Origin of the sequence: Pandoraea anhela, from assembly GCF_902459655.1 — a bacterium.
GTDB classification, from domain to species: domain Bacteria; phylum Pseudomonadota; class Gammaproteobacteria; order Burkholderiales; family Burkholderiaceae; genus Pandoraea; species Pandoraea anhela.
Genome location: NZ_CABPSB010000002.1, coordinates 169,884 through 226,170, shown reverse-complemented (window position 1 = coordinate 226,170; position 56,287 = coordinate 169,884). Strand labels below are relative to the sequence as shown.

Sequence of the window (56,287 nt, the reverse complement as noted above, 5' to 3'; positions counted from 1 at the left end):
TATCGGCCAGCCGCAGCCGGTCGCCCGTGGTCGGGCCGAACATTTCCGCATAAGCGCGGCGAGCAATCTTCATAGCGCCCCCATGACGCGACCTGCAAAGCCGTACACGCGGCGGTCGCCCGCCAGCGCCACCAGTTCCACCGTGCGTTGCTGCCCCGGCTCGAAGCGCACCGCCGTACCGGCGGCAATGTTCAGACGGAAGCCCCGCGCCGCGTCGCGGTCGAATTGCAGGGCGTCGTTGACCTCAAAGAAGTGGAAATGCGAGCCGATCTGAATCGGGCGATCGCCGGTATTGGCGACCGTCACGCTGATGGTCGGACGACCGGCGTTCAGCGTGATTTCGCCATCGGCGGGCAGCAGTTCTCCGGGAATCATGGGCGTCTCCGTTTCCGGGAAGTGAACGGGGGCTCGATCAGGTCGCGGCGGCGAGCAGCGTGGCGCCGTAGGCGAGCACGCCCGCCCCCAGCAGGCGCGGCAGCCAGACCGTGCGGTTGCGCAGCGCGGCACCGGCGGCGATGCCGAGACCATGCAGCATGCCGGTCGCGACCAGGAAGCCGACCATGTAATGCATGGCGCTGGCTTCACTGGGCAGCTCCGCGCCGTGGGCGAAACCGTGGAAGACCGCGAACGCCCCGACGATGGCGGCGCCGGCCCAGCCCGGCAGTTGGGCGCGAGTGGCCAGCATCAGGCCGAGCACGAGCAGCGAGACGGCGATCACCGGCTCGACGCCCGGCAGGGCGAACCAATGCATCATGCCGAGCAGGCCGCCGGCGGCGAGCATCGCGACGAAGGCGAGCGGCGCAGCCCAGACGCGCCTGGACGTGAGCGAACTCCACAACCCGACCACGATCATGGCGCACAGGTGATCGGCGCCGGTGAGCGGGTGCAGGAAGCCTGCCGCGAAGCTGCTTGCGGCGTCATGGCCCGGATGCCCCGGGTGGGCGAGCGCGACGCCGGACGTGACGAGCAACGCCAGGGCGGTCGCGACACGGGCAGCGCGGCCACGATGGCGGCGTGCGCCGGTAGGGAGGGGCGGGGCGACAGAGGTCGTTTCGCTCGCGTCATGCAGGTGGGCGGGGCGGGTCATGAGGGGAGGTCCTGAGAACGTTGTTGTGAGTGGTTGTCGACGACAGATCGATCGGTTCTTGGATACGTTCGATGCCGTGCCACGCGCGGGCGGCGACACCGGGTTGTGCATGAGGCTCAGGGAATCGGGTGATGCACGGTGACGAGCTTGGTGCCGTCCGGGAAGGTGGCTTCCACCTGAATGTCCGGAATCATTTCGGGCACGCCTTCCATGACGTCGTCACGCGTGAGCAGCGTCGTGCCGTAGTGCATGAGATCGGCAACGGTGCGTCCGTCGCGAGCGGCTTCCATGAGGGCGGCGCTGATGAACGCCACCGCCTCGGGGTAGTTCAGTTTCAGGCCGCGCGCACGACGCCGTTCGGCGAGCAAGGCGGCAGTGAAGATGAGCAGCTTGTCTTTTTCGCGCGGAGTGAGCTTCATCGTGACAGGTGAACTTCAATGCGAAGGGTTCAAGGGACGGGCGTTGCTGCCGCACATCATAAGCACGAGTCCAACGCCGCGCCACTGGGTTTTACCGTCGCCGTCCAACGCACCAAAATCGTGCGGCGTGAGTTGCGGCGTGAGCGGCGGCCCGAAGCGCAAACGCGCCGTCGCAACGCGACGACGCGCGTGCGTTTCACTGCGAAATGAATCGCTGCAATTCTTGTGTCGCGGGCTGCGTGAAGAGCTGTTCCGGTTCGCCGGATTCCCAGATCTTGCCCTGATGCATGAACACCACGCGGTCCGATACGTGACGGGCGAAACGCATTTCGTGCGTGACGAGAATCAGCGTCATGCCTTCTGCCGCGAGGTCTTCGAGTACCTTGAGCACTTCCGCGACCAGCTCCGGATCGAGCGCCGAGGTGATTTCGTCGCACAGCAACACCGCCGGGTGCATCGCGAGCGAGCGGGCAATCGCCACGCGCTGCTGCTGACCGCCGGAGAGTTGCGACGGATAGCTGTCGAACTTGTCGGCCAGCCCGACTTTCGCCAGCATCGTACGGGCGACTTCGCGAGCTTGCGCCTTGGACGTCTTCTTGACGACCTTTTGCGCGAGCATCACGTTCTCGCCCGCCGTCAGATGCGGAAACAGGTTGTACTGCTGGAATACCATGCCGACCTTCAGACGCAGCGCGCGCAGATCGGTGTCGCGGGCGCCGACGAGCACGCCGTCGACATCCACGCTGCCGGCATCGAAGCGCTCCAGGCCGTTGAGGGTGCGCAACAGCGTGCTCTTGCCCGAGCCGCTTTTGCCGATGATCGACACGACCTGACCGCGCTCGACTTCCATGTCGATGCCTCGCAGCACGGGGTTCTCGCCGAAGCGCTTTTGCATACCCCTGACTTTAATTAGCGACATGGAGTTTCCTTTCGAGATGACGCGCCCACAGCGACAGCGGGTAGCAGGCAGCGAAGTAGAGCAGCGCGACGAGGCCGTACACGGTGAACGGCTGGAACGTCGCATTGGTGAGCATGGTGCCGGTCTTGGTGAGTTCGTCGAAACCGATGATCGACGCGAGCGCAGTGCTCTTGACGACTTGCACCGAGAAACCGACCGTGGGGGCGATCGCGATGCGCAGCGCCTGCGGCAGGATCACGTGACGCAACTGTTCGCCGTAACGCATGGCGAGACTCGACGACGCTTCCCACTGGCCGTGCGGAATGGCGTCGACGCAGCCGCGCCAGATTTCCGTGAGATAGGCGCTCGTGTAAAGCGTGAGGCACACGGCTGCCGCGACCCAGGGCGACACTTCCAGGCCGAGCAACGGCAGACCGAAGAACACCAGAAACAACTGCATGAGCAGCGGCGTGCCCTGAAACACTTCGATGTAAAGCGCCACCGCGCGGGCGGCCCAGTGCACGCGGCCGACACGAATCACCAGCAGCACCAGCGCGACGAGTCCGCCGCACACGAAGGCGATGGCCGAGAGCGCGAGCGTCCAGCGCCCGGCGAGCATCAGCCCGCGCAACATGTCCCACAACGAGAATTCGATCATCGCGCACCTCCCTTGACCATGCCGCGGAACAGCCGTTTGGCGCAGCGCATCAGCACGCGGCGCAACGCGATGGCCAGCACGAGATACAGCGCGGTGACGATCAGGTAGCTCTCGAACGCGCGGAACGTGCGCGACTGCACGAAGTTCGCGGCATACGACAGATCCGGCACGGAGATTTGCGAGACGACGGCCGAGCCGAGCATCACGATCACGATCTGGCTGGCAAGTGCCGGGAACACCTTGGCGAACGCTTGCGGCAGGATCACGTGCCGCAGGATCTGCGCGCGCGTCATGGCGAGCGACAACCCGGCCTCCGACAAGCCGCGCGGCACGGCGCGCATGCCCGCGCGAATGATCTCGGTGGCGTAGGCGCCGAGGTTCAGACTCATCGCGATGATGGCGGCGGTCGTCTCGTCGATGCGAACGCCGAGACTGGGCAGACCGAAGAAGATGAAGAACAGCTGGACGATGAACGGCGTGTTGCGGATCAGTTCGACGTACGTTCCCGCGAAGAGCTTGGACCAGTTCGATCCTTCCTCGCGGGCGACGGCGCACAACGCACCGATGATCACGCCGATGACCGTGGCCACGGCCGTGAGCGCGATCGTCAGCGCGGCGCCGCGCACGAACAGCATGAGGTATTGCCGCAGATCGGCAAAGTCTAGGACGTAATGCATGAAGCGGACATTTAGGGGGCGCGTGAGCGGATAGTGAGGCGCGACGCTTCAGCGTTTCTTTCGCCTGACAGGGAGTCGTTGCCGTCTGCGACGATCACAGTTCGGCCGGCAGCGGCATACCGAGCCACTTCTGCGAGACCGCGCCCAGCGAGCCGTCCTTCTTCGAGGCGGCGATGATCGCGTTGACCTTGGCGAGCAGACGCGGCTCGTTCTTGTTCAGGCCGACGAAGCAGGGCGAGTTCTTGATGAGGAACTTCGGCTCCGGCAGCTTGGGCGGATGCTTGGCGACGATGGCGGCGGCCACGACGTTGCCCGTGGCGACGAGTTGCACCTGCCCCGAGAGGAAGGCCGAGATCGTGCCGTTATTGTCTTCGAAGCGTTTGATCGTGACGTCTGCCGGCGCGACCTTGGAGAGTTCGAGGTCTTCCACGGCGCCGCGCGTCACACCGATGGTCTTGCCCGACAGATCGGCGGGTTTGGACACGGCGAGATCCTTCGGACCGAACACGCCGTTGTAGAACGGGGCGTAGGCGTCGGAGAAGTCGATGACCTTCTCGCGCTCGGCGTTCTTGCCGAGGCTGGAGATCACGAGGTCGGCCTTGTTCGTCGTGAGATACGGAATGCGGTTGGCGCTCGTCACCGGTACGAGTTCGAGTTTCACGCCCATGCCCTTGGCGAGCAGCGCAGCGGTGTCGATGTCGTAGCCGATCGGCTTCATGTCCGCACCGATGGAGCCGAACGGCGGGAAGTCCTGCGGTACGGCGACGCGCAGGGTGCCGCGCTTGACGATGTCGTCGAGACCGTCGGCGTGCGCAGTGCGCGGCATGACCACGGCGAACGCGGCGATGGCGCTCACGCTCAGCATCAGCGTGGCGAAAAGACGGCGGGCACGGGCGCGGGCGCCGAGCGTGGCGGCGATGGTGGCGTGAGCGGTGGTGGAGCGGATGAACGGCAGCATGTCGGCAACCTCGTAAATCGGGGCGAAGCGTTCCGGTAACAGGAGTGTTCCGGCGGCCGGCTCATCTGGTCTGACCGGTCGATACAGTGAGGTAGCAGGAATCGTGCCCGGGGTGAATCAGGCGTGTGGGGGCTTACGGCGTAGGGCGAAAGGGCGCGGCAATCAACGAAACGCGAGCGGGATGCGGGCTTGAGTGGACGGTACGAATGCCCTGAATTGGTGCGTTTTTGGCGGGGAGGCGGACGCCCCGGCGACATCCGTCACCGCAATGGTGCGTGGTGGAGGCGGACGTATCGGACGTATCGGACGTATCGGATGTGTCGGACGTGTCGAGCGTGGTGGGCGTGGCGGGCGTCCGCGACATCTCGCGTCGATACGCGGTGACGGCAGACGGCTCGGCGCCGTGCCGTCACCGTGCGGCGTCAATCCTGATCGACGTGTTTCAGCAAGCTGTCGCGCATCTTCGCGATGGCTTGCTGCGTGCGATCGAATTCCTCCGGATCCAGGCCGGTCGCGGCGATCAGATCGCGCTGCGCGCCCTTTTTGCGCAGGCGTTTGCCCTCGTCGGTCAGGCTGACGATGACCTGCCGCTCATCGGCGGGGTCGCGCTGGCGACGCAAATATCCGAGTTCTTCGAGCTTCTTCAGGATGGGGGTGAGCGTGTTCGACTCGAGGAACAGCTTCTCGCCCAACTGCTTCACGGACAGATGGTCGTTTTCCCAGAGCGCCACGATCGCGATCCATTGCGTGTAGGTGATGCCGAGCGCCTCGAGAATGGGCTTGTAGGCCCGGCCGAAGGCCAGATTGGCCGAATACACCGCGAAGCATAGAAAGTCGGAAAGGTTGGGCAGCGGGGCCTCGGTAGGCGTCGATTTGCTCATGTCGGTCAGGTGCCGTTGTTGGATTCACGATATACATCGTATCCGATTTAATCGGAAGGCGTTGACTTTTGGATCATGTTGGCGCAATATGCATCGCATCCGATGAAATCGGATCCGAAGTAAATCGAAATATCCACCGACGAAACTCAAGAGGCAATCATCATGGCAAGCACAGTGCTCTATACCGGCAAAACCCACACCACCGGCGGCCGCGACGGCTGGGCGCGCAGTTCCGACAGCAAGCTCGACGTCAAACTGTCTCCGCCCGGCTCCGCCGGCGCGGGCACCAACCCCGAGCAGTTGTTCGCCGCAGGCTGGTCTGCCTGCTTCATCGGCGCGATGGGACTGGCTGCGGCGAAGCTGAAGATCGCGTTGCCCGCCGGCACGGCCGTCGACGCCGAAGTCGATCTCGCCAATACCGATGGCGCGTACTTCCTTCAGGCGCGTCTGAACATCAGCCTGCCCGGTCTCGAGCGTGATGTCGCCCGCTCGCTGATCGACGCCGCTCACCAGACCTGCCCGTATTCCAAGGCGACCCGTAACAACATCGACGTCGAGCTCAATCTCGTCGGATGACCTGAACTCCGGAGACCCCGACATGCAATCCGCAAAACGCTTGCGTCTCACGCGTTCCCTTCTTATCCGCCATTCCTGCCATTCCTGCCTTCCCGCCCGCCTGCTGGCGGTCCCGGCAGCGGTGCTGTCCATCGGGCTGTTCATGTCCGCCGGGGCACACGCCGCCCAGACGGCGGGGCCGGCCCCGGTGGCGTCGGTGGCGCCGGCATCGACGCAAGCCGTCGACACGTCGATTCGCCCGTTTCACTTCCGTGCATCGGATCAGTCGCTGAAGGATCTGCGTCAGCGCATCGCCGCCACCAAATGGCCCGACCGCGAACTGGTGAGCGATGGCACGCAAGGCGTCCAATTGGCCACGATGAAGCAGTTGGCGCAGTATTGGGCGAACGATTACGACTGGCGTCGCGTGGAGGCAAAGCTCAACGCCCTGCCGCAGTTTGTGACGACCATCGATGGCGTCGATATTCACTTTATCCACGTGCGCTCGAAGCACAAGAACGCCTTGCCGGTCATCGTGACGCACGGCTGGCCGGGGTCCGTGATCGAGCAGTTGAAGATCATCGATCCGCTCACGAACCCGACGGCGCACGGCGGCCGCGCGGACGACGCATTCGATGTCGTCATTCCCTCGCTGCCGGGCTACGGTTTTTCCGGCAAACCGACCGAACTCGGCTGGGACCCGGCGCATATTGCGCGTGCATGGACGGAATTGATGCGTCGGCTCGGGTACGCGCAGTACGTTGCGCAGGGCGGTGACTGGGGCGACGCCGTGACCGAACAGATGGCGGTGCAGGCGCCGCCGGCGTTGCTCGCCATCCACACGAACATGCCGGGGGCGGTGCCCGACGAGATTCAAAAGTCGCTCGATGCGCATCAGCCCGCGCCTGCCGAGTTGTCGGCCGACGAAAAGCGCGCCTATGCGCAACTCGACTTCTTCTACTCGCACGGCCTGGCATATGCGCAGGAGATGACGGCGCGCCCGCAAACGCTGTACGGCATCGAGGATTCGCCGATCGGCCTCGCGGCGTGGATGCTCGACCACGACGCGCGCAGCTACGAGCTGATCGCCCGCGTGTTCGACGGCAAGCGTGAAGGGCTGTCGCGCGACGACGTGCTGGACAACATCACCCTGTACTGGCTCACGAATACCGCAGTGTCGTCGGCGCGGTTGTATTGGGAGAACAAGCTGGCGTTTTTCGCGCCCAAGGGCATCAAGATTCCGGTCGCGGTGAGTGCGTTCCCCGACGAGCTGTATCAGGCGCCGGAGCGTTGGGCCAGACAGGCGTTCCCGAATCTGATCTACTACAGCCGTCCGGCCAAGGGCGGCCACTTCGCGGCATGGGAGCAGCCGGAAACGCTAAGCCAGGATCTGCGTCAGGCGTTCAGGTCGGTGCGCCGGTGATGGCGTGACAGGTGAGCGGCAAAGGGGGACGTTGTCCGCCCTTTGCGACTTCACGTCGACCAGATCCGCAGCGGTTCGGCGGGTGCCCCGTGTACGAGCGGACGCAGCTTGAGCCAATGCGCGATCAGCAACTGGCGCGCCGTTTCCATGTCGTGGCTGAGCACGCGCAATACGAGCACATTGCCCGGCAGGCAGGTGATGCCTGCACGAATCTCGTCGCCGAACGGCAACCCGTCGGCCATCGACTCGGCCAACTCGCGCGTACATGCCGGGCCGACCGCCCACAGTGCGGCGAAGACGGGGAAGCCCGCGAGGCCGGTAGCGCCGGTGCGCTGGGCGTCGTCGGCGCCGAGCACCGCCTGCTCCGCCCACAGCAGACGGTCCTGTGCGTCATGCAACTCGAAGTTCGCGCGCCAGCGGCCCTGCGTCCATTGTTCGCCGGCCGCCTGACGGCCGAGCAGCGTGGCGTCCCAGCCGATCGCCGTTGCGTTCTCGCCGAGTCGCACGGTAATCGTCTGACGTGCGTCCGCATGCTCGAACACGATGTTTTCCAACGGCAGCCAGTCGAGCTTCGCGCCGTCGTGCACGGTGAGCCTGATGTCCTGCGTGCCGAAGCGGCCCTGCGACTTGTACCACTTGGTCGCGCCCGGCGTCGTCAGCACCGCGTGCGCCGCGTCGCCGACGTCGATGTCGATGGACAAGGCGTCGCCGCCCGCAATTCCGCCGGGCGGATGCACGACGACGGCATGACAGATGCCCGGCCCCTCCGGATGCAACGACTTCTGCACGACCAGCGGCCCCTTGTGGCGTCGCGTGGCGAGCACGGTGCGCGCCTGCTGACGCACGAAGCCGAGCGTCAGCTCGGCATGCCAGCCGGCCGCTGACGTTGCCGATGAGGCGGTGGCTGGCGGCGACGAGGGCGCCGGTGGGCAGGCCGGCGATGCAGTGGAAGGAACGTCCAGAGGGTTCATGAGAGACGGAAGCTATCGGAAGCGCGGGCGGGTCGGCGAACGAGGCAAGGCAGGCAGGGCAGCGCAGCCTCGCCGGATATCGCGACGCATGGCGCGAATCTATCACGCGCCGCGACGTCGCGACATCCCGATCGGACCGGCGCGTGGTTACACCGCCACCATGTGGCGCACGCCGTCGGCTTCCATGTCCTTGCCGAGACCGCTCGCGACGATGGCGCCGCGACTCATCACGCGATAGTGGTCCGCGAGTTCGAGCGCAAAATCGTAATACTGTTCGACGAGCAGCACCGTCATGCCGCGCTCGTCGACGAGACGTCGCAAGGTCCGTCCGATGTCCTTGATGATCGACGGCTGAATGCCTTCCGTCGGTTCGTCGAGAATCAGCAGTTGCGGGTGGCTCATGAGCGCGCGTCCGATGGCGAGTTGCTGCTGCTGTCCGCCGGACAGGTCGCCGCCGCGCCGCTGCTTCATGTCGCGCAGCACCGGGAAAAGCGCATAAATGTCGTCCGGCACACCGCGTTTGGCTTCCCGCGACGCACGGCTCGCTGCCCCGATCAACAGATTCTCCTCGACCGTCAGTCGCGGGAAGATCTCGCGCCCCTGCGGCACGTACGCCAGTCCGCTCGACACGCGGGCGTACGAGGGGGCGGACGTGAGCGTCTTGCCACGCCATGCGATGCTCCCCGACTTCACCGGCACCACGCCCATGAGGCACTTGAGCAGCGTGGTCTTGCCCACGCCGTTGCGTCCGAGCAGCACGGTGAGTTGCGCGTCGGGCACGGTGAATTCCACGTTGCGCAGGATGTGACTGCCGCTGTAATACTGATTGAGTGCGTGAATTTCCAGCATGGTCAGCGTCCCAGGTACGATTCGATCACGCGTTCGTCGCGTTGCACCACGTCCAGCGTGCCTTCGGCCAGCACGCGCCCTTCGGCCATCACCGTCACGAGACCCGTCTCGCCGGCAAGCGCGGCGACGAACGCCATGTCGTGCTCGACCACCATCATCGAGCAATGTCCGCGCAGACGGTTGAGCAATTCGGCCAACTGTGCCGTTTCCTCGTCCGTCATGCCGGCTGCCGGTTCGTCGAGCAGCAGCAATTGCGGCTGCTGCATCAACAACATGCCGATCTCGAGGCGCTGCTTCTGCCCATGCGACAACTGACCCGCGCGTACATGCGCCTGATGTTCGAGATGCGTGAGCGCGAGCACTTCCTCGATACGGCGTCGCATCGTTGGCGTGAGCATCGCCCACAGGGCGTGGAACCAGCGCTTGTCGCCGGCGCAGGCGAGTTCGAGGTTTTCCCAGACGCTGTGGTGCTCGAACACCGTCGGCTTCTGAAACTTGCGTCCCACGCCCGCCTGTGCGATCGCCGGTTCGTCCAGACGCGAGAGATCGAGGGTCTGACCGAGGAAGGCGCGACCCGAGTCGGGGCGCGTCTTGCCGGTGATGACATCCATCATCGTGGTCTTGCCCGCGCCGTTCGGACCGATGATGCAGCGCAGTTCGTCGGTCTTGATCGACAGCGAGAGATCGTTCAGCGCGCGAAAACCGTCGAACGACACGGAGATGTTCTCGAGATAGAGGATGAGGCCGTGCGACGTGTCGATCTCGCCCGGCACCACGAGGTGCGACATGCCGGTGGTGTCGCCGCTGACGGTCACGGAGGCATCCGGCGCATCGGCCTCTTGCCAGCGAATGTCGTAGTCGGGTCTCATGCGCGGTCTCCGGAAACGGAATGGGGCACGTCGCCCTCGGCGGCGACCGGACCCTGCGGTGCGCGCTTGCGCGAGCGTTGCGAGACCAGCCCGATCACGCCTTGCGGCAGCAGCAACGGCACCAGCACGAACATCGCGCCGAGGAAGAACAGCCAGTATTCGGCGAAATAGGCGGTGAAGAAGCTCTTTGCACAGTTGACGATGAACGCGCCGGCAATCGCGCCGACGAGCGAGCCGCGTCCGCCGATGGCGACCCAGATCGCCATTTCGATGGAGTTCACCGGCGCCATCTCGCTCGGGTTGATGATGCCGACCTGCGGCACGTACAACGCGCCGGCAATGCCGCACAGCATGGCGGACAGCGTCCACACGAACAGCTTGTAGCTGAGCGGCCGGTAGCCGAGGAACATGGCGCGCGACTCGCCGTCGCGAATCGCGGTCACGACACGGCCGAACTTCGAGACGACCAGCGCGCGGCAGAGCAGGAACGCACCGATCAGTACCGCGAACGTCACCAGAAACAGCACGGTGCGCGTGTTCGCGGAAGTGATCGAGTAACCCAGAATGCGCTTGAAGTCCGTGAAACCGTTGTTGCCGCCGAAGCCGGTCTCGTTGCGATAGAACAGCAGCATCGCGGCGAACGTGAGCGCCTGCGTGATGATCGACAGATATACGCCCTTCACGCGGGAGCGGAACGCCAGATAACCGAAGAGCCATGCGACCACGCCGGGCAGCGCAACGACGAGGAACATCGCCCACGCGAAATGCTCGGTGCCGGTCCAGTACCAGGGCAGCGACTTCCAGTCGAGAAACACCATGAAGTCGGGCAGGTCGCTGTGGTACACGCCGTCGCGGCCGATACCGCGCATGAGGTACATCCCCATCGCGTAACCGCCGAGGGCGAAGAACAGACCGTGGCCCAGACTCAGAATGCCGCAGTAGCCCCACACCAGATCGAGCGCGAGCGCCGCAATGGCGTAGCACATGATCTTGCCCACGAGCGTCATGGCATAGGCCGACAGGTGCAGCGCATGCGTGGCCGGCAGCACCAGCGCGCACACCGGCACGATCACCATCACGGCCAGCACGAACGCCAGCAACGCCGGGGCAACGTGTTTGGGCAGCAGTCGCGCACGCGCCGGGACATCCAGCGACATCGCGGGCCTGACGCCTTCAGGGAGAAAGTTCGACGTTTGCATTCAGGCCTCCGCGCTGCGCCCTTTGAGCGCGAACATGCCCTGAGGGCGCTTCTGGATGAACAGCACGATCAGGATCAGCACGGCGATCTTGGCGAGCACGGCGCCCCACACCGGTTCGAGCAGCTTGTTGGCGATGCCCAGACCGAATGCGCCGACGATCGTCCCCGCGAGCTGACCCACGCCGCCGAGCACCACGGCCATGAACGAGTCGATGATGTAACTCTGTCCGAGGTCGGGGCCGACGTTGCCGATCTGCGAGAGCGCGCAGCCGCCCAGGCCGGCGATGCCCGCGCCGAAGGCGAACGCATAGCTGTCGACGCGTCCCGTCTTCACGCCGACGCAGGCGGCCATCGCACGGTTTTGCGTGACCGCGCGAATGAACAGGCCGAGGCGCGTGAGATTGAGCACCGACCACGTGATCGCCACGACGGCCAGCGCGAACACGAGGATCACGATGCGGTTGTACGGCAGCATCAGATTCGGCAGCACGGCGATGCCGCCGCTCATCCACGACGGATTGATGACTTCGACGTTCTGCGCCCCGAACAGCGTGCGCACCGCCTGAATCAGCAGCAGGCTGATACCGAAGGTTGTGAGCAGCGTCTCGAGCGGACGTCCGTACAAATGTTTGATGACGGTGCGCTCCAGCACGAAGCCGACGGCGGCCGCCACCAGAAACGCAATCGGGACGGCGGCGACGAGATAGAGGTCGAACGCGCCGGGGGCGAAGCGCTGGAACAGCGTCTGCACGACATAGGTCGCATAGGCGCCGATCATCAGGAATTCGCCGTGCGCCATGTTGATCACGCCGATCAGGCCGTAGGTGATCGCCAGCCCGAGGGCGGCGAGCAGCAGCACGCTGCCGAGCGACAGGCCGGCGAAGACCGTGCCGAAGAACTCGCTGCGGCGTTGTGCCGAGGCGAGCTGCGTGAGTGCGATGTCGGCGGCGCTGCGCACGGTGGCATCCGGCTCGGCGTAGGTGCCGTCGGCCTGTTTGGCAACGATGGGCAGCAGCAGGTCGCGCATCTGCGGATCGCCGGCGGCGGCAATCAGGTCGATGGCTTCGCGGCGCTTCTTCGGATCCGCGTCGTGCAGCGCCGACTGCGCCCAGAGTTGATCGAGGCGCTTGCGCAATGCCGGATCCGTCTCTTTCTGGCGCGCTTGCTCGATGCGTGTCTTGAACGCGGGCGACGGGTTTTGCAGCATCGTGTCGATGGCTTGCGCACGCGCGTCGTGCTCGGGCGAGAGCAGGGCGCCGGCGGCGGCGGCCGTGGCGACCTTCGCACGCAGCACGTTGTTGAGCGTAAGCGATCCGGCGTCGTCGGCTTTGACCGGTGCGCCCGTGATCGGGTCGACGTACTTGTCGTCCTTCTGAATGGCGATGCCGTTGCCCACGGTCACGGCCGAGTCGTCGGCGAGCGCTTTGAGCAGCGCCGCGGCCTGTGGCGAAGCGTCGGCGGCGAGGTGATCGATGGCTTGGGCTTTGGCGTCGAAGTCGTCGCCGGCGAGGGCGGTGAGATCGTCGTTCGTGACGGCCGCATGGGCCGTGGAGGCAGTCGTCAGCGCAGCGCCCAGACAGATCAGGACAAGGGCGGCAGCGGTCCAGCGTCTTATCGTTATCATGCGAAACCTCTGCATGCGCCGGCAGCCGTCGGTGCGACGCCGGCGCAAGAAATGGAAGGAAGATCAGACCTTGTCGGGCTTGCCTTCGTTACCCGCGATGAACGGGCTCCAAGGCTGTGCGCGCACGGTCGACTTCGTTTTCCACACGACGTTGAACTGACCGTCAGGGCGGATTTCGCCGATCATCACCGGCTTGTGCAGGTGGTGGTTGCCGTCCATGACCATGTCGAAGCCGTCCGGCGACTTGAAGGTCTGGCCGATCATGGCGGTGCGCACCTTGTCGACATCGGTGCTCGCGGCCTTCTCGACCGCCTGCTTCCACATGTGCATGCCGACGTACGTGGCTTCCATCGGGTCGTTCGTCACGCGCTTTTCGCCGCCGGGCAGCCCCTTGGCCTTGACGTACGCGAACCACTCCTTCTTGAACGAATCGTTGGTCGGGTTCTTCACCGACATGAAGTAGTTCCACGCGGCGAGGTGGCCCACGAGCGGCTTGGTGTCGATGCCGCGCAGTTCTTCTTCACCGACGGAGAACGCCACGACCGGCACGTCCGTCGCTTTCAGGCCCTGGTTGCCGAGTTCCTTGTAGAACGGCACGTTCGAGTCGCCGTTGATCGTCGAGATGACCGTGGTCTTGCCGCCCTGAGCGAACTGCTTGATGTTGGCGACGATGGTCTGATAGTCGCTGTGACCGAACGGCGTGTACACCTCCTGGATGTCCTTGTCGGCCACGCCCTTCGAGTGCAGGAACGCGCGCAGGATCTTGTTGGTCGTGCGCGGATAGACGTAGTCGGTGCCAAGCAGGAAGAAACGCTTGGCGCTGCCGCCTTCCTTGCCCATCAGATATTCCACGGCGGGAATCGCCTGCTGGTTCGGTGCGGCGCCGGTGTAGAAGACGTTCTTCGACATCTCTTCGCCTTCGTACTGCACCGGGTAAAAGAGCAGGCCGTTGAGTTCTTCGAAGACAGGCAGGACCGACTTGCGCGACACCGACGTCCAGCAGCCGAACACGGCCGCGACTTTGTCCTTGGTGAGCAGTTGGCGAGCCTTTTCGGCGAAGAGCGGCCAGTTCGACGCGGGGTCGACGACCACGGCTTCGAGCGGGCGGCCCATCACGCCGCCCTTGGCATTGATGTCGGCGATGGTCATGAGCGCGACATCCTTGAGCGACGTCTCCGAAATGGCCATCGTGCCCGAGAGGGAGTGCAGGATACCGACCTTGATGGGCTGCTTGCTCTGTGCGAACAAGTTCGGCGCCATGCCGGTGAGCGATGCGGCGCCCGAGAGGGCCGCCATCTGGAGTAGCGTGCGTCGTTTCATGGTACGTCTTCCCCTATTCCTGGTTAGACCGGTGGATCCGGTATCCGGGGACTTACGCAAGGGCCGTGCCAGCGCTTGTCGAGATCGCGGCAAAGGCAGTTCGCCGGGGCCGCGAACGATGCATCGGAGACCGACCGGATCGCTGGAATTCACCTTGGTATTCAAACTTGCATCCAAGTTTTCGAGGCCTCGACGCAACAGCGAGGGGCGTCTGCACATCGTCCTTTCGGCCTAGGGACGGACGCCGGGAGCGAAGCACGTTGGTGCGGCCGCGCGCTGAGTTGGTGCGCACCGATTTGGCGCGATATCGGTGCCATGAATCACCTTTGTGCATCGGCTGAGGTGGGCAACGCGCACCATTGCCCGGTCGTCCCGTGTGCGGGAACGACCCGCGCCGCCCATCACCCTCGTGGCATTTTTTGATGCATGATTGGCATTCGTGCCAAATTGGCCGACGGCAAGATGAGGTTCCCAAATGTCCCACTTGTCCGACTTCTCGCATATGACCGATACCGTTGCCGGGCGCGCTGCGCCGCCAAACGATCCCGCCGAGTCCCGGCGCCGTCGACTCGGCCGCCGCTACGCGGCCGTGCTTGCCGCCTGTCAGGCGCTCTACACCGCCGCGCTGTCGGTCGATCTGACGCTGACGGGCCTCGTCGGTTACATGCTGGCGTCCGACAAGGGGTATGCGACGTTGCCGTTCTCGTTGATTACGGTGGCGTCTGCCATCACGACGATATTCGCGTCGATACTCATCCAGCGCTTCGGCCAGCGGTTCGGCTTCGCGCTCGGGGCGTTGTTCGGCACCGTGGGCGGGCTGGTGTCGGTGATGGCGATCTACGAGCGTCACTTCGCGATGTTCTGCGCGGGCACGGCCTGCGTGGGCGTGTTCCAGGCGTTCGCGCGTTACTACCGGCTGGCGGCGGCGGACGTCGTGCCGGTCGAGGACAAACCGCGCGCGATCTCCGTCGTGCTCACCGGTGGGGTGCTGGCGGCGGTGGTCGGCCCGGCGCTCGCCGCAGGCAGCAAGGACTGGCTCGCGCCGGTGACGTTTGCCGGGTCGTATCTTGTCGTCACGATCTTGTCGGGGATCTCTCTGGTGTTGCTCGTGGGCTTTCTGCGCGACTTGCCGGTGCATGCGGCGGGCGGTGCGGCGGGCACGGCCCACGACTTGCCGGCGCGTCCGCTCGGCGAGATCATGCGTCAGCCGATCTACATCGCCGCGCTGGCGAACAACCTGATCGGCTTCATGGTGATGATGTTCGTGATGACGGCCACGCCCATCGCGGCGGTCGCCTGCGGTCACAGCATCGACGACGGGGCGCATATCATCGAGTGGCATCTGGTCGGCATGTACGCGCCGTCGTTCTTCTCGGGGCATCTCGTGAAGCGCTGGGGCGTAGTGCCGGTGCTGCTGCTGGGCATCGGCATGTCGGCGCTGTGCGGCGTGCTGGCGCTCATGTCCACGAGTCTTGCGTACTTCTATGCGGCGCTGGCGTTGCTCGGTGTCGGCTGGAACTTCATGTTCGTGGGCGGCACGACGCTGCTGACCCTGTCGTATCGCCCGGCGGAGCGAGCGCGTGCACAGGCTGCCAACGAATTCATCACCTTTGCCGGCACGGCGCTGGCGAGTCTGTTCGCCGGCCAGTTGCTCGCGCGCTTCGGCTGGTCGACGATCAATCAGGCGACGTTCCCACTGTTGCTGATCGCCGCGATGGCGACGGTGTGGTACGCCGTCGATGCCAGGCGCCCGTCCATGGTCCGTCCATGAATCGATTGCCCTCATGAATCAACCTCGGAATCAACCTCTGAATCAACCTCGTCTCGTTGCGTTTCTCATCGTGCCGCCGTTCGTCCTGCTTGATCTGGCCGGGCCGCTCGACGCGTTTCATGCGGTCATCCGCAACCTCACGGAGCGCGGGCAGGAGGCGCCCTACAAGACCTTAGTGGTATCCGAGCATGGCGGGCCGGTGGAGACGGGATCGGGCATCACGCTGCATACGGCGCCGATGCGCTCGCTGGACGGGATTCACGTCGACACGTTGGTGGCGGTGGGCGGCGCCGTGGCGCATCGCCCTGCGGTGCCGGCGCCGGTCAGCGACTGGCTGCGGGGCTACGCCCCGAAGGTGCGACGCGTGTGTTCGGTATGTGTGGGCGCGTTCATTCTGGGTTCGGCGGGGTTGCTCAATGGTCGTCGGGCAACCACGCACTGGCTCGATACGGCGATGTTGCAGGAATGCTTCCCGGAGGCGCTGGTCGAGGCCGATCCGATCTATGTGCGTCAGGATCCGGTGTGGACGTCGGCGGGCATTACGGCAGGCATCGATCTCGGGTTGGCGTTGATCGAGGACGACTGTGGGGTGGATGTCGCGTTGCAGGCGGCGCGTCGGCTGGTGGTGTTTCTCAAGCGCGCGGGCGGGCAATCGCAGTTCAGTCCGCCGTTGCAGGAGCAGGTCGCGGCGGGCGCGCCGTTCGGCGATCTGCATGCGTGGATGGCCGGGCGGCTGGATGGCGACTTGTCGGTGATACGTCTGGCGGAGCAGGTGAACATGAGTCCGCGCACGTTCGCCCGCAGTTACCTCGCACGCACGGGATCGACCCCGGCGAAGGCAGTGGAGCGGATGCGTCTTGAAGCGGCGAGGTTCGCACTGCTCGACACGGACGCCCCGCTAAAACGCATCGCCGCGCGCGTGGGCTTCGGCGACGAACAAAACTTGCGCCGCGCGTTTCAACGTCAGTATGGCGTCACGCCGGTGGCGTATCGGGAGAGGTTTGGGCTTGGTGCTTGACATGCATTTGCGTGATCTAGTCTCCTCCAAGCATCGCAATTCACGTTGCGTTTCATCGACGTTTTTCGCCATTCGTTGATCGTAAAACGGACCCTTTGAGGTCAATACTGCGCGTCATCGTCTCCCCCTAGGTTTTCCACGGTACTCGGCACGCTGTCGGGCGTCTCGTTGATGGCCCGCAATCCCGTTCACGCCGCCAACTTCCCTGCCGACGCGCGATCCAGAAAGCGGAACAGGCGAGCGTCGTCCGAGTAGGCGACGTTGAAGCGGAACCAGTGACACGGTTCGTTGTGGGCGAGGAAAAATTCGCCCGGGGCCAGCATGATGCTCTCCAGCAACGCCGCCTCGGCCAGCTCACGCGCCGATTGCGATGTCTCCGGCAAGCTGCCGCACACGAACATCCCGCCTTCCGGCTGGGCCAGCAGCGTCACGCCATGCGATTGCAATTGCGTAATCAGCCGCGCACGCGAGCGCGTGAGCCTGTCCGACAGGCGTTCGATGTGCTTGCGGTGACGTCCCTCGGTGAGGATCGCGTGCACGATGCGCTCGTTGATCTCCGACGACGTGAGACCCGCCACCATCTTGCTGCGCGCAATCTCATGCGCGAGATCGCGCGAGCATGCGAGATACCCCACACGCACCGACGGCGAAATCGTCTTCGAGAAGCTCGATACGTAGATCACGCGCGACAAGCCATCCATCGCCGCCAGCGACGGCGTGCCCGCCGGAGCCAGTTCCCGGTATATGTCGTCCTCGACGATCCAGAACCCATGCTGCTCCGCACACTGCAAGATGCGGTGCGCAGACGCCGGACTGAGTGACGTCCCCAACGGATTCTGCAAGGCCGGGTTCACGAACAGTGCGCGCGGGCGATGCGTCTGCGCCGCCTGTTCCAGCGCCGCGAGATCCAGCCCCGCTTCCGTGCGGGGGATGCCCACGACGTTGAGCCCCGCCAGCCGCAACACCGCCAGCAGATTGCAGTACGCCGGCGCTTCGACCAGCACGGTATCGCCCGGCTTGAGCAAGGTGCGCACGATCAGATCGAGCGCCTGCGTCGCGCCCTGCGTGAGCACGATCTGCTCGGGCGGCGCGTCGATGGACAGTTCACCGAGGCGGCGCGTGAGCCACTGACGCAGCAACCCGTAACCGTGAGGATGCCCGTAATGCGCGAAGTGCGCACCCGGCCCCTTCGACAGCGAACGCAACGCGCCATGCAGGCCGTCCTCGTCGAGCCAACTGTCGGGTAGCCACCCGCAGCCGCTTTTCACCGCGATGGAGTCGTCCGCGAAGATTTCCGACAGCAGCCACGCATTGGTGACTTCGCTCGCCGTCGTGGCCATCGCCGGTTTGCCATCGGCATTGGCGGGGCGGGCGTCCCGGGCGTCCGCCGCGCCCGCCACGAAAAACCCTGCGCCGCGCCGCGCCACGAGCGTGCCCTGCGCGACGAGCCGGTCGTACGCCTCCACCACCGTGAACGTGCTGATGCCGTGCGCCTTCGCCAACGAACGGATCGACGGCATGCGCATGCCGGCATGCAACGTCTGTCGTTGCAACGCCCGCTCGACCTCGCGCACGATCTGTTCGACGAGCGCTTCGGGCTGGGCGCGGTTCAGGGAAAAGGCGAGCGGCTGGACCATGGTGGGAGATCACGATAAGTGCCCGCCGCATTGGCTGTTGCCAATACAGTTTGGGCGATTGACCGATACAGAATATACATTTTCCGAGTGACTGTACATGTCTGTACCGGTCGGCCTCTCGTAGGATCGCTCCATCCACCCGTGGCGGCCGATATCCGGTGTCGTCCCCGGACAACCCTGATCGAGCCCAGCCCTCTGGGGAGACCCGCAATGAACATGATGAAAGCACTGAATCTCGACATGACGGCGTTCTGGATGCCGTTCACCAACAACCGCCAGTTCAAAAGCGCGCCGCGTCTGCTGGTCCGGGCGGAGGGCATGTATTACACGTCCTCGGACAATCGTCGGATTCTGGACGGCACGGCCGGGCTGTGGTGCGTGAATGCCGGTCATTGCCGCACGGAAATCGTCGAGGCGATCCGTCAGCAAGCCGGTGAGATGGATTTTGCGCCCACGTTCCAGATGGGGCACCCGAAGGCGTTCGAAGCTGCCGCCAAGATTGCCGAGATCACGCCGCAGGGCCTCGACCGTATCTTCTTCACGAACTCGGGTTCGGAATCGGTCGACACCGCGCTGAAGATCGCGCTCGCCTACCACCGCGCCCGTGGCGAAGGCCAGCGCACGCGCCTCATCGGCCGTGAGCGCGGTTATCACGGCGTGGGTTTCGGCGGTATTTCGGTCGGCGGTATCTCGCCTAACCGCAAGGCGTACTCGGGCCAGTTGCTGCCCGCCGTCGATCATCTGCCGCACACGCTCAACCTCAAGGAAGCCGCCTTCACGAAGGGCCAGCCGACGTGGGGCGCGCATCTGGCCGACGACCTCGAACGTCTGGTCACGCTGCACGACGCCTCGACCATCGCCGCCGTGATCGTCGAGCCGCTCGCGGGCTCCACCGGCGTGCTGGTGCCGCCGCAGGGCTATCTGCAAAAACTGCGCGAGATCTGCGACAAGCACGGCATTCTGCTGATTTTCGACGAAGTCATCACCGGTCTCGGCCGCCTGGGCAAGCCGTTCGCGGCGCAATTTTTCGGCGTGACGCCGGACATCATCACGATGGCCAAGGGCGTGAACAACGCCGCCGTGCCGATGGGCGCGGTCGCCGTGAAAACGGGCGTGCACGACACCATCGTCGACGCCGGCAATGCGGGCGCCATCGAGTTCTTCCACGGCTACACGTACTCAGGCCACCCGCTGGCCGCCGCCGCCGCGTGCGCCGCACTCGACCTGTACAGGAACGACGGCCTGTTCGAGCGCGCCGCCACGCTTGCGCCGCACTTCGAGAAGGCGATTCACGGTCTGCGTGACCTGCCGAACGTCATCGACATTCGTAATCTGGGGCTGGTCGGCGGCATCGAACTGGCCACGCGCGACGGCAAGCCGGGCGCGCGCGCGCACGAAGTGTTCGTGAAGTGCTTCGAGAAGGGCGTGCTGGTGCGCTACACCGGCGACATTCTGGCGTTCTCGCCGCCGCTCATCATCAGCGAAGCACAGATCGACGAACTGTTCGGCACGGTGGCGCAAGCCATTCGCGAGACGGCCTGAACGCCATGTCGGGGCGCGCCTGAGGCCGCCCCGGAACCCTCGGATCTTCCATCGACGGCCTGCGACGCCCGGGCATCGCGCCGCCTGTCGGATAAATCACGGCAGACGTTTGCCAACGACACCGCTTTCACGGATATCGACATGAATCAACGAGTCAGCACCGAACGTATCGAGCATTGGATTGGCGGCGCCGCCGCAGCGTCGGGAGAAGCCGAACTGCGCTTCGGCGAAGTGACCAACCCGGCCACCGGCGAGGTTATCCGTCAGGTGGCGCTGGGGGGCGCGGCGGACGTCGCGAAGGCGGTCGCCGCCGCCCGTGCGGCATTGCCGGGCTGGCGTGCTACGCCCCCGATGAAGCGCGCCCGCGTGATGATGAAGTATCGCGAACTGCTCGAAACGAATCGCGAAGCCCTCGTGCAACTGATCACGCAAGAGCATGGCAAGACGCTCGACGACGCGCGTGGCGAAGTCACGCGCGGCATCGAAGTCGTGGAGTTCGCCATCGGGATTCCACATCTGCTCAAGGGCGAGATCGCGCCGCAGGTCGGCACGGGCGTGGATACGTATTCCCTGCATCAGCCGGTGGGCGTCTGCGCCGGTATCACGCCGTTCAACTTCCCGGCGATGGTGCCGCTGTGGATGTTCCCGATGGCCGTGGCCTGTGGCAACACGTTCGTGCTCAAGCCGTCGGAAAAGGTGCCCTTGGCGGCGCTGCTGCTCGTGCGGCTGGCCAAGCAGGCCGGGTTGCCCGACGGCGTGCTCAACCTCGTGAACGGCGATAAGGCCGCCGTCGACGCGCTGCTCACGCATGCGGACGTCAACGCCGTGTCGTTCGTCGGCTCGACGCCCATCGCGCAGTACATCTACAGCACGGCGTCGGCCCACGGCAAGCGGGTGCAGGCGCTCGGCGGCGCGAAGAACCACGGCGTGGTGATGCCCGACGCCGACCTCGATTTCACCGTCGACGCCCTCATCGGCGCGGCCTACGGCTCCGCCGGCGAGCGCTGCATGGCGATCTCGGTGGCCGTTGCCGTGGGCGACGTGGCAGACGCTCTGGTCGCGCGTCTCGCCCAGGCGGCAAAGGCGCTGCCGGTCGGCGACGGCGCCGATCCCGTGGCGCAGATGGGGCCGCTCATTAGCCGCGTGCATCGCGACAAGGTGAAGGGCTTCGTCGACGCGGGGGTGGACGAGGGCGCCAGCCTTGTCGTCGATGGCCGTGATCTGAAGGTCGCGCAGCGCGACAACGGCTTCTTCATCGGTCCGTGCCTGTTCGATCATGTGACGCCGGAAATGTCGATCTACCGCAACGAAATCTTCGGGCCGGTATTGTCGGTGGTGCGCGTGAATACGCTGGAAGAGGCGATTGCCCTCATCAACCGCAATCCGTATGCCAACGGCACGGCGGTGTTCACGACGTCGGGCGGCGCGGCGCGTCGTTTCGAGGACGAAATCGAAGTCGGCATGGTCGGCGTGAACGTGCCGATCCCGGTGCCGGTGTCGTACTTCTCGTTCGGTGGCTGGCGCAATTCGCTGTTCGGCGATCAGCACATCTACGGGCCGGAGTCGGTGCGCTTCTACACGCGCTCGAAGGTGGTCACGCGTCGCTGGTCGGAGGGCCGTCCGGCAAACGCGACGTCGTCGCTGGTGATGCCGACGCTGGGATAGTAAGCGTCGCCACGTTGCCGCAGGGGGGATCGGCAGCGGGCGAATCGAAAGTCGAAACGCCGTCCGGGGAATGCCCCCGGACGGCGTTTTCGTTTGGGACGCGCCGGGATGCGTCAGCGCACCGGCGCGATCTCGACGCCTTCGTGGCTCAGGAAACTGCGGATGCGCCGGGCGAATTCGAGCGCGTGTTCGCCATCGCCATGCAGGCAGACGGTTTGCGCCTGAATCGGCACGAACGTGCCGTCGATGGCGCGCACGCGCTGCTCTCGCACCATCATCAACGTCTGTGCCAGCGCATCTTCCTCCCGCTCGATCAGCGCGCCCGGCGTGCCGCGTTTGACCAGCGAGCCGTCCGGGTTGTAGCCACGGTCGGCGAACACTTCCTCGACGGCGGTCATGCCGGCGGCGCGCGCCGCCTTGACCAGTTCGCCGCCCGCCAGCCCGAAGACGGCGAGATCGGTGTCGAACGCACGAATCGCTTCGACCAGCGTTTGCGCCAGTGCGGGATCGCGTGCGGCCTGATTGTAGAGCGCACCGTGCGGCTTGACGTGCGTGAGCCATCCGCCCTGTGCGCGCACCAACGCGGCGAGCGCACCGATCTGATACAGCATGCCGGCGCGAATCTCGTCGAGCGGGAGTTGCATCTCGGTACGTCCGAAATTCCCCCGGTCGGGAAAGCTCGGATGCGCGCCGATGGCCACGTCGTTCTCCAGCGCCCATCGCACCACTTGCTGCATCGTGCCGGCGTCGCCCGCATGCCAGCCGCACGCCACATTGGCCGAGCTGACGAGCGCGAGCAGCGCTTCGTCGTAATCGCAACCTTCGCCGAGGTCCACGTTCAGATCGATCTTCGTCATAAATTCTCCTGCGGGGAGCGCCGCGCCCGCACGTTCGCCGTGGCTCCCTTCGGTGTTGCGAATCAGGTGCGCTGATGCGGCGGGCTCGGAACGCGCGGAACGCGCGAGATGGCCGCCAACCGTGGCTTGTGCAAAATGCCGCGATCGTGCCACGCGAGCGCACGCTCGATCTGATCAAGATAACGCAGTTGTTCGCGAATGGCTTCGCGCGCTTCGGCGGCGGTGCATTCCGAAAAATACAGCGTGCTGCCGAGCCGCGCCTGACCGAGCCGCCACAGGTCCGCGCTGATCACGGCGCCGATCTTCGGATAACCGCCGGTGGTCTGGGCGTCGGCCAGCAAAATGATCGGCTGTCCCGACGGCGGCACCTGAATCACGCCGGGCAGCACGCCGTGGGAGAGCAGATCGTTCATGCGGTTCTTCTTGCGCGCGAGCGGTTCCGGTCCCGAGAGGCGATAGCCCATGCGGTTGCTGTTGGGTGTGACCTGCCACGGATTTTCCCAGAAGCTTTTGTGGGCGACCGCAGTGAAGTCGTCGTACTCCGGCCCAGGCAGGACGCGCACGCGATGTGCCAGGGGATCCGACAGCCACAGGGGCGGGCGCACGCCCAACGGCTGGGCGTCGCGCGCGGCGGCGCTCGGGTGGCCGATGGCGATGCGGTCGCCGTCGCGCAGGGCGCGTCCCTCGAAGCCGCCGAAGCCTGCCGTAAGGTCGGTGCTGCGCGAGCCGAGGGTTTCGGGCACGTCGATGCCGCCGGCCACCGCGAGATACGTCCGCATGCCGAAGCGCGAGGGGTGCAGCGTCAAGGTCTGGCCGCGTGTGACGGGGAAGCGCCACCACGACCACACGGGTTTGCCGTCGAGTTCGGCGTGGCAGTCGGCGCCCGTGAGTGCGACGAGTGTGGCGGACGTGAAGCGTAACGCGCACGTCCCCATCGTGATTTCGAGGGTGGCGGTGTTCAGTTCGTTGCCGACGAGACGATTGGCGACAGCACAGGCGAGCGGATCGAGGGCGCCGCCGCCGGCGACGCCGAACTCACGCTGACGGGTTCGGCCCAGATCCTGAACGGTAGTGAGCAGGCCGGCACGCAGGATATCGATCACAGGTCGAGGCTCGCGATGGTGAAACGCACGCGGTCGCCCGGCGCCAACAGGGCGGGCGGGGTCGCGGCGGGGTCGAACAAGGCGCGGGTGGCGTGGCCGATGATCTGCCAGCCGCCGGGCGAATTGAGCGGGTAAATGCCGGTCTGGTTGCCGCCGATGCCCACCGAGCCGGCGGGCACGGACAGTCGCGGCTCCGCGCGGCGCGGCGCGGCGATGGAGTCGTCCAGCCCGCCGAGATAGGCGAAGCCCGGCTGGAAGCCGACGAAATAGACGATGTACTCCGGCGCCGTATGGCGTTGCACGACGGTCTTCGGTTGCAGTCGCGCGTGCCTGGCGACCTCCGCGAGATCGGGGCCGTGCTTGCCGCCGTAGTGGACCGGAATCTCGATATCGCGTCCCACTTCCGCACCGGCGGGCGGTGTCTGCCAGGCGTCGCGCAGGCGCTCGCTCAGCACGTCGATGTCGGTGGCGAGCGGGTCGAAGAGCAGCGTGAGGTTATTCATGCCGGGCACGACTTCGCGCACGTCGGGCCAGTCGCGGGCGAGGGCGGCCACGTGCCAGACGCGTCGCTGCGTGGCGAGCGTGGGCGTGGTCCCCGCTTCGCACACGAGCGCGCTGTCGCCGAGCGGCAGGATCTTGAGCGTTGTCATGGATTAGCGTGGGTTGCCGGTCGCGTTGGCCGAGGCAGGGCAGGAGACGCCAGGATAGACGGCGGATTCCGTGACGATCGCGTCGAGCGGCAGATCGTGGGCCTCGGCGTCGAGCTGTTCGATTTCGAGGGCGTCGTAGGCGATGCCGAGCGTTTGCGGCGCAGGCGTCATCGAATGCAGGGTCCGGTCGTAAAAGCCGCCGCCGTAACCGAGCCGCAGGCCGCTGCGGGTAAAGCCCACGCACGGCACCAGCAGCAGGTCGGGCACGAGCACCTCGGTGTCCTGCGGCACCGGAATGTCGTAGCGGCCTTGCGTCATGGGCGTATCGGGGGTCCAGCGATGGAAGACGAGCGGGGTGGCGGGGGCCGTGACGACGGGCAGTGCCGCCAGCCGCAGCGTGCCGGCGGGTGCGCCGGCCAGCCAGGTGCAGATGACGGCGCGGGCATCGAACTCGCTCTGGATCGGCCAGTAAAAGCCGATGCAGCGCGGGGCCCGGCGAGCGAGTTCGCCGGTCAGTCTCACGGCAAGCGCGCCGTCGCGCGCCGTGCGCTCGTCGAGGGTGCTGCGGGCGTCGAGCAACGCCTTGCGCAATTGGGCTTTCCCGGCCGTTGCGTCCGCCCCATTTCCCGACGTGCGCGCCGCCGATTGGGCAAGGTCCCGTGCTATGCTTGAATTCACTTTTTACCCGACGCTCCCGAAGATGTCCGAACGTTTGACCCGAGTATATCGCGCCGCCGCGCTTGCCCTGACCGCCGTCACACTCGTGGCGTGCAGCACGACCGAGGCGACCGGCCGTCCCAAGGCGCAGTCGGCGGCAAGCCGCTCGGCGACGTCTGCGGATGCGCTGTCGCAACGCTCGCCGGACGACATCTTCGTGCAGTTGCGCGAGGCCGCCCGCAGCAACGACGCGCCGCGCGCCACCGCCCTCGCCGCCATGCTCACCGACTACGACGTGCCGTCGTATGTCCAGTACTTCCAGATCAAGTCGCGCATGTTCGACCGGTCGGGCAAGGCGCTCATCGATACTCCTGACGACGATATCCGCGCCTTTTTGCGCACGTATGACGGTCAGGCGATTGCCGACCGCATGCGCAACGACTGGCTGCTGGCGCTGGGCAAACGCCACGACTGGCAGACGTTCGACGCGCAGTATCCGAAATTCGTGCTCGACGACGATACCCAGGTCAAGTGCTATTCGCTGATGTCGCGGGCGTCGCGTGGCGAGAACGTCACGCAGGCCGCGACCGATCTGCTGACCACGCCCAAGTACTACGGCGAGGGTTGCGTCGACATGATCAATACGCTAGCCGCGAGCGGCCAGTTGCCGCGCAAGGAAGTCTGGCACCAGATTCGTCTGGCTTACGAGGAGAACTACACCTCGCTGGGCAAGCAGATCGCCGACGCGCTGGGGGCGGCGCGTCCTGACGACAGCCTGCTCGACATGGCGGCCTCGCGTCCGGCGCAGATTCTGGCGCGCGGCGTGGACGGCTCCGAAGCCTCGCGTCAACTGGCGCTGCTCGCCACGGTTCGCATGGCCCGCTCGGACGCCATGCTCGCCGCCAGCAGCTTTGGCAGTATCGCGGGCGGCCTGTCGCAAGAGGAGCGCGCCATCGGCTGGGGGGCGATCGGCATGCGTGGTGCGCTGTCGCAGAACCCCATGGCGATCAACTGGTATCGGCAGGCGGGCAACGCCAAGCTCTCGAATACGGCGCAGGAATGGAAGATCCGCGCTGCCCTGCGCGCCGGTGACTGGAATCTCGTTCGTACCGGCATCGAAGCCATGCCGGCGGCGTTGCGCGACGACGGCGTCTGGACTTACTGGTATGGTCGGGCGCTGCGCGAGGCCGGACAAGGTGACGCCGCGCGTGCGCAGTTCCAGAAAATCGCGTCGCAGCCGAACTTCTACGGCCAGTTGGCGAACGAGGAATTGGGCAACAAGACCACGCTGCCGCCGCGCACCGTCGTCACGCAGGCCGAGATCGATGCGAATCGTTCGAATCCCGGTTTCCTGCGCGCCGCCAAGTTCTACGATCTGGGCCTGCGTTTCGAAGGCAACCGCGAGTGGAATTGGGAATTGCGCAGCATGACGGACCGTCAGCTGATCGCCGCCGCGCAGTATGCGAACGGCATCGAGCTGTTCGATCGGGCCGTGAACACGGCAGATCGCACGAAGGTCGAGCACGACTTCACGCTGCGTTATCTGATGCCGTTCCGCGACAAGGTGGACCGCTTTTCCAAGAGTGTCGATCTCGACGAGGCGTGGGCCTACGGCCTGATTCGCCAGGAATCGCGTTTCATCATCAATGCACGTTCGTCGGCCGGTGCCGGCGGTCTGATGCAGGTCATGCCGGCGACCGCGAAGATGGTCGCCCGACAGATCGGCATGGATTACAGCCCGGGCATGATGCACGACATCGACACCAACATCCGGCTGGGTACGAGTTACCTGTCGGGCATCTACAATCAGTTCGACGGGTCGGCCGTGCTGGCGTCGGCCGGATACAACGCCGGTCCGGGACGCCCGCGCACGTGGCGCTCCACGCTCGATCGTCCGGTCGAGGGCGCGATCTTCGCGGAGACGATCCCGTTCAACGAAACGCGCCAGTATGTCGAGAACGTGCTGTCGAATACCACGTATTACTCGGCCATCATTACGGGCCGCCCGCAATCGCTCAAGGAGCGGCTCGGCGTAATCCTGCCCCAGTGACAGGGCAGCGGTCGGGGCCGCGTACCCGTGGTCATCACGCGGAGGTGACGCATGCGCTATAACGTTTGTGTCGTCGGTGGCACAGGCTTCATCGGTAGCCATCTGGTGGCGAGACTCGTGACGATGGGACACGCCGTACGTCTGCCCACGCGGCGCGTCGAAGCCGCCAAGGCGCTCGGCGTGATGCCCGGTGTGGAACTGGTCGAGTGCGATGTGCACGACCCGCGTGCGCTGGAGCGCGTGATCGCCGGAAGCGACGCTGTGATCAATCTCGCCGGCATTCTGCATAGCGATCGTGGCACGCCCTACGGTCGCGCGTTTGCACGTGTTCACGTGGAATTGCCACGAAAGATCGCGCAGGCGTGTTCGGATCGTGGCGTCTCCCGGCTCATCCATATGAGCGCGCTGGGTGCCGATTCGAACGGCCCGAGCATGTATCAGCGCTCGAAGGGCGATGGCGAAGTGGCCATTCGCGAGACGGGTATCGCCGTGACGATCTTCCGTCCGTCGGTCGTGTTCGGCCCCGGCGACAACTTCCTCAATACGTTTGCGAAGCTGCAACGGCGGCTGCCTGTCGTGCCGCTGGCGAGCGCGAACGCGCGTTTCCAGCCGGTGTATGTCGTGGACGTCGCTCAAGCCTTCGCCACCGCGCTCGAGCGCGACGCCACCCTCGGCAAAACGTATGAGCTGGGCGGACCGGAGGTGTACACGCTCGAAGCGCTGGTGCGCTTTGCCGGCGCGGCGTGCGGTTGCGAGCGCCCGATTCTGCCGCTGCCGGACAGCACCGCGCGGCTTCAGGCGAGGCTCTTCGAGACGCTGCCGGGCGAGCCGATCATCACGCGCGACAATCTCGATTCGATGACGGTCGACAACGTCATGACCGGCCCGCTCGCGCCGGAACTCGGTCTGACGCCGAACGGGCTGGAGATCGCCGTCGACTACCTCAACGGCGGGAACTGGGAAAAGCGGATGGCGGATTATCGGCGTTTCGCCGGTCGCTGACGGTCGGGGCGCGCCGGCAACGGACGCAGGCACTTGCGCCGCCGTGGCGCCATGCCGCGATCCCATCGTGTCGTGTCGCGTCGTGTCCTCGTTACCGCCTGCATCCCAATGACAACACGCGGCGTCACGTCGCCGCGTGCGAAAGGAAAGTCCTCATGCAACTCATCGTCGCCAACAAAAAGTACTCCTCTTGGTCGATGCGCCCCTGGGTTCTGCTCAAGCATTTCGGTATCGCGTTCGATGAGAAGAACGTGTGGCTCGCGCAGCCCGATTCGCGTGAGCAGATCCTGCGATATTCGCCCACGGGCAAGGTCCCTTGCCTGATCGACAACGGCATCACCGTCTGGGACTCGCTTGCCATCTGCGAATATCTGGCAGATGCATATCCGCATCTGCCGCTCTGGCCGAAGGCGCTCGATGCACGTGCGCATGCGCGCAGCATCTGTGCCGAGATGCACAGCGGTTTCACGGCGCTGCGCACGAACATGTGGATGAATGTCTCGGCGCATTGGCCGGGGGCGAGCGCTACCCCGGAAGTGCTCGCGGACATTCGACGGATCGAGGCCATCTGGGAGGATTGCCTCGCGCGCTACGACGGGCCGTTCCTGTTCGGCGACTTTTCGATCGCCGACGCCTTCTATGCGCCTGTCGTCATGCGTTTCGCGACGTTCGAACCGACGTTGTCGGCGCGTGCACAAGCCTACGCCGACGGGATTCGCAATGTCGCAGCAGTGCAGGCGTGGGTCGCCGGCGGACGTGCCGAGACGCAGTGCATCGCCTTTTACGACGTGTGCCCATGAAGATCTACGCTGTCGGCGGCGCGATTCGCGACGAGATGCTCGGCCTGCCCGTCAAGGATCGCGATTACGTGGTGGTCGGCGCGACCCCCGAAGAGATGGTAGCGAAGGGCTTCCGGCCGGTCGGTCGCGACTTCCCGGTGTTCCTCCATCCCAGAACCCAGGCCGAGTACGCGCTGGCCCGCACCGAGCGCAAGACGGCACGCGGCTATCACGGTTTCTCGTTCTACTTCGCCCCGGAAGTCACTCTCGAAGAGGATCTGATCCGGCGCGACTTCACCATCAACGCGATGGCGCGTGAAGTGCTGCCGGACGATCGTCTGTCGGACGTGCTCGTGGATCCGTACGGCGGCAAGCGCGATCTGGAAGCGCGACTGTTCCGTCACGTGGGCGACGCCTTCGCGGAAGACCCGGTGCGGATTCTGCGATGCGCCCGGTTCGCCGCGCGTTTCACCGACTTCTCCGTCGCCGACGAGACGCTTGCGTTGATGCGCGAGATGACGGCCAACGGCGAAGTGGATGCGCTGGTCGCCGAACGTGTCTGGCAGGAAATCTCGCGCGGCTTGATGGCGCATCGGCCCTCGCGCATGTTCGACGTATTGCGTGCGTCCGGTGCGCTGGCGCGCATTTTGCCGGAGGTCGCGCAGTTGAGGGGCGTGCCGCAGCGCGCCGACTACCATCCGGAAGTGGACACCGGTGTGCACGTGATGATGGTGCTCGATTACGCCGCAAAGCAGGGCTATTCGCTGCCGGTGCGCTTCGCTGCGCTCACCCACGATCTCGGCAAGGGCACGACGCCGGAGGATGTGTTGCCGCGTCACATCGGACATGAGGGACGCAGCGTCGGGCTGCTCGGTCCGCTTTGCGCGCGCCTGCGGGTGCCGGTCGACTGTCGCGAACTGGCGCAGGTTGTCGCGCGCGAGCACGGCAACATTCATGCGAGCGGGAAGTTCGGGGCGGGCGCGCTGGTGCGTTTGCTGGAACGATGCGACGCGTTGCGCAAGCCCGAACGTTTCGTCGAAGTGTTGCAGGCCTGTGAGGCCGACGCGCGCGGACGCGGCGGCGATTTCGCCACCGCACCGTATCCGCAGCGCGACCGTCTGCTGGCGGCGCTGACCGCGGCGCGCAGTATCGACGCGGGGGCGGTCGCCCGTCAGTACGCCGACCATCCCGCGAAGATACGCGAGGCCGTGCAAGCCGCGCGTATCGATGCGGTCGACGCCGCAGGACTGGGCGGCGAAGACCGCTGAACGTTACTCGAACGCCTTGTCGTTCGGATTCGCGTAAAGCTGTCTGAGGGGTTCGCTCATCGGGAAGTTGAAGCTGATCTGCTTCGGCGGCACCGGCGATTCGAACCACTTCCTGTACATCGCATTGATCTCGCCGCTTTTCATCACGCCCGCCAGCGTGTCGTCCACGAGCTTTTTGAACTCGGCGTCGCCGTGCTTCATCATGAAGCCGTACGCCTCGAACGACTGCGGCGTGCCCGTCACCACCCAGTCGTCGGGGTTGCGGCCCATCGTACGGGCGCCGGCGAGCAACACGTCGTCCATCATGAACGCCTGCACGCGACCGCCTTGCAGCATCGTGAATGACTCGCCGTAATCCTTGCCCGAGATGACGTTCATGTTCATCTTTTTCTCGTTGTTCATCTTGTTGAGGATGCGCTCCGAGGTCGTGCCGGCATTGGTCACCACCGCTTTGCCCGCAAGGTCAGGGAAATCCTTCACGCCACCGTTCTTGTTCACCAGCAGACGCGTGCCCGCGATGAAGAACGTATTCGAGAAATTGACCTGTGTCTGACGAGCCTTCAGGTTCGTCGTCACACCGCATTCGATGTCGACGGTGCCGTTCTGCACGAGCGCGATGCGGTTCTGCGAGGTGACGGGGATGAAGCGCACTTGCAGGTCGGGCTTCTTCAGACGGGTCTTCACCGCATCGACGATCTTGTTGCAGAGGTCCTGCGAGTAGCCGATGACGTTGTGATTGTTGTCGTAATAGGAAAACGGGATCGACGACTCGCGATGGCCGATCGCGATCACGCCGCTGCTCTCGATCTTTTGCAGCGTCTCCGATGCGCCCTGCGCCAGCGCCGCACCGGCGGTCACCGCCATGGCTGCGCCCAGCATCCCACGCATCACCCCGGTCAATCGCGTCTTGATCATGTCCTGCTCCTGAAAAGGTCGGTCCCGTGATTCGTTGTTGAATCATTTGTTTCATATTTTTTTTTGCAACAAATGATCAAATCGTAGTTAACCCTGTGAATCCGGGGGGTGACGGGCAGGGGAGCGCGGGCCTGAATGCCGCAGGGCCAAAGGCGGGGGAGGGGACGCGGCAATTGTTGCGCCGTGTGACGCATGGGAAGGCGCGGATGACGGCAATCCCCGGCAACCCCGCTGATGGCCGGTGACGGCCGGTGACGGCCGGACGCGGTGAAGGTTGCAACAGGTGTTGCGCTGCCCCGCGCGGCGTCGCGTGAACTACAACAAACGAATCAGCAGATTGAAGATGAGCGAGAGCAGGATGGTCGAAGCGAACGGGAAGACCATCTCCTTGCCGCGCCAGCGCACACGGACGTCACCGGGCAGACGGCCGATGCCGAGCTTGGTGAGCCACGGCGCAGCCGCCGAGAGAACGCAGATCGCGAAGAAGATGGTGAACATCCAGCGAAACATCGGCGTGGCCTCTCGGTGGCGTTGGGTTGGGGGCGATGAGCCGTCGATCGGGCGAGGTCAGAGCGCGTGGCTGCGGTCGCCCGTGGCGAAGCCGATCAGCCCGGCCCATTCGTCCATGCCGCGTCCGAAGGCGACGACCTTGAACAACTCGCCCATCTCGGCTTCGGACAACAGCTTCTGTGCGGCGGCTGCCGCCGGCAGGAATGTCTTCGGATCGGTCGGATCGAGTGCGCTCATGAGATCGACGATGCCTGCATTCATGAGGAAGCGCGCCTGCGACGTGAAACCCAGCAGATCGAGACCGGCTTCGACGCCCGCGTCGGCGATTCCCGAAAATTCCACGTGCGCCGTAATGTCCTGCAAACCCGGATAGTAGAACGGGTCGTCGTGGGCGTGATGACGGTAGTGGCACATCAGCGTGCCGCCCGCGCGTTGCGGATGGTAATACTCGCGTGCCGGGAAACCGTAGTCGATCAGGAGCAGCACGCCGCGGGCGAGCAGCGGCGCCACACTGCGCACGAAGGCTGCGGCGGCTTCGTGCGTCTCCGTCAGATATTCCTGTGTCGGCGGCAGATCCGTCAGGCTTTCGAGGGTTTCGGGCAGCGCGCCGGTGTGAAGACGTTCGTCCCAGGCGAAGCCGTCCTGCGCGAGCACGACACCGCGCTCGAACCATACCGGGCGGCCGCTTGCGTCGGGACGACGCGCCCACAGGCGCACGGGCATGGCGTCGAGCACTTCGTTGCCGAGCATCACACCCTGAAAGGCGTCGGGCAACCGGTCGAGCCACGTCACCCGGTCAAGCAGATGCGGCGCCGTCTTTGCGATGGTCTCGCGCTGGCGCGCGCGCAACTCGCCGGAGAGTTCCATGATCGAGTACTGTGCGCACGGCGTGCCTTCGGCTTCGAGAGCGAGCAGCAGGTCTGCGGCGAGACGTCCCGAGCCGGCGCCGAACTCCAGCACCTGTGCGTCGCCCGTCTGTTCGAAGATTTCGCCGAGTTGACGGGCCAGCGTGCGGGCGAAGAACGGCGTGAGTTCGGGGGCGGTGACGAAGTCGCTGCCGTCGGCGGCGAGGCGTCCGAATTTGGCCGCGCCGGCGGCGTAATATCCGAGGCCGGGCGCGTACAGCGCGAGTTCCATGAAGCGATCGAACGGCAGCCAGCCGCCGTTCGCCGCGATGGCGTCGGCCAGGTATGCCGTGAGGCGGCGCGAGTGTTCGAGTGCGTCCGTCTGCGGAACGGGTAAACTATGGGGTTTCGGTGCGGCCTGATTCATGCGGGCATTGTAACGGAGACGGTGCAGACTGGCTGCTATGGTTGAATGAGGCGCGTCTGCGGGTGAAATCGGCTGCTTTTGCGCCGATTTTTGCTAGTTTTCGGTGGTTTTTGCGGGATTCCCGTCAGTTTGCGCAACACTCGCGTTTCGCTTGGAGACGCGTGTCGGCTTCGCCGGCTGTCGTATCTCGCCGCAGGTGTTGTGCTGCGCCGCCCGAAGTTCGTCCATCCCCCTGTTCACGGACAGGAATTCGACAGGAAATCGCCGCATGACCGTTGCATCGACGCCACGCCCCGCCACCGCCAGCGATACTGCCAGCACGCCCGACGTGCCGCGTGTAGCGCTCGTGACCGGTGGCGCGCGTCGCATCGGCCGGGCCATCGCGTTGAAGCTGGCGGCCACGGGATGGGACGTCGCGGTGCATTACGAACGCTCGCACGACGAAGCGATCGAAACCGTCGCCGCGATCGAAGCCATGGGGCGCCGGGCGGTGTCATTGCGGGCGTCGCTGGCCGACGAAGCCGCCACGGCCGGGCTGATCGCGCGTTGCGCCGAGACGCTGGGCGTGCCGCGCTGCCTCGTCAATAATGCCTCGCGCTTCGAATACGATAGCGCCGACGATTTCGGGTATCGGGCGCTGGAGCGTCACATGCGGGTGAACGCGGGCGCGCCGCTCGTGCTCGCGCGCGAGATGCACAAGGCGCTTGGCGAGGCGGGACGCGGTGTCATCGTCAACCTGCTGGATCAGAAGCTGGCGAATCCGAACCCCGATTATTTGTCCTACACGCTGTCTAAAGCCGCGCTCGACGTGGCGACGACCCTGCTGGCGCAGGCGTTCGCGCCGCGTCTGCGCGTGGTCGGTGTGGCGCCCGGCGTGACACTCCTGTCGGTCGATCAGACGCCGGCCGGATTCGCCGCTGCCCATGCCGCCACGCCGCTGGGGGCGTCGTCCACGCCGGCGGATATTGCCCAGGCCGTCGCTTATCTGGCCGATGCCTCCGCCGTCACCGGCACGGTGCTGTATGTCGATGGCGGGCAACATCTCGCGAGTTCGTCGCGGGACGTGAAATTTCTGACCGAGCCGGCCGATGCCGACCGGTCTCGTTGATTGTCATTACGAGTCTTCAAAATGCATAGCGCTCTTTCCCACCCTCGCCTGATGGACTGCCGTCGCATGTTCCTGCGCGACTATGAGGTGTTCATCAATATCGGCGTGCACGATCACGAGAAGCGTGGCGAGCAGCGCGTGCTGATCAACGTTCAGCTGTTCGTTCCGCTGGCGGACAGCACGCCCACGGAAGACAAGCTCGACGAAGTCGTCGACTACGACTTCATGCGCGAGACCATCGCCAAGCGAGTGGGGCAGGGCCATATTCACCTGCAGGAAACGCTTTGCGACGACGTCGCGCGTGCGCTGCTGGCGCATCCGCGCGTGCGTGCCGTGGGCGTGTCGACCGAGAAGCCGGACGTCTACCCCGATTGCCACTCGGTGGGCATCGAAGTGTTTCAGATGAAGGATGCCTGACATGAGTGCCGTCATGCCCGAGACCGGCGCGCCGCTGGCCGCCACCCCCACCGCTGCTGCCGATAGCGTCAAGAAAGCGCAGAAGCTCGCGTTCGAGAACAACAAGCTCGAGAAGCGTCTGTTCCGTCTGACGGGGCAGGCCATCGGCGACTACAACATGATCGAGCAGGGCGATCGCGTGATGGTGTGCATGTCCGGCGGCAAGGACAGCTACGCCATGCTCGATATTCTGCTCAAGCTGCGCGAGCGCGCCCCGATCGACTTCTCGATCGTCGCCGTCAACCTCGACCAGAAGCAGCCGGGGTTCCCGGAGCATGTGCTGCCGGACTACTTCCGTTCCATCGGCGTGGATTTCCACATCGAGAATCAGGACACGTATTCCATCGTCAAGCGAGTGGTGCCTGAAGGCAAGACCACGTGCTCGCTGTGCTCGCGCCTGCGTCGCGGCATTCTTTACCGCGTTGCGGGCGAGTTGGGTGCGACCAAGATCGCGCTGGGGCATCATCGCGACGACATCATCGAGACGCTGTTCCTGAACATTTTCTACGGGGGCAAGCTCAAAGGCATGCCGCCGAAACTGCAATCGGACGATGGCAAGAACGTGGTGATTCGCCCGCTCGCCTATGTTCGCGAGCCGGATCTGGAGCGTTACGCCGAGTACAAGCAGTTCCCGATCATTCCGTGCACGCTGTGCGGCAGCCAGCCGAACCTGAAGCGTGCGGAGATGAAGTCGCTTATTCGCCTGTGGGAGAAGCAGCATCCAGGGCGTATCAAGTCGATTTTCAGTGCGCTGTCGAACGTGGTGCCGTCGCATCTGATGGACACGAACCTGCACGACTTCAAGCATCTGCGTGCGACGGGACAACCCGATCCGCTCGGCGATATCGCCTTCGACGAAGCGCCGTGCGGCGACGAGGACGATGCGGGCATCATTCGCATTACGCAATTCGACGACTGATCGCGAGCCGATGTTTCTCACGCGCCCCCGCACCGGCAGCGGACGGGGGCGCCAGACCCTGACCCAAGCCTGTTTCAGCCTCACCAAGTCTGATTTAGTCTGACTTAGCCTGACCAAGCCTGATAAGCCTCCCACTTTCGAATCGTCACGACGCCATGAATATTGTGATTCTCGCCGCCGGCATGGGTAAGCGCATGCGCTCGAAGTTACCCAAGGTGTTGCAGCCGCTGGCCGGCCGCCCGCTGCTCTCGCACGTGATTGCGACGGCGCGCCAACTCGCCCCCGGCAAACTGGTCGTGGTGGTCGGGCATGGGGGTGACGCCGCGCGCGAAGCCGTGGCAGGCAACGGCGTGCTCTTTGCGGAGCAGGCGCAGCAGTTGGGCACGGGGCACGCGGTGCAGCAGGCGGTGCCGTTGCTCGACGACGAGGTGCCCACGCTCGTGCTTTACGGCGACGTGCCGCTCACGCGCGCGCAGACGTTGCAGGGCCTGCTGGACGCGGCGGGCAACGACAAGCTGGGGGTGCTGACCGTCGATCTTGACAACCCGACCGGCTATGGCCGTATCGTGCGCGACGCGGCCGGCAACGTGCAGCGCATCGTCGAGCAAAAAGACGCGAACGAGGCCGAACTGGCCATTCGTGAAATCAATACCGGTATTCTCGTCGCGCCGACGCGCGCCCTCAAGGGCTGGCTCGGCGGTTTGAATAATCAGAACGCGCAGGGCGAGTACTACCTCACGGACGTCATCGCGTGCGCGGTGGCGGACGGCGTGGCGGTCGTCACCAAGCAACCGGCGTTCGCATGGGAGCCAAATGGCGTGAATGACAAGGCGCAACTCGCCGAACTCGAACGTGACTATCAGCGTAACGCGGCGAGCGCGCTGCTCGCGGCAGGCGTCACGCTGATCGATCCGGCACGCTTCGACCTTCGTGGTGAGATCGAATGCGGCACCGATGTGTCGATCGACGTGAACTGCGTTTTCGAAGGCAAAGTGACGATTGGCGACGGCGCGCGTATCGGCGCGAACTGTGTGATTCGCAACAGTACGATCGGGGCCGGCACGCATATCGAAGCGTTCAGCTATCTCGACGGTGCGATCGTCGGCGCGAACGCGCATATCGGGCCGTACGCCCGGTTGCGTCCGGGAGCGGATCTCGCGGACGACGTGCACATCGGCAATTTCGTCGAAGTGAAGAACGCGTCGTTCGGACAGGGCTCGAAAGCCAACCATCTGGCGTACATCGGCGACTCGACCGTCGGCGCGCGCGTGAACATCGGGGCGGGCACGATCACGTGCAATTACGATGGCGCGAACAAGCATCGCACGGTGATCGAGGACGACGTCTTCGTCGGATCCGACACGCAACTCGTGGCGCCCGTGACAGTGCGGCGCGGCACGACCATTGCGGCGGGCACGACCGTGTGGAAGGACACGCCGGAGGATTCGCTCGTGCTTAACGGCAAGACGCAGCAGGCGAAGGCGGGGTATGTCCGCCCGCGCAAGCAGAAGCAGTAAAATCAGGGCTTATGTGCCGGCACACGACGATTGTTCGTGCGCGTGCCGGTGATTTGAAACGGATCTCATCCGATGGATCGAGCCAGGATATCTGGCACTGAGGGAAGCGAGTATGTGCGGCATTGTTGGCGCGGTGGCGCGACGTAATGTGGTACCGGTGTTGGTCGAAGGTCTGCGTCGTCTGGAGTATCGCGGCTACGACTCGTGTGGCGTGGCGGTCTTGAAGGACGGTGTGCCGCAACGCGCGCGCAGCGTGTCGCGCGTGGCCGATCTGGACGAGCAGCTTGCACAAACGCAACTGGCCGGCGAGACGGGCATCGCGCATACCCGTTGGGCGACGCATGGCGCGCCGGTAACGAACAACGCGCACCCGATCTTTTCGCGCGACGACGTGGCGCTGGTGCACAACGGCATCATCGAGAATCACGAGAGCCTGCGCGACGAATTACGCGGTCTGGGTTACGAGTTCGTGTCGCAGACCGACACGGAAGTCATCGCGCATCTGATTCATCACATCCTGTCGAATGGCGCGGCCGGCAATCTGTTCGACGCAGTGCGTCTGGCGACGCGTCGCTTGCATGGCGCGTATGCGATTGCCGTCTTCCGCAAGCAGGAGCCGCACCGGATTGTGGGCGCGCGCGCGGGGTCGCCGCTGGTGGTCGGTGTGGGCGAGGGGGAGAACTTCCTGGCCTCCGACGCGCTGGCGCTCGCCGGCACGACCGATCAGTTCATCTATCTGGAAGAGGGCGACATTGTCGAACTCACGCTTGCGGGCGTGAAGATCGTGGATCGCAACGACGCGGTCGTCGAGCGCGAAGTGCGCACGGTGCAGGCCTATACGGGCGCGGTGGAGCTGGGACCGTACCGTCACTACATGCAGAAGGAAATCTTCGAGCAGCCGCGCGCGATCGGCGACACGATGGAAGGCGTGGAAGGCATTTCGCCGACGCTGTTCGGTGCGCAGGCGGAGGCGATGCTCAGCGGCGTCGACTCGATTCTGATTCTGGCGTGCGGCACGAGCTACTACTCCGGCATGACGGCGAAGTACTGGCTGGAGTCGCTCGCGCAGATTCCGACGCAGGTTGAAGTGGCGAGCGAATACCGTTATCGCGACAGCGTGCCGAATCCGAAGACCTTGGTGGTCACCATCTCGCAGTCGGGCGAGACCGCCGACACGATGGCTGCGCTCCAACACGCGCAATCGCTGGGCATGACGAACACGCTGGCGATTTGCAACGTGGGCACGAGTGCGATGGTGCGTCAGACGGCGCTGCACTACCTGACGCGTGCGGGCACGGAAATCGGTGTCGCGTCGACGAAGGCTTTCACGACGCAGCTCACGGCGCTCTTCCTGCTGACCCTGACGATCGCGAAGCTGCGTGGCCGTTTGCCGGCGGCGCAAGAGGCCGAGTATCTGACGCAATTGCGTCATCTGCCGGCGGCGCTCAACAGTGTGCTGGCGCTGGAGCCGCAGATCATCGCTTGGGCGGAGGAGTTTGCCCGCCGCGAGAATGCGCTGTTCCTGGGACGTGGCCTGCATTACCCGATCGCTCTGGAAGGCGCGCTCAAGCTCAAGGAAATCTCGTACATCCATGCGGAAGCCTATCCGGCGGGCGAGTTGAAGCATGGGCCGCTGGCGTTGGTGACGGATCAGATGCCGGTCGTGACGGTGGCGCCGCGCGATGCGTTGGTGGAGAAGCTGAAGTCGAACATGCAGGAGGTGCGCGCGCGCGGCGGTCAGTTGTACGTGTTCGCCGATGCCGACACTCAGATCACGAATGCAGAAGGGCTGCACGTGATTCGCATGCCGGAGCACTATGGCCCGTTGTCGCCGATCCTGCACGTGGTGCCGCTGCAACTGCTCGCGTATCACACGGCCTGCGCACGCGGCACGGACGTCGACAAGCCGCGTAACCTCGCCAAGTCGGTGACGGTGGAGTGAGGAAGTGACGATGGGGGCATGACGACTGACGCCCATGCAAAAAGGCTGGCGACGCGGTAAGCGTGCCAGCCTTTTTTTGTTTGGCGTGCCGCAGCAATACCACGATCGCGCGTACCACCCATGCCACTCCCACTACCCGTGACATCAGTCGGTCGCGATCACTCCGCCGCAGACCATACGGCGAGTTCGTAACCGTCCGGGTCGACGAAATGAAAACGGCGTCCGCCCGGAAACGAAAAGACCTCGCGGCTGATTTTCGCGCCTGCCGATTCGACGCGCCGCCGGGTGTCGGCAAGGTCGTCCGCATAGAGAATCACCAGAGGCCCTCCCGGCCGGACAGCTTCGCCCGTCGTGAAGCCGCCGGTGAGCCGGCCGTCGGTGAACTCCGTATAGGCCGGTCCGTAGTCGGTAAATGTCCAGCCGAACACGCTGCCGTAGAAGGCTTTGCTGCGCGCGATATCGCTGACGTTGAATTCGATGTTGTCGATCTGGCGGTCGATGCCCCGATAGCTCATGACGGTATCGCTTTTAAGAGGACGTCTCAGGCCATGCGTCGCGCAGGTCGTACACATGTGGCCCGTCGGTGATGGAGAGCGCCGGCGTTCGCTTCAAATCTCCGGCGGGTGTCGATGTCAGAAAACCGTGTTTTTTGCCGCATCGAGTGTACGCAAATTCGAGCAAGACGCAAGGCCGAATTCGTCGCAAATCGCGCCTTCTCCCCGCGATGATTCATCGGCATCCTGATGATTCTGAAACCCTTTCATTCGACATCAAAAAAAGGGAGTCCCCTTCGGAACTCCCTCAAAGTGACTGGAGCACTCAATCGACTACAACAACATCTCGCGAAGCGGGTGGATCAGAACTTGTGGCGTAGGCCCGAGATCACGGCCGTTTGCGTCTTCGTGCTCGACAGGCCGCCGGCACCGCTGATCGAGGCGGCCGTGGCGTCGCCCGCGGCCTTCTGGTAGATGCCGACCAGATACACGTCGGTACGCTTCGAGAGCAGGTAGTCCACGGCGGCGTTGACCTGGTGATACTTCGGGCTGAGGTCGGCGAGCGTGGCGCTGCGCGTGCTGGCGTCCGTGTACGTGTACGCCAGGCCGAGCAGCAGCGACGGCGACAGGTTGTACGAGCCGTTCAGTTCGTAGTTCGACACACGCGCCCCCGTGCCGCCGACGTAGCGCAGTTGCGTGTTGCTGTACACGAAGCCGACGTTGGCCGGACCGAACTTGTAGCTGCCGCCTGCGGCCAGCACGCGCTGCTTGTCGACGCCGACCGTTGCCGTGCCCACCTTCGACGTGTAGAAGTCGCCGCTGTAGTCGCCCGCCACTGCGCCGCTGGTGTTGCCGCCGTTAGGCGTGCCGACTTCCAGGTAGCCGACGCCGAACTTGACCGGGCCGTTCGCATAGCTCGCTCCGAGGCTCCACGCGCGGTTGTTCGCGAAGCCATTGCCGCCCGTGCCGCTGCTGGGCTGGTTCGAGAAGCCGTAGAGGCCGCCGAACGAGAAGCCGGCGTAGTTAGCGCTCGTGTACTTGATCGAATTGTTGATGCGGAACGAGTTGTACAGGTTGTCGACGTCGCCGACGTGAGCGCCGAGCTTCGTCGCAAACTGCTTGGCCGACGTCAGGCCGCTCACGAAATCGACCACGGCGTCGTACTGACGACCGATGGTCACGCTACCGAACGTCTTGTTCGACAGACCGACGAACGCCTGACGGCCGAACTCACGGCCGCCCTGGCCCAGTTGGCCGTTCGTGATGCTGAAGCCGTTTTCCAGGGTGAAGATGGCCGACGTGCCGCCGCCCAGATCTTCCGAACCCTTCAGGCCCCAGCGATTGCCCGATTGCAGACCGTCGGCGGTCGTGAAGTTCTTGCTGCCGCCGACATTGCTTACGTAGGCCAGGCCGCCGTCGAGAATGCCGTACAACGAAACATTGCTTTGCGCGTGGGCAGCGCCGGTTGCGGTGGCTGCGATAACACCACACATTGCGGCGGCCAATTGCGTCTTTTTCATCGGTCGATTCCTCTATCGATAGTCATTGGTGCGAACCCTTCGCCTGTGGACGGGCGCCCCGTGGGTTCGCGCCGAACTATAGCGAAGGTCATCGCAATTCCATAGGTGTATTAACGAAAAGGCATGCCCGTTGTCTTGTCGTTGCAACGTATCGAACGACCGCCCGCCGAATGACGGCAATTTCATTTTCATGACACATGCGCGTCGTATAAACGAACTGGGCGAGAAGGTTTCGCAGCACTGCCGGCAATCGTCCCTCACCTTCTCTTTTCGATTGCCGCCGTCGGTGTATCCGCGACCTCGTGCATGTCAGTCGAATGGCATCAGACGGCGATCGCGCTCGGCGACCAACGCCGCATAGCGCTTACGCACCTTGTCGGCATATTCCCTGCGCAACGGCGCGCGCGCCTCACCAACGCCGGCGTTGTATGCGCCGACAGCCTCCCATCCATACCCGTATCGACGCACGAAGCCCGCGAGGATCCACGCGCCGGTGACGATGGAGGTGCAAGCGTCCTCGCGTAATCGGCGCTCGTTCACGCCGTAGTGAGAAAGCGTCGACAAATGGCTGCTGTTGATCTGCATCAGGCCGATGTCGTACGTGCCGTTCCGATTCGCGTTGCGCGCTTTCATGTCGAGATTCGATTCGACTTGCGCGATGGCATACAACAACAGCGGATCGAGCCGATAGCGCTCGGCCGCGATGTCCCAGCAGTCGGCGCGCGCCGGGGGAGAAAACAGCATCGCGAGCAGCGCGGTCACGGCCATGAAGGCGGTGAAGGAGGCGGTGAAGGTGGTGTTAGAGGTGGCGGTGATGAGCGCGCGCCGTTCGCCAGCCGGCGTCGACAATGCCGTGACGGGCGGCGTCACGATCCGAGGCCACAACGTGAAGGCCGAGCGGCGCGGCGGAACACCGGGCGTCGCATGCGGGCGTGTAAATCGCATAGGGTCCGATTCCTGCGAGGGATGACACGCGCGCCATTGTTGGTGAGCCACGATGCGCACGGCTTTCAGAAATCGCACATCGCCCCTCGGTGTGGCGCCGAATCCCATTCGAGAGTCGCTCGACCCGGTTCGCGCCCACCCGAAAGTGACGAAAAATTTACCGTTTACGTCATTTCGACACAAATAGACGTTTAATCGACGAAATGACGCTACATTTCATCCGTGCCTCTCCCTAGAATTGAACCATCGACGCGTCGCCGGCAATGCCTGTGCGACGCCTCCGACCGACGTTCCTGAATTGGGGGAAAACATGAAAAAGATTGCCTTGCTGGGTGCGGGACACATCGGCCAGACCATTGCCCGTCTGTTGCACGACAGCGGCGACTACCGGGTGACGGTGTTCGACCGCAACCCGCAGTCTCATCACGCCGTGCGTGAATATGCGCACGCGTTCGTCGAACTCTCCGGCAACGACACCGGCTCGTTGCAGCGCGCCATCTCGGGCTTCGACGCCGTGGTCAACGCCTTGCCCTACACGATGGCGACGAGCGCGGCGACTGCGGCGGTTGCTGCCGGCTGTCATTACTTCGATCTGACGGAAGACGTAGCCGCCACGCACGCGATTGCGCAACTCGCGGAAGGTGCGTCGACGGCGCTGATGCCGCAATGCGGGCTCGCGCCGGGCTTCATCGCGATTGCGGCGCATCACCTCGCCGCATCGTTTGAGCAGGTGGATTCCGTGAAAATGCGCGTCGGTGCGTTGCCAGCCTTTCCGACCAACTCGCTCAAATACAACCTGACGTGGAGCGTCGACGGTCTCATCAACGAGTATTGTCAGCCGTGCGAGGCGATCCGGGATGGTGTCCGGCTCAGCGTACAGCCGCTGGAAGATCTCGAGCATTTCTCGCTCGACGGCGCGGAATACGAGGCGTTCAATACGTCCGGCGGGCTGGGCACGCTATGCGAGACGCTGGCCGGTCGCGTGCGCGATCTCGACTACAAATCGGTGCGCTATCCGGGGCACGGTGCGTTGATGAAAGTGCTGCTGAACGAGTTGCGCCTGAAAGACGATCAGGAAACGATCAAGACGATACTCAAGCGCGCGATACCGAGCACGTTGCAGGATGTGGTGCTCATCTTCGTGGTGGTGAACGGGCTTCGTGGCGGCGTGCTGACACAGGAGGTGTTTGCACGCAAGATTTTCGCCGAGCGCAATAACGGACACAGCGCCAGCGCGATTCAGATCACGACGGCCTCGGCGATCTGCGCTGCCGTCGACATGTTCTTCGCGAAGCAACTGCCGCAGCGCGGTTTCGTGCGTCAGGAACAGATCGCGTTACCGGACTTTCTGGCGAATCGCTTCGGACAGGTCTACGCGCATTCGACTCACATCGAGTCGCTTTCCTGACACCGACTTGGCGCGTGGGCAAAAAAACACGACGACCCGGCAAGCGGTGCACCCCCGCACCACCGGGCCGTCGTTGAGGAAACGCGTGAAACGTGATGGTGAAGCGTCGCGTCAGAAGCGGTGCTGAATGCCTGCCGTGACGCCGAGTTGCGTGTCTGCCGCGCCGCTCAGGTCACGCGACAGGCTGACCTTCTGGCCGTGCTTTGCGAAAGCGTAGCCGCCGGACAGGTACAGCGCCGTGCGTTTGGACATCGCATACTGCGCGCGCAGCGAGATGAGCGTCGGATCGGCGTCGCTCGCGTCCTTGATGTTCTGATGGTAGATCGCGCCGTACAGCGTGAACGCCGGCGTGAAGTCGTACGACCCACCCAGCCAGTACATGTCGCTGCGCAGCGACGCCGTATCTGCCGTCACGAACGTCTTTTTGTAATTGCGGTAGCCCGCCATCACCTTTGCGCCGCCAAAGCGGTAGCTCGCCCCGGCGTGAATGCCCTGGATGTAATCCGTCGTATCGGCCGGCGTGACGCTGTTGCCGGCGCCGTTCTGACGATCGTACGTGGCGACGACCGCGAACGGACCGTTTTCGTAGCCGAGGGCGAAGTCGTATTTCGACGACGTTTTCGTGCTGCCGGCCACGTTGCCGAAGCCATACATCGCGCCGAACTTCAGGCCGTTGAATTCGCCGTCGTAGCGCACCGCGTTAGACGAGCGCGAGAACAGACCGTCCTTGCGTCCACCGGTGGCCGTCGAGCTGGTCGCCCACGAGTAGTTCGGCGCATAACCCATCGGGTCGAACGCGAGCATGTAGTCGTACGTCGTGGTGAACGTGCGCCCGAGGGTGAACTGCCCCCAGGTCTTGTGCGCCAGCCCGACCGTTGCGCGACGGTCGAAGATCGCGCCCGGGCCGTCGTCGAATTGCCCGTTGACCATATTGATGCCGCTCTCGAGGTTGAACACGGCCTTCAGATCGCCGCCGAGATCTTCCGTGCCCTTGAAGCCGAAGCGCGACGTGTTCTTGCCGCCGGAGATGGCGCGCACTGCGCCGCCGCTGTCGCTGGCGTGGTTCACGTACTCGACGCCCGCGTCGATGATCCCGTAAATCGTGACGTTGGATTGGGCGTGGGCCTGTGCTGCGAGCGTGCCCGCAGCGACCATCGCGGCCAACGCCATACTGCGTTGTTTCATCGTTGTCTCCTCTCTTTTGATTCTCGTGTGGTTTGCGCGGGAGAGCGCCCGCGCGTCGCTTGAAAAGCCCCCCGGGCCGGCGGACGTGCGCCACCGGCCCCCGCCATCACGCGTTCGATTGTGCGAACGCCCAGCAGTCGTTGGCCGGAAACTCCACCCAGTGATGACCCGGTTCGCGCGGCACATGGCCGAACGCACGGAAGCGCAGCGCGCCGCAATGGAACAGGTATTCCCAGCGATCGCCGAGATACATCGACGTGACGAGTTGCGCATTCACGCGGTTGTGGCCCGGACCGTCGGCGACCTGAACGCGCTCCAGACGAATGACGGCCTGCGCGTCCTGACCCGGGGCGAGCGCGTCGCGTGCGCGGGCTTGCAGCGCAAAGCCGTCGCCTGCGAGCGTGACGAGGTCGCCGTCGACCGCGCTGACCGTGGCGTCGATGCGGTTGTTGCTGCCCATGAATTCCGCCGTGTACAGCGAGCGCGGCGAGCCATAGAGTTCGGCGGGCGTGCCTTCCTGTTCGATGCGACCGTTGCGCAGCAGCAGAATGCGGTCCGACATCGCCATCGCTTCGGTCTGATCGTGCGTGACGCACAACGCCGACAGGCCCAGCGAGACGATCAGCTCACGCAGCCACGCGCGGGCTTCCTCGCGCAGTTTGGCGTCGAGGTTCGAGAGCGGCTCGTCGAGCAGAATGACGGGCGGGTTGTAGACGAGTGCGCGGGCAATCGCCACGCGCTGCTGCTGGCCGCCGGAGAGCTGAAACGGGAAGCGCTCGGCCAGATGCCCGAGGCCCAGTTGATCGAGTGCGTTCTGCACGCGTTCACGCCGCTCGGCAGCGCCCACTTTGCGCAGCTTCAGGCCGTAGCCGACATTGTCCGCCACCGTGCGATGCGGCCACAGTGCGTACGACTGGAACACGAGCCCGAGCGAGCGCTGTTCGACGGGGCAGTCGATGCCTTTCGCGCCGTCGAAGAAGACCTGATCGTCGAGCGAGATGCGCCCGTCGGAGGGTTGTTCGAGTCCGGCGACGGCCCGCAGCAAGGTGGTCTTGCCGCTGCCCGATGCGCCGAGCAGACAAACGACTTCACCCGCTTTGAGTTCGAACGACACGCCCTTGAGGATGGGGTTGGCGCCGTAGCTCAGGAAGAGGTTGTCGACGATGAGCTTATCCATGCAATTTGACTCCGAAGCGCAACGCCACGCCCAGACCGGCGCCGACCATCGCGATGTTGATGACAGAGAGCGCGGCGACCTGATCGACCGCGCCGGTCGCCCACAGCGACACGAGCAGCGAGCCGATGACTTCCGTGCCCGGGGAGAGCAGGTAGACGGCGGTCGAGTATTCGCGCTCGAAGATCATGAAGATCAGCAGCCACGCGGCGAGCAGACCGAAGCGAACGAGGGGCAGGGTGACATCGAGGCTCACGCGGCTGCGTGTAGCGCCCACGCTGCGTCCCGCTTCTTCCAGTTCGGGGCCGACTTGCAGCAGGGCGCTCTGGATGAGGCGCATGCCGTAGGCGAGCCACACGACCGTGTAAGCCACCCAGATGCTCCACATCGAGTTCTTCAGTTCGCGCAGCCCGGGCACGAACAGGAAAATCCACAGGAACGCCAGACCGGCGAGCAGACCCGGCACCGCGCGCGGCAGCAGCACGAGGTAGTCGAGCAGCTTGGCGGCCCAGTCGTTGCGGCGATGTCCGGCGAACGCCACGAGCGAATAGAAGCCCACGGCCATTGCGCCGCCGATCACGCCAATGCCCAGCGTGTTCAGAATTGCGCGCACGAGGTTGTCCTGCTCGAACAATTCCGTGAAGTTCGCCAGCGTGAGGACTTCCGCGAGCGCAACGCCCTCGCCCCAATGCGTGACGAACGAGCGCAGCACGATGCCCGAGATCGGCACGAAGACCGTTACGATCAGCCACACGGCGACGATCGCCAGCGCGACCCAGCGCCACATGCCCAGCGGCAGCACCGTCTGGCGTCCCGCTTTACCCTTGACCGTCACGAACTTGTTGGCGCGCTTGAGCAGGTGACGTTGCAGCAGCACGAGCGGGAACGTGATCGCGACGATGCACATCGCCACGGCGGCCATCAGGTGATACGACGGTACGCCGAGCTTGTTGGTGAGCTTGTAGAGGTACGTCGCGAGCACGAGGTGGCCTTCGGGATCGCCGAGCACCAGCGGCAGACCGAAGACCTCGAAACCGAGGAAAAACACGAGCACGCCGGCGAACAGCAGCGCGGGCATGGTCATGGGCAGGCTGACGTCGAGCGCGACGCGAAACGGGCGGGCGCCGGCCACACGGGCCGCTTCCTCGACGTCCGAGCCGAGATTGCGCAACGCGGCCGACGAGTACAGATAGACGTGCGGCACGTGCGTGAGGCCGACGATGATGGTGATTGCGAGCACAGAGTACACGGACCACGGCGCGTCGAGACCCGTGAGCTCGCGGAACCACACCGAGTAAAAGCCCACGGGGCCGGCGGCCACCACGTAGCCGAACGCCAGGACCATCGGCGAGACGAACACCGGCGTGAGCAACAGCGGTTCGAGCCAGCGGCGCCCGGGCAGATCGGTGCGCACCATCAGGAACGCGAGAATGCCGCCGAACGGGATCGAGATGAACAGCATCCCGAACGCGATGATGAACGAGTTCTTCACGGCCGACCAGAAGTCGGGATCGGTGAAGATGAAGCGGTAGCCGTCGATGCCGAACGTGCGGCTGGCGTCGAAGAACGGCGCCGAGAGCAGGCTTTGCAGCACGATGAACGAGAGCGGCAGCAATACCGCAATCGTGAGCACGGCGATGACGAGCCAGCGCGACGTGGCCGCTAGCGCGCGCCAGGGCGACGCCACATGGGGCGCGGCACCGGCGGGCGGACGCCCGGCAGGCGTCGCAGAGCGGTTGGCGGTAGAAGACGACAGCATGAGGGTCTCCCTGCACCCCGCGGGGCGCATATCGAGAAAGGCTTGGGGAGAGGCGGTGCGTACCGAGGTCGGTGGACGTCGGTGTGCAACCGCCGGACTTAAGGCCTGGTGCTTGAGGCTTAGGGCTTAGGGCTTAGGGCGAATGGGATGCGCAAGGCACAAGATCGATAGGTGATCGACATGTGCCTGACGCACGGCGATCAACGCTTGATCGATTGCTGCCAGCGCTTGAGGAATTCAAGTCGCTTGGCCTGATCCAGATAGACGAGCAAGCCCGCGCCGATCGGAATCGGCTTGAGCGCCGAACCCAGTTGTTGCGTGAGGTTCGCCATCGAGGTTTCGCCGTCCACGTCCGCCCGGATCGAGAACAGGTTGGCCTGATTGGCCAGCAGCGTCTGGCCGCGCTTGGAGAGCAGATAGTCGACCCAGAGCTTGGACGCGTTGGGGTTCTTCGCCTTCTTCGAAATCGTCACGAGACGGCTCACCACTTGCGTATAGTCGCGCGGATAGACGTAGCCGATGGACGGATCTTTCTTCGCCTTGGCGAAGGCGTACGAGCCGAGGATGTTGTAACCGATGAGGTTTTCGCCCGACGAGATGCGCTCCATCATCGCGCCCGTGCTCGATTGCAGCTTCGGATTGAGCGCGCCCATCGCGCCGACGAGTTCCCACGTCACTTCCGGGTTCACGCGCGCGTCCTGCGTCAGATAGTTGAAGCCCACGCCCGATTTTTCGATGTCGTAGGTCGTGACCTTGCCCTTGAACTTCGCCGGGTTCGCCTGCAACAGCTTGATGAGCTCGACGCGCGTTTGCGGCACTTCGTTCGCGGGCAGCAGGCGTTTGTTGTAGACGATGGCGAGCGGCTCGTACGTGGTGCCGTAAGCCTGCTTCTGATACTGCGCCCAGCCGGGGATTTGCGCGGCTTCGGGCGATTCGTAGCTGGCCATCGTGCCGTCGTTCACGAGCTTGACCTGGAGGTCCATCGCCGAGCTCCAGAGCACGTCGGCGCTGGTGCTGTTCGCGGCGTACTCGCTGATGAAGCGGTTGTACAGCTCGGTGCTGTTCATGTCGTTGTACTCGACCTTCACGCCGTACATCGACTCGAAGTCCTTGATGAGCGGACGTACGAGGGCGGTGTCGGTCACCGAGTACACGATCAGTTTGCCTTCCTTCTTGGCGGCGTCGATGGTGGTCTGGTAGCTGGCCGGGTAGCCGGCGGGCACTTGCGCCTGTGCGGCGGGCATGGCGAGGACCGCCACGGACGCCGCTATCGCGCCGAGGGCGCCGATCGCTGTCTTTTGCTGCATGTCATCCTCCGGAAGATCCCTTGAGAGGGATTTGTCGTTTTCGCGTGGCGCATGTTAATTTGCCGAAACTTTCAATTCGCTTTCGATTTGCTGTCGAATCGGGCCTGCCCCCTCGTTTTCGGGTTATGGATTTCCCTAGTGTCGGGGCGCGTTCATCGGCCCATATCGCGCGGGTCAACCGCCGACACGGCTTCGAAAGCGAATTCGGCGGCTCATCTGCGGCTCATCTGCGGCTCATCTGCGGCTCATCTGCGGCTTATCTGCGGCTTATCTGAGGCTTATCTGCGGCTCATCGGCAGCCATCGATGGCCTGCCGGTGGGCCATCTGTGGCTTTGCATCTCATGCGCATCCTGCTTGTCGAAGACAACCCGAGTCTGGCCAAATCGCTCTCCGAAGCATTGACGCAGGCGAACTTCGCCGTCGATTGCATGCACGACGGCGAAGCGGCCGATCACGTGTTGCGCACGCAAGAATATTCGCTCGTGATTCTCGATCTGGGGTTGCCGCGTCTGGACGGGCTGGAGATCCTGCGTCGCCTGCGTGCGCGACGTAACCGTGTGCCGGTGCTGATTCTCACGGCGCACGGCTCGCTCGAAGACCGCGTGAAGGGACTCAACCTCGGGGCTGACGATTATCTGTCAAAACCGTTCGAACTCGACGAGCTCGAGGCGCGTGCACGCGCCCTGATCCGCCGGTCGCAGCATCATGAGAGTGCCGACGTGGTCTGCGGGCCGCTGGTCTTCGACGGGGTTGAGCGAAGCTTCCGTCTCGATGGCGAACTGCTGGCGCTGACCAAGCGCGAGCGCGCCGTGCTCGAAGTGCTGATTCTGCGCGGCGGTCGCGCGATCAACAAGGAAGCGCTCTCGGAGAAGCTGTTCGGTATCGACGAGTCGGTGAGTCCGGACGCCATCGAAATCTATGTCCACCGGCTTCGCAAAAAGCTCGAAGGCAGCCGCGTGGCCATCGTCACGCTGCGGGGGCTGGGGTATCTGCTTGAGGAAAAGCCGGATGCCGCGCCGTCCGCCGACTGAGGTCCCGACGTCCTATGTCGCAACCGAATCTTCGGCGTCAATTGGCGCTCTGGCTGCTGTTCCCGTTGCTCGGGCTGCTCGCGCTCGACACATGGCTCACCTATCAGCGGGCGATGAGCGCGGCCAACTCGGCGTTCGACCGCTCTCTGGAATTCTCGATCAAGTCGATCCGCGAAGGCACGCAACTGATTCAGGGCGAGGTGCAGGTCAACCTGCCTTACCTTGCGCTGGAGATGTTCGAGTCGGATCGCGGCGGCAAGATCTACTACGTGATTCGCGAGGGCGGCGATGGGGCGCAGGGCGCGGGCGACGACGGTCGCGCCGTCACGGGCTATCACGACCTGCCGCTGCCGCCCGCACGGCTCAAGCCCGATCCCTATCACACCGCGTTCTACGACGCCGAGTACCGCGGCGAGACCCTGCGCATGGGGGCGCTGCAATTGCCGGTGCACGATGTGCCGAACGCCAAGACGCGCGTCGTATGGATCGTCGTCGGCGAGACGACGGAGGCGCGCCACGAACTCGCGCGCCAGATTCTCACGGGTTCGCTACAGCAGGAAGTGCTGCTCGTGGTGCTGGCGCTGGCCATTGTCTGGCTCGGGGTGACGCGCGGTCTGCGTCCGCTGAACCGGCTGTCCGCGAAAGTCGCCGCACGCAGCGAAGACGACACGACGCCGCTCGATAATGTGGGCCTGCCGACGGAAGTCAAACCCCTGGTCGAATCCATCAACCAGTATGTCGAACGTGTCGGCCGCATGCAGGCGTCTCGACAACGGTTCTTCGCCGATGCCGCCCATCAGTTGAAGACGCCGCTGGCGATCATTCAGGCGGAGTCCGAACTGACGCTGCGCGAGTCGCTGAGCGCCCAGGCGCGTGAGCGCGTCGAACGCCTCAACCATGCGGTGAAACAGGCGGGAAAAAGCGTGCGGCAGTTGCTGTCGCTGTCGCGTCTGGAAGCGGAGGACGGCCCGCCCGCGACGATGGCGCCGATGCGTCTGGACGAGGTGGGGCGCAGCGTTGCGCTCGACTGGTCGCCGGTCGCGCGCGCGCGCCGGATCGATCTGGGTTTCGAACACGACGGCGCGGTCACGGTGCACGGGCAGCGCGAATGGCTAGCGGAGTTGTGCGGCAACCTGATCGACAATGCGATTCGCTATGCGGGGGACGGCGCCGTGATCACCGTGCGCACACGACTCGACGGCATCGTCCCGGTCCTGCAGGTGATCGATAACGGACCCGGCATCCCGGCGCAGGAGCGCGAGGCCGTGTTCGAGCGCTTCTACCGTCGCGAGCACGGCGCAGCGTCGCCGCAAAACGCCGACGGCTCCGGGCTCGGGCTCGCGATCGTCCGGGAAATCGCGCGCAAGCATCACGCGCAGGTCTCGCTCGGCGATGCGCCCGGCGGCGGCCTCGAAGTCACCGTCCGATTCCCGGCGGAAGACATCGCCTGAACGCCCCGGGATGAAATTTCTCTCAATTCCGATTTTGTGGGATGGATATTCCACGAAACGTGATATGCATGGGTGAATTTGCAAGCCTTTTTCCGTCCCTGACGCGTACGATCGATGCAACTTTTTCTGGCGGGGGCCGATCATGCGCGACAAGGAAACTTTTCATTATTTCGATTACGCCGCCACGACGCCGGCGGACGCCGCGGTCATTGCCGTCATGTCCGACTGTCTGGGCGTCGATGGCATCTTCGGAAATCCGGCATCCAGCTCGCATGCCGCGGGCGTGAGCGCGCGCCGCCTCGTCGAGCGTTCACGTGCACAGGTCGCTGCGCTCATCAACGCCGATGCCGGCGAGATCGTGTGGACATCCGGCGCCACCGAGTCGAACAATCTCGCCCTCAAGGGCTATGCCGAACTGGGAGGCGCCCGTGCGCACCTCATCACGAGTGTCCTCGAACATAAGGCCATTCTCGACACCATGACGTATCTGGAGAAGCGCGGCACGCCGGTGACGTATGTGAGGCCGTCGGCGTCGGGCGAGATCACCGCGCAGGCCGTGGCGGCGGCGCTGCGGCCCGAAACGGGGCTGGTGTCGCTGATGCTCGTCAACAACGAACTCGGCACGCTGACCGATGTCGCGGCGATTGCCAGGGTGGTTCACGCGGCGGGCGCGCTGCTGCATGTGGATGCCGCGCAGGCGCTCGGCAAGACGCCTATCGACGTCAAGGCCATGGGCATCGACATGCTGTCGATGTCGGCGCACAAGGTGTACGGCCCGAAGGGCATCGGTGCGCTGTATGTGAACAAGGATGTGATGGCGCGCATCGCCCCGCAGATCCATGGCGGCGGACACGAGCGCGGCCTGCGCTCGGGCACGCTCGCCACGCATCAGATCGTCGGCATGGGCATGGCTTGCGAGTTGGCTCAGCAGAACATGACGCTGGACAACGCCCGCATCGCCGCGCTGAGCCGCCGGTTGCTCGACGGCGTGCTCGTGCTCGACGGGGTAGTGCACAACGCGGCAAACGCGCCGCGTATTCCGCATACCGTGAGCCTCACCATCGGGCATCCCGGCTTCTATACGTTCATGCTCAACAGCAATCTCGCGGTCTCGTCGACGTCGGCATGCAACTCGGGTTCGGGCCAGCCGTCGCACGTGCTCAGCGGTATCGGACTCGATAGCGAAGCGGCGAGCCGCACGGTGCGCCTGAGCCTTGGGCGTTTCACTTCGGAGGCGTCCGTGGACTTTGCGATTGCCTGCTTCGAGCGCGTGGTGTGCCAGTGCCGGGCGCTGGCGGCTTGACCTTCGCCTGACGTCCCGTGCGGCGCCGTGTGTCCTCCGGCGCTGCCAACGCAGCGGTTTCCTGCTGCAACCACTCGCGAAACGCCGCGAGACGAGGTAGCGTGGCGCACTCCGCGCGATACACCACGTAGTAAGCGAGCGGCGACGAACAGTCCACCTCGGGGTAGAGCCGTACCAGACGGTTCGCGGCGAGGTCGTCGCGCGCGAGCACGCTGCGTGCGAGCGCGATGCCATGCCCGTCGATGGCGGCTTGCAGGACGGCCGCCGAGTTGTTGATCTTCAGCCCCGCGCGGGTCTCCAGCGACGCCAGCCCGGCGCGTTCGAGCCACGCCCGCCACGTGACGTAGCCGGCGCTCTCGTCGATCGAAAGATCGTGGATCAACGTCATCCCCTTGAGTCCGCCCGGCGTTTTCAATGCCGGGTGCGCCCGCAGCAGCGACGGCGCACACACCGGAAACACCGCCTCGTCCATCAGCTTCTCCGCCACGAGCCCCGGCCAGTGGCCCAGTCCGTATCGCACGCCGATATCGATGCCCTGCGCGACGAAATCCACCGGCTTGAGATGGGTGTCGAGCCGCACATCGGTGTCGGGCCACGCGCTCTGAAACCTGTCGATGCGCGGGAGCAGCCACTTCGCCGCGAAAGCAGGACTCACGGCCACCGTGAGCACGCCGACGGCCGAGCCTTCGCGCAATTTGGCGAAGCCGAGGCTGAGGCGGTCGAAGCCGTCGCGCAGATCGGGCAGGGCGCGTTGCGCGGCCTGCGTCGGCACCAGCCGGGCGCGCCCCGAACTGCTGCGCTCGAATAACGGTATGCCGAGCCACGCCTCCAGACTTCGCACCATCTGCCCGACGGCGGCGGGCGTCACATTCAGTTCGCCGGCAGCGGCGGAGAAGCTCTGATGCCGTGCGCTGGCTTCGAACGCGCGCAACGCGTTGAGGAAGACGGGAGCTTTCATATGAGAAAGATTTTCTTTTGATACGACGCAGAATAACTGATTTGTGAAGCCGTTGCCCGCAGCGAACAATGCAGACATCGAAGGACAGCGTTGCCGATGTAAGGCAACTCGATCCGGCGAATCTCAATGTGTCTCTGGAGTCGGAAAATGCATAGTTTTTCTTCTAAGGTAGCCATCGTGACGGGTGGCGGTTCGGGCATCGGGAAGGAGGTGGCGGCGCGGTTCGTCGCGGCCGGCGCGAAGGTCGTCATCGGCGGGCGGGACGAAGCCAAACTCAAGGCCGCCGCCGCGCAGATCGACGCGAGCGGTGTCGGCGTGCGCTATCTGGCCGGCGACATCGCGCGCCCGGAGACGGCGCAGGCGCTGGTGGATCTGGCGACGTCGGCATTCGGCGGCGTGGACATTCTCGTGAACAACGCCGGGGTGTTTCGTCCGAAAGCCTTCCTGTCGCTGAACGAAGCCGAATACGACGGCTTTCTCGACATCATCCTCAAGGGCAAGTTCTTCATGGCGCAGGCGGCAGCGCGGGCGATGTCGCTGCGCGGCGGCGGCGCGATCGTGCAGACGGGCTCGCTGTGGGCGTTGCAGGCGATCGGCGCTACGCCGTCGTCGGCCTATTCGGCAGCCAATGCCGGGGTGCATGCACTCACGCGCAACCTTGCCATCGAGCTTGCGCCGTTGCACATCCGCATCAATACCGTGGCGCCGGGCGTCGTGGAAACGCCGGTCTACAACACCTTCATGAGCGACGACGAAGTGAAGGCGACGTTGCCCACACTCAACGCCTTCCACCCGCTCGGCCGCAACGGCCAGCCGCGCGATGTGGCCGAAGCCATTCTGTTTCTGGCCTCGGACGCCGCCGCCTGGGTCACCGGCACCGTGCTGCCTGTCGACGGCGGCGTGATGGCCGGCCGTCACGCCTGAGGAGGAGAGGCCATGAACGACTGGAACGGCTACCGCAGCGAATTGCTGGCCCGCGTTGGCGAGTATGCGAAGACGAACCCCGAATCGATGCGCGGTCTGCAAATGATCGACAGCGGTGCGGCGAAGATGGGGCATCTCGACCCGAAAACACACGAATTGATCGCACTGGCCGTCGCGGTCACGACACGCTGCGACGGCTGCATTGCCGTACACACGAAAGCCGCTATCGAAAAAGGCGCGACGCGCGAAGCCATCGTCGAAGCACTGACGGTCGCAATATCGCTCAACGCGGGGGCGGCGCTTACCTACACCGCGCGTGTGCTCGATGCGCACGCGGCGTTTGTCGACACCCTTTAAGGACTCGGGAGACATCTCATGAAATTGCAAGGAAAGCGCGCGCTCATTACCGGCGCGACGAGCGGTATCGGTCTGGCCACGACGCGTTTGTTCGTGGAGGAAGGGGCGCGAGTCGCCGTCGTCGGGCGCGACGTGGCGCGTATGGAGGCGTTGCGCCAATCGTTGGGTGAGCGCGTGGTGCCCATCCTCGGCGATGTGCGTCGTACAGAAGACCTGCATCGCATTCGTGACGAAGTGATTCAGGCGTTCGGTTCGCTCGACATCTTCTTTCCCAATGCAGGGGTCGCCTACGCGACGCCGCTCGACGACACGACCGAAGCGCAGTACGACACGTTGATGGATATCAACGTGAAGGGGGTGTTTCTGTCGATGCAGGCGATGGCGCCGGTGCTGAGCGATGGCGCGTCGGTGATCCTCAACACCTCGTGGCTCAACGAAGTGGGGACGCCCGGCATGTCGATGCTCTCCGCGTCGAAAGCGGCAGTCCGCTCGCTGGCGCGCACTTGGTCGGGCGAACTGCTTGCGCGACGCATTCGCGTCAACGCGGTGAGCCCGGGAGCCATCGACACGCCGATTCTGGATCGTAAAGGGGCAACGCCGGAAGAGAATGCGCGATCGAAGCAACAACTGGCGTCGCGCATTCCGGTCGGGTATCTCGGCACGGCCGACGATATCGCACGCGCAGCGCTCTATCTTGCGAGCGACGATTCGCGCTACATGCTCGGGGCCGAAATCGTGGTGGACGGAGGCTTCTCGACGCTGTAATCGTGAAGACGGTGCCGACGGCCTTATCGCAAGTTGATCCACATTCGACGCATTGGGAGCCGGTGAGTGGATTTCGCCGTCTTGTATTATGCTTTGAACGACTTGCGATATTTCTGACTCCTATTCTCTCCCTCTCCCCACCCCACCTTCTTGTCGGAGGTATGTATGAGTAAAGAGAAAGAACGTCTGGACACCGGATCGACGACCGGAGCAGGGGCTCCGGCGGCGAGCGACCGGAACACGTTGTCGGTCGGTGCGGACGGCCCTCTGCTGTTGCACGATGTGCACTTCCTCGAGCAGATGGCGCACTTCAACCGGGAAAAGGTGCCGGAGCGCCAGCCCCATGCCAAGGGCGCAGGCGCCTTCGGCATTTTCGAAACCACGGAAGATGTGAGCCGTTTCACCAAGGCGTCGCTGTTCAGGAAAGGCGCCAAGGTTGAGATGCTCGCCCGTTTCTCCACCGTCGCGGGCGAATCCGGCAGCCCCGACACCTGGCGCGACGTGCGGGGTTTCTCCCTCAAGTTCTACACCGACGAAGGCAACTACGATCTCGTCGGCAACAATACCCCGGTGTTTTTCGTGCGCGACCCGATGAAGTTTCCGCACTTCATCCGCAGCCAGAAACGGCTGCCGGATTCGGGCCTGCGCGATAACCATATGCAATGGGACTTCTGGACGAA

The 56,287-nt window shown here is 64.6% G+C and carries 53 protein-coding genes and 1 pseudogene (2 of these 54 only partly in view); 23 read left to right on the top strand and 31 right to left on the bottom strand.

Annotation, left to right across the window (positions count from 1 at the left end):
* The 9 genes from ureC to PAN31108_RS04100 all read right to left on the bottom strand — a co-directional run.
* Positions 1-73, bottom strand: the beginning of a protein-coding gene (gene ureC, locus PAN31108_RS04140; protein WP_150667619.1) for an urease subunit alpha. The gene continues 1,628 nt to the left of window position 1, outside the view; only the first 73 of its 1,701 coding nucleotides appear in the window; the start codon lies at positions 71-73; its stop codon lies beyond the left edge, outside the window.
* The gene (locus PAN31108_RS04135) at positions 70-375 is read right to left on the bottom strand and encodes an urease subunit beta (protein WP_150667618.1); all 306 of its coding nucleotides are present in this window, start codon (positions 373-375) and stop codon (positions 70-72) included. The genes ureC and PAN31108_RS04135 overlap by 4 nt, the downstream gene beginning before the upstream one ends.
* 37 nt (positions 376-412) lie before the next feature.
* Positions 413-1,087, bottom strand: a complete 675-nt coding sequence (locus PAN31108_RS04130) for a HupE/UreJ family protein (protein ID WP_150667617.1) — start codon at positions 1,085-1,087, stop codon at positions 413-415.
* 116 nt (positions 1,088-1,203) lie between these two features.
* On the bottom strand, positions 1,204-1,506 hold the full coding sequence (locus tag PAN31108_RS04125) for an urease subunit gamma (RefSeq protein WP_039407388.1): 303 nt from the start codon (positions 1,504-1,506) through the stop codon (positions 1,204-1,206).
* Between the two features lie 196 nt (positions 1,507-1,702).
* Complete coding sequence (locus PAN31108_RS04120) at positions 1,703-2,425, bottom strand: amino acid ABC transporter ATP-binding protein (protein WP_150667616.1); 723 nt, start codon at positions 2,423-2,425, stop codon at positions 1,703-1,705.
* Positions 2,412-3,062, bottom strand: a complete 651-nt coding sequence (locus PAN31108_RS04115) for an amino acid ABC transporter permease (protein WP_150667615.1) — start codon at positions 3,060-3,062, stop codon at positions 2,412-2,414. The genes PAN31108_RS04120 and PAN31108_RS04115 overlap by 14 nt, the downstream gene beginning before the upstream one ends.
* Positions 3,059-3,739 (bottom strand): amino acid ABC transporter permease, encoded by a 681-nt coding sequence (locus PAN31108_RS04110; RefSeq protein ID WP_150667614.1) that lies wholly within the window; start codon positions 3,737-3,739, stop codon positions 3,059-3,061. The genes PAN31108_RS04115 and PAN31108_RS04110 overlap by 4 nt, the downstream gene beginning before the upstream one ends.
* Positions 3,740-3,833: 94 nt before the next feature.
* Positions 3,834-4,604 (bottom strand): transporter substrate-binding domain-containing protein, encoded by a 771-nt coding sequence (locus PAN31108_RS04105; RefSeq protein ID WP_150667856.1) that lies wholly within the window; start codon positions 4,602-4,604, stop codon positions 3,834-3,836.
* 515 nt (positions 4,605-5,119) lie between these two features.
* The gene (locus PAN31108_RS04100) at positions 5,120-5,578 is read right to left on the bottom strand and encodes a MarR family winged helix-turn-helix transcriptional regulator (RefSeq protein ID WP_150667613.1); all 459 of its coding nucleotides are present in this window, start codon (positions 5,576-5,578) and stop codon (positions 5,120-5,122) included.
* 162 nt (positions 5,579-5,740) lie between these two features.
* Here PAN31108_RS04100 and PAN31108_RS04095 point away from each other — a divergent pair, with 162 nt between their 5' ends.
* Both PAN31108_RS04095 and PAN31108_RS04090 read left to right on the top strand, forming a co-directional pair.
* On the top strand, positions 5,741-6,154 hold the full coding sequence (locus PAN31108_RS04095; RefSeq protein WP_150667612.1) for an organic hydroperoxide resistance protein: 414 nt from the start codon (positions 5,741-5,743) through the stop codon (positions 6,152-6,154).
* Positions 6,155-6,176: 22 nt separating this feature from the next.
* A complete protein-coding gene (locus PAN31108_RS04090; RefSeq protein WP_246183767.1) occupies positions 6,177-7,556 on the top strand; it encodes an epoxide hydrolase family protein in 1,380 nt (459 codons plus the stop codon).
* A 50-nt stretch (positions 7,557-7,606) separates the two neighbouring features.
* Here PAN31108_RS04090 and PAN31108_RS04085 read toward each other — a convergent pair whose 3' ends face one another.
* The 6 genes from PAN31108_RS04085 to urtA all read right to left on the bottom strand — a co-directional run bounded on the left by PAN31108_RS04085 (position 7,607) and on the right by urtA (position 14,327).
* Positions 7,607-8,527 (bottom strand): urease accessory protein UreD, encoded by a 921-nt coding sequence (locus PAN31108_RS04085; RefSeq protein ID WP_150667611.1) that lies wholly within the window; start codon positions 8,525-8,527, stop codon positions 7,607-7,609.
* A 147-nt stretch (positions 8,528-8,674) separates the two neighbouring features.
* A complete protein-coding gene (gene urtE, locus PAN31108_RS04080; protein WP_150667610.1) occupies positions 8,675-9,376 on the bottom strand; it encodes an urea ABC transporter ATP-binding subunit UrtE in 702 nt (233 codons plus the stop codon).
* A gap of 2 nt (positions 9,377-9,378) precedes the next feature.
* Positions 9,379-10,245 carry an urea ABC transporter ATP-binding protein UrtD gene (gene urtD, locus PAN31108_RS04075; RefSeq protein WP_150667609.1) on the bottom strand — a complete coding sequence of 289 codons (867 nt, stop codon included), beginning with the start codon at positions 10,243-10,245 and terminating at the stop codon, positions 9,379-9,381.
* Positions 10,242-11,444, bottom strand: a complete 1,203-nt coding sequence (gene urtC / locus PAN31108_RS04070) for an urea ABC transporter permease subunit UrtC (RefSeq protein ID WP_150667608.1) — start codon at positions 11,442-11,444, stop codon at positions 10,242-10,244. The genes urtD and urtC overlap by 4 nt, the downstream gene beginning before the upstream one ends.
* Positions 11,445-13,067: an urea ABC transporter permease subunit UrtB gene (urtB, locus tag PAN31108_RS04065; RefSeq protein ID WP_150667607.1), complete on the bottom strand. Its 1,623-nt coding sequence runs from the start codon at positions 13,065-13,067 to the stop codon at positions 11,445-11,447. It abuts the gene before it with no gap.
* Positions 13,068-13,130: 63 nt separating this feature from the next.
* Positions 13,131-14,327, bottom strand: a complete 1,197-nt coding sequence (urtA, locus tag PAN31108_RS04060; RefSeq protein WP_370819569.1) for an urea ABC transporter substrate-binding protein — start codon at positions 14,325-14,327, stop codon at positions 13,131-13,133.
* A 535-nt stretch (positions 14,328-14,862) separates the two neighbouring features.
* On the opposite strand from urtA, the gene PAN31108_RS04055 reads away from it, so the two are divergent.
* Together PAN31108_RS04055 and PAN31108_RS04050 are read left to right on the top strand one after the other, a co-directional pair.
* Positions 14,863-16,158, top strand: coding sequence for an MFS transporter (locus PAN31108_RS04055; RefSeq protein ID WP_370819566.1), 1,296 nt, complete (start codon positions 14,863-14,865; stop codon positions 16,156-16,158).
* Between the two features lie 13 nt (positions 16,159-16,171).
* On the top strand, positions 16,172-17,176 hold the full coding sequence (locus PAN31108_RS04050; RefSeq protein WP_246183766.1) for a GlxA family transcriptional regulator: 1,005 nt from the start codon (positions 16,172-16,174) through the stop codon (positions 17,174-17,176).
* 188 nt (positions 17,177-17,364) lie between these two features.
* Here the strand turns inward: PAN31108_RS04050 and PAN31108_RS04045 are convergent, their stop codons facing one another.
* Positions 17,365-18,813, bottom strand: a complete 1,449-nt coding sequence (locus PAN31108_RS04045; RefSeq protein WP_150667605.1) for an aminotransferase-like domain-containing protein — start codon at positions 18,811-18,813, stop codon at positions 17,365-17,367.
* A gap of 210 nt (positions 18,814-19,023) precedes the next feature.
* Here PAN31108_RS04045 and aptA point away from each other — a divergent pair, with 210 nt between their 5' ends.
* Entirely contained in the window at positions 19,024-20,355 is a 1,332-nt protein-coding gene (gene aptA / locus PAN31108_RS04040) for an omega-aminotransferase AptA (RefSeq protein ID WP_150667604.1), read from the top strand.
* Positions 20,356-20,496: 141 nt separating this feature from the next.
* A complete protein-coding gene (locus PAN31108_RS04035) occupies positions 20,497-22,020 on the top strand; it encodes a CoA-acylating methylmalonate-semialdehyde dehydrogenase (RefSeq protein ID WP_150667603.1) in 1,524 nt (507 codons plus the stop codon).
* 113 nt (positions 22,021-22,133) lie between these two features.
* On the opposite strand, the gene pxpA is transcribed toward PAN31108_RS04035, so the two are convergent.
* From pxpA to PAN31108_RS04015, 4 genes are all read right to left on the bottom strand, one after another.
* Positions 22,134-22,877: a 5-oxoprolinase subunit PxpA gene (gene pxpA, locus PAN31108_RS04030; RefSeq protein WP_150667602.1), complete on the bottom strand. Its 744-nt coding sequence runs from the start codon at positions 22,875-22,877 to the stop codon at positions 22,134-22,136.
* A 62-nt stretch (positions 22,878-22,939) separates the two neighbouring features.
* Positions 22,940-23,980 carry a 5-oxoprolinase subunit C family protein gene (locus PAN31108_RS04025; protein WP_150667601.1) on the bottom strand — a complete coding sequence of 347 codons (1,041 nt, stop codon included), beginning with the start codon at positions 23,978-23,980 and terminating at the stop codon, positions 22,940-22,942.
* Positions 23,977-24,630, bottom strand: coding sequence for a 5-oxoprolinase subunit PxpB (pxpB, locus tag PAN31108_RS04020; RefSeq protein ID WP_150667600.1), 654 nt, complete (start codon positions 24,628-24,630; stop codon positions 23,977-23,979). Before pxpB ends, PAN31108_RS04025 begins: the two co-directional genes overlap by 4 nt.
* A 3-nt stretch (positions 24,631-24,633) precedes the next feature.
* Positions 24,634-25,296, bottom strand: coding sequence for a 5-formyltetrahydrofolate cyclo-ligase (locus tag PAN31108_RS04015; RefSeq protein ID WP_370819568.1), 663 nt, complete (start codon positions 25,294-25,296; stop codon positions 24,634-24,636).
* 34 nt (positions 25,297-25,330) lie between these two features.
* Between PAN31108_RS04015 and PAN31108_RS04010 the strand changes: the two genes are divergently transcribed.
* The 4 genes from PAN31108_RS04010 (at position 25,331) to PAN31108_RS03995 (ending at position 30,386) form a co-directional block, all read left to right on the top strand.
* On the top strand, positions 25,331-27,337 hold the full coding sequence (locus PAN31108_RS04010; RefSeq protein ID WP_150667852.1) for a lytic transglycosylase domain-containing protein: 2,007 nt from the start codon (positions 25,331-25,333) through the stop codon (positions 27,335-27,337).
* Positions 27,338-27,388: 51 nt separating this feature from the next.
* Entirely contained in the window at positions 27,389-28,339 is a 951-nt protein-coding gene (locus PAN31108_RS04005) for a complex I NDUFA9 subunit family protein (protein ID WP_150667598.1), read from the top strand.
* A gap of 155 nt (positions 28,340-28,494) precedes the next feature.
* Positions 28,495-29,139: a glutathione S-transferase family protein gene (locus PAN31108_RS04000; RefSeq protein ID WP_150667597.1), complete on the top strand. Its 645-nt coding sequence runs from the start codon at positions 28,495-28,497 to the stop codon at positions 29,137-29,139.
* The gene (locus tag PAN31108_RS03995) at positions 29,136-30,386 is read left to right on the top strand and encodes a multifunctional CCA addition/repair protein (protein WP_150667596.1); all 1,251 of its coding nucleotides are present in this window, start codon (positions 29,136-29,138) and stop codon (positions 30,384-30,386) included. Before PAN31108_RS04000 ends, PAN31108_RS03995 begins: the two co-directional genes overlap by 4 nt.
* A gap of 3 nt (positions 30,387-30,389) precedes the next feature.
* Here PAN31108_RS03995 and PAN31108_RS03990 read toward each other — a convergent pair whose 3' ends face one another.
* The 3 genes from PAN31108_RS03990 to PAN31108_RS03980 all read right to left on the bottom strand — a co-directional run bounded on the left by PAN31108_RS03990 (position 30,390) and on the right by PAN31108_RS03980 (position 33,083).
* Positions 30,390-31,265, bottom strand: coding sequence for a glutamate/aspartate ABC transporter substrate-binding protein (locus tag PAN31108_RS03990; RefSeq protein ID WP_246183791.1), 876 nt, complete (start codon positions 31,263-31,265; stop codon positions 30,390-30,392).
* Between the two features lie 351 nt (positions 31,266-31,616).
* On the bottom strand, positions 31,617-31,811 hold the full coding sequence (locus PAN31108_RS03985; RefSeq protein WP_150667594.1) for a DUF2905 domain-containing protein: 195 nt from the start codon (positions 31,809-31,811) through the stop codon (positions 31,617-31,619).
* A gap of 57 nt (positions 31,812-31,868) precedes the next feature.
* Entirely contained in the window at positions 31,869-33,083 is a 1,215-nt protein-coding gene (locus tag PAN31108_RS03980) for a class I SAM-dependent methyltransferase (protein WP_150667593.1), read from the bottom strand.
* A 268-nt stretch (positions 33,084-33,351) separates the two neighbouring features.
* Between PAN31108_RS03980 and PAN31108_RS03975 the strand changes: the two genes are divergently transcribed.
* The 5 genes from PAN31108_RS03975 (at position 33,352) to glmS (ending at position 39,025) form a co-directional block, all read left to right on the top strand.
* Complete coding sequence (locus PAN31108_RS03975) at positions 33,352-34,191, top strand: SDR family oxidoreductase (RefSeq protein ID WP_150667592.1); 840 nt, start codon at positions 33,352-33,354, stop codon at positions 34,189-34,191.
* A 21-nt stretch (positions 34,192-34,212) separates the two neighbouring features.
* The gene (locus PAN31108_RS03970) at positions 34,213-34,608 is read left to right on the top strand and encodes a dihydroneopterin aldolase (RefSeq protein ID WP_044453467.1); all 396 of its coding nucleotides are present in this window, start codon (positions 34,213-34,215) and stop codon (positions 34,606-34,608) included.
* Positions 34,609-34,621: 13 nt separating this feature from the next.
* Complete coding sequence (gene ttcA, locus PAN31108_RS03965; protein ID WP_150667851.1) at positions 34,622-35,566, top strand: tRNA 2-thiocytidine(32) synthetase TtcA; 945 nt, start codon at positions 34,622-34,624, stop codon at positions 35,564-35,566.
* Positions 35,567-35,721: 155 nt separating this feature from the next.
* Positions 35,722-37,083 (top strand): bifunctional UDP-N-acetylglucosamine diphosphorylase/glucosamine-1-phosphate N-acetyltransferase GlmU, encoded by a 1,362-nt coding sequence (gene glmU / locus PAN31108_RS03960; RefSeq protein ID WP_150667591.1) that lies wholly within the window; start codon positions 35,722-35,724, stop codon positions 37,081-37,083.
* Positions 37,084-37,195: 112 nt separating this feature from the next.
* On the top strand, positions 37,196-39,025 hold the full coding sequence (gene glmS, locus PAN31108_RS03955) for a glutamine--fructose-6-phosphate transaminase (isomerizing) (protein ID WP_150667590.1): 1,830 nt from the start codon (positions 37,196-37,198) through the stop codon (positions 39,023-39,025).
* 158 nt (positions 39,026-39,183) lie between these two features.
* Here glmS and PAN31108_RS03950 read toward each other — a convergent pair whose 3' ends face one another.
* The 3 genes from PAN31108_RS03950 to PAN31108_RS03940 all read right to left on the bottom strand — a co-directional run bounded on the left by PAN31108_RS03950 (position 39,184) and on the right by PAN31108_RS03940 (position 41,984).
* On the bottom strand, positions 39,184-39,540 hold the full coding sequence (locus tag PAN31108_RS03950; RefSeq protein WP_150667589.1) for a VOC family protein: 357 nt from the start codon (positions 39,538-39,540) through the stop codon (positions 39,184-39,186).
* Positions 39,541-39,881: 341 nt separating this feature from the next.
* On the bottom strand, positions 39,882-41,039 hold the full coding sequence (locus PAN31108_RS03945) for a porin (protein WP_150667588.1): 1,158 nt from the start codon (positions 41,037-41,039) through the stop codon (positions 39,882-39,884).
* Between the two features lie 309 nt (positions 41,040-41,348).
* On the bottom strand, positions 41,349-41,984 hold the full coding sequence (locus tag PAN31108_RS03940; protein ID WP_246183765.1) for a transglycosylase SLT domain-containing protein: 636 nt from the start codon (positions 41,982-41,984) through the stop codon (positions 41,349-41,351).
* 310 nt (positions 41,985-42,294) lie between these two features.
* On the opposite strand from PAN31108_RS03940, the gene PAN31108_RS03935 reads away from it, so the two are divergent.
* Positions 42,295-43,392 carry a saccharopine dehydrogenase family protein gene (locus tag PAN31108_RS03935; protein WP_150667587.1) on the top strand — a complete coding sequence of 366 codons (1,098 nt, stop codon included), beginning with the start codon at positions 42,295-42,297 and terminating at the stop codon, positions 43,390-43,392.
* A gap of 111 nt (positions 43,393-43,503) precedes the next feature.
* Here PAN31108_RS03935 and PAN31108_RS03930 read toward each other — a convergent pair whose 3' ends face one another.
* From PAN31108_RS03930 to PAN31108_RS03915, 4 genes are all read right to left on the bottom strand, one after another.
* Positions 43,504-44,577: a porin gene (locus PAN31108_RS03930; RefSeq protein ID WP_150667586.1), complete on the bottom strand. Its 1,074-nt coding sequence runs from the start codon at positions 44,575-44,577 to the stop codon at positions 43,504-43,506.
* A 106-nt stretch (positions 44,578-44,683) separates the two neighbouring features.
* Complete coding sequence (locus tag PAN31108_RS03925) at positions 44,684-45,754, bottom strand: ABC transporter ATP-binding protein (RefSeq protein WP_150667585.1); 1,071 nt, start codon at positions 45,752-45,754, stop codon at positions 44,684-44,686.
* Positions 45,747-47,510: an ABC transporter permease gene (locus PAN31108_RS03920; RefSeq protein ID WP_150667584.1), complete on the bottom strand. Its 1,764-nt coding sequence runs from the start codon at positions 47,508-47,510 to the stop codon at positions 45,747-45,749. The genes PAN31108_RS03925 and PAN31108_RS03920 overlap by 8 nt, the downstream gene beginning before the upstream one ends.
* 200 nt (positions 47,511-47,710) lie before the next feature.
* A complete protein-coding gene (locus PAN31108_RS03915; RefSeq protein WP_246183790.1) occupies positions 47,711-48,754 on the bottom strand; it encodes an ABC transporter substrate-binding protein in 1,044 nt (347 codons plus the stop codon).
* A gap of 405 nt (positions 48,755-49,159) precedes the next feature.
* Here PAN31108_RS03915 and PAN31108_RS03910 point away from each other — a divergent pair, with 405 nt between their 5' ends.
* The 3 genes and pseudogenes from PAN31108_RS03910 to PAN31108_RS03900 all read left to right on the top strand — a co-directional run.
* The gene (locus PAN31108_RS03910; RefSeq protein WP_150667582.1) at positions 49,160-49,849 is read left to right on the top strand and encodes a response regulator; all 690 of its coding nucleotides are present in this window, start codon (positions 49,160-49,162) and stop codon (positions 49,847-49,849) included.
* 14 nt (positions 49,850-49,863) lie between these two features.
* On the top strand, positions 49,864-51,300 hold the full coding sequence (locus tag PAN31108_RS03905) for a sensor histidine kinase (protein ID WP_150667581.1): 1,437 nt from the start codon (positions 49,864-49,866) through the stop codon (positions 51,298-51,300).
* A gap of 142 nt (positions 51,301-51,442) precedes the next feature.
* A pseudogene (locus PAN31108_RS03900) lies at positions 51,443-52,600 on the top strand (cysteine desulfurase family protein); the annotation flags it as partial.
* Here the strand turns inward: PAN31108_RS03900 and gcvA are convergent.
* On the bottom strand, positions 52,524-53,561 hold the full coding sequence (gene gcvA / locus PAN31108_RS03895) for a transcriptional regulator GcvA (RefSeq protein WP_150667579.1): 1,038 nt from the start codon (positions 53,559-53,561) through the stop codon (positions 52,524-52,526). The pseudogene PAN31108_RS03900 and the gene gcvA sit on opposite strands and share 77 nt — an antisense overlap.
* A gap of 147 nt (positions 53,562-53,708) precedes the next feature.
* Between gcvA and PAN31108_RS03890 the strand changes: the two genes are divergently transcribed.
* From PAN31108_RS03890 to PAN31108_RS03875, 4 genes are all read left to right on the top strand, one after another.
* Entirely contained in the window at positions 53,709-54,485 is a 777-nt protein-coding gene (locus PAN31108_RS03890; RefSeq protein WP_150667578.1) for an SDR family NAD(P)-dependent oxidoreductase, read from the top strand.
* A gap of 12 nt (positions 54,486-54,497) precedes the next feature.
* Positions 54,498-54,842, top strand: a complete 345-nt coding sequence (locus PAN31108_RS03885) for a carboxymuconolactone decarboxylase family protein (protein ID WP_150667577.1) — start codon at positions 54,498-54,500, stop codon at positions 54,840-54,842.
* 18 nt (positions 54,843-54,860) lie between these two features.
* A complete protein-coding gene (locus PAN31108_RS03880) occupies positions 54,861-55,607 on the top strand; it encodes an SDR family oxidoreductase (RefSeq protein ID WP_150667576.1) in 747 nt (248 codons plus the stop codon).
* A gap of 165 nt (positions 55,608-55,772) precedes the next feature.
* Positions 55,773-56,287 carry the start of a catalase gene (locus tag PAN31108_RS03875; protein ID WP_150667575.1) on the top strand. The gene runs 955 nt beyond the window's last position, so only the first 515 of its 1,470 coding nucleotides appear in the window; it begins with the start codon at positions 55,773-55,775; its stop codon lies beyond the right edge, outside the window.

Bases quoted from the DNA above. Each gene is read 5' to 3' on its own strand.
- PAN31108_RS03920 (WP_150667584.1), bottom strand. From the start codon at position 47,510: ATGCTGTCGTCTTCTACCGCCAACCGCTCTGCGACGCCTGCCGGGCGT.
- PAN31108_RS04085 (WP_150667611.1), bottom strand. From the start codon at position 8,527: ATGAACCCTCTGGACGTTCCTTCCACTGCATCGCCGGCCTGCCCACCG.
- PAN31108_RS03980 (WP_150667593.1), bottom strand. From the start codon at position 33,083: ATGAATCAGGCCGCACCGAAACCCCATAGTTTACCCGTTCCGCAGACG.
- PAN31108_RS04035 (WP_150667603.1), top strand. From the start codon at position 20,497: ATGAATCAACGAGTCAGCACCGAACGTATCGAGCATTGGATTGGCGGC.
- PAN31108_RS03890 (WP_150667578.1), top strand. From the start codon at position 53,709: ATGCATAGTTTTTCTTCTAAGGTAGCCATCGTGACGGGTGGCGGTTCG.
- PAN31108_RS03930 (WP_150667586.1), bottom strand. From the start codon at position 44,577: ATGAAACAACGCAGTATGGCGTTGGCCGCGATGGTCGCTGCGGGCACG.
- PAN31108_RS03975 (WP_150667592.1), top strand. From the start codon at position 33,352: ATGACCGTTGCATCGACGCCACGCCCCGCCACCGCCAGCGATACTGCC.
- urtB (WP_150667607.1), bottom strand. From the start codon at position 13,067: ATGATAACGATAAGACGCTGGACCGCTGCCGCCCTTGTCCTGATCTGT.
- PAN31108_RS04055 (WP_370819566.1), top strand. From the start codon at position 14,863: ATGTCCCACTTGTCCGACTTCTCGCATATGACCGATACCGTTGCCGGG.
- pxpB (WP_150667600.1), bottom strand. From the start codon at position 24,630: ATGACAACGCTCAAGATCCTGCCGCTCGGCGACAGCGCGCTCGTGTGC.
- PAN31108_RS04125 (WP_039407388.1), bottom strand. From the start codon at position 1,506: ATGAAGCTCACTCCGCGCGAAAAAGACAAGCTGCTCATCTTCACTGCC.
- PAN31108_RS04045 (WP_150667605.1), bottom strand. From the start codon at position 18,813: ATGGTCCAGCCGCTCGCCTTTTCCCTGAACCGCGCCCAGCCCGAAGCG.
- PAN31108_RS04000 (WP_150667597.1), top strand. From the start codon at position 28,495: ATGCAACTCATCGTCGCCAACAAAAAGTACTCCTCTTGGTCGATGCGC.
- gcvA (WP_150667579.1), bottom strand. From the start codon at position 53,561: ATGAAAGCTCCCGTCTTCCTCAACGCGTTGCGCGCGTTCGAAGCCAGC.
- PAN31108_RS03910 (WP_150667582.1), top strand. From the start codon at position 49,160: ATGCGCATCCTGCTTGTCGAAGACAACCCGAGTCTGGCCAAATCGCTC.
- PAN31108_RS04095 (WP_150667612.1), top strand. From the start codon at position 5,741: ATGGCAAGCACAGTGCTCTATACCGGCAAAACCCACACCACCGGCGGC.
- PAN31108_RS04115 (WP_150667615.1), bottom strand. From the start codon at position 3,062: ATGATCGAATTCTCGTTGTGGGACATGTTGCGCGGGCTGATGCTCGCC.
- PAN31108_RS03905 (WP_150667581.1), top strand. From the start codon at position 49,864: ATGTCGCAACCGAATCTTCGGCGTCAATTGGCGCTCTGGCTGCTGTTC.
- PAN31108_RS03880 (WP_150667576.1), top strand. From the start codon at position 54,861: ATGAAATTGCAAGGAAAGCGCGCGCTCATTACCGGCGCGACGAGCGGT.
- pxpA (WP_150667602.1), bottom strand. From the start codon at position 22,877: ATGACGAAGATCGATCTGAACGTGGACCTCGGCGAAGGTTGCGATTAC.
- urtE (WP_150667610.1), bottom strand. From the start codon at position 9,376: ATGCTGGAAATTCACGCACTCAATCAGTATTACAGCGGCAGTCACATC.
- PAN31108_RS04090 (WP_246183767.1), top strand. From the start codon at position 6,177: ATGCAATCCGCAAAACGCTTGCGTCTCACGCGTTCCCTTCTTATCCGC.
- PAN31108_RS04105 (WP_150667856.1), bottom strand. From the start codon at position 4,604: ATGCTGAGCGTGAGCGCCATCGCCGCGTTCGCCGTGGTCATGCCGCGC.
- glmS (WP_150667590.1), top strand. From the start codon at position 37,196: ATGTGCGGCATTGTTGGCGCGGTGGCGCGACGTAATGTGGTACCGGTG.
- PAN31108_RS04110 (WP_150667614.1), bottom strand. From the start codon at position 3,739: ATGCATTACGTCCTAGACTTTGCCGATCTGCGGCAATACCTCATGCTG.
- PAN31108_RS03970 (WP_044453467.1), top strand. From the start codon at position 34,213: ATGCATAGCGCTCTTTCCCACCCTCGCCTGATGGACTGCCGTCGCATG.
- aptA (WP_150667604.1), top strand. From the start codon at position 19,024: ATGAACATGATGAAAGCACTGAATCTCGACATGACGGCGTTCTGGATG.
- PAN31108_RS04120 (WP_150667616.1), bottom strand. From the start codon at position 2,425: ATGTCGCTAATTAAAGTCAGGGGTATGCAAAAGCGCTTCGGCGAGAAC.
- PAN31108_RS03945 (WP_150667588.1), bottom strand. From the start codon at position 41,039: ATGAAAAAGACGCAATTGGCCGCCGCAATGTGTGGTGTTATCGCAGCC.
- PAN31108_RS03935 (WP_150667587.1), top strand. From the start codon at position 42,295: ATGAAAAAGATTGCCTTGCTGGGTGCGGGACACATCGGCCAGACCATT.
- PAN31108_RS03985 (WP_150667594.1), bottom strand. From the start codon at position 31,811: ATGTTTCGCTGGATGTTCACCATCTTCTTCGCGATCTGCGTTCTCTCG.
- PAN31108_RS03915 (WP_246183790.1), bottom strand. From the start codon at position 48,754: ATGCCCGCCGCACAGGCGCAAGTGCCCGCCGGCTACCCGGCCAGCTAC.
- PAN31108_RS04100 (WP_150667613.1), bottom strand. From the start codon at position 5,578: ATGAGCAAATCGACGCCTACCGAGGCCCCGCTGCCCAACCTTTCCGAC.
- PAN31108_RS03990 (WP_246183791.1), bottom strand. From the start codon at position 31,265: ATGCTGGGCGCAGCCATGGCGGTGACCGCCGGTGCGGCGCTGGCGCAG.
- PAN31108_RS03885 (WP_150667577.1), top strand. From the start codon at position 54,498: ATGAACGACTGGAACGGCTACCGCAGCGAATTGCTGGCCCGCGTTGGC.
- urtD (WP_150667609.1), bottom strand. From the start codon at position 10,245: ATGAGACCCGACTACGACATTCGCTGGCAAGAGGCCGATGCGCCGGAT.
- PAN31108_RS04050 (WP_246183766.1), top strand. From the start codon at position 16,172: ATGAATCAACCTCGGAATCAACCTCTGAATCAACCTCGTCTCGTTGCG.
- PAN31108_RS04010 (WP_150667852.1), top strand. From the start codon at position 25,331: ATGTCCGAACGTTTGACCCGAGTATATCGCGCCGCCGCGCTTGCCCTG.
- PAN31108_RS03940 (WP_246183765.1), bottom strand. From the start codon at position 41,984: ATGCGATTTACACGCCCGCATGCGACGCCCGGTGTTCCGCCGCGCCGC.
- PAN31108_RS03950 (WP_150667589.1), bottom strand. From the start codon at position 39,540: ATGAGCTATCGGGGCATCGACCGCCAGATCGACAACATCGAATTCAAC.
- PAN31108_RS04135 (WP_150667618.1), bottom strand. From the start codon at position 375: ATGATTCCCGGAGAACTGCTGCCCGCCGATGGCGAAATCACGCTGAAC.
- ttcA (WP_150667851.1), top strand. From the start codon at position 34,622: ATGCCCGAGACCGGCGCGCCGCTGGCCGCCACCCCCACCGCTGCTGCC.
- PAN31108_RS03995 (WP_150667596.1), top strand. From the start codon at position 29,136: ATGAAGATCTACGCTGTCGGCGGCGCGATTCGCGACGAGATGCTCGGC.
- urtC (WP_150667608.1), bottom strand. From the start codon at position 11,444: ATGCAAACGTCGAACTTTCTCCCTGAAGGCGTCAGGCCCGCGATGTCG.
- PAN31108_RS03925 (WP_150667585.1), bottom strand. From the start codon at position 45,754: ATGGATAAGCTCATCGTCGACAACCTCTTCCTGAGCTACGGCGCCAAC.
- urtA (WP_370819569.1), bottom strand. From the start codon at position 14,327: ATGGCGCCGAACTTGTTCGCACAGAGCAAGCAGCCCATCAAGGTCGGT.
- PAN31108_RS04130 (WP_150667617.1), bottom strand. From the start codon at position 1,087: ATGACCCGCCCCGCCCACCTGCATGACGCGAGCGAAACGACCTCTGTC.
- glmU (WP_150667591.1), top strand. From the start codon at position 35,722: ATGAATATTGTGATTCTCGCCGCCGGCATGGGTAAGCGCATGCGCTCG.
- PAN31108_RS04005 (WP_150667598.1), top strand. From the start codon at position 27,389: ATGCGCTATAACGTTTGTGTCGTCGGTGGCACAGGCTTCATCGGTAGC.